This is a genomic window from Sphingomonas sp. MMS24-J13 (assembly GCF_044905095.1).
Lineage (GTDB): Bacteria > Pseudomonadota > Alphaproteobacteria > Sphingomonadales > Sphingomonadaceae > Sphingomonas_I.
In genome coordinates, this window is the sequence record NZ_CP173258.1 from 1,815,609 (window position 1) to 1,873,279 (window position 57,671).

Below are 57,671 nucleotides of genomic sequence, written 5' to 3' on the forward strand. Positions count from 1 at the left end.
TACGAGGCGATGATCATCCTCGATGCCGACAGCCTGATGACCGGCGAGACGATGGTCCGGCTGGCGACCGCGCTGGAGGACGAGCCCCGGCTCGGCCTGATCCAGACCAACCCGCAGCTGATCGGCGGCCGCACCCTGTTCGCCCGCTGGCAGCAATTCGCCGGCGCCCTCTACGGCCCGACCGCAAGCGCGGGGCTCGATTGGTGGTCGGGCAACGAGGCGACCTTCTGGGGCCATAACGCGATCGTGCGCACGCGCGCCTTCGCCCAGAGCTGCGGCCTGCCGCGCCTTTCCGGGCCCGAGCCGTTCGGCGGCCACATCCTGAGCCACGACATGGTCGAGGCGGCCCTGCTGCGGCGGCGCGGCTGGGCGACGCGGATGATGATCCTGTCGGCGGGCAGCTACGAGGAATGCCCCCCGACCCTCGTCGATCATGGCGTGCGCGATCGCCGCTGGTGCCAGGGCAATATTCAGCATCTGCGGCTGCTCGACACCGCCGGGCTCCACTGGATCAGCCGCCTGCAATTGCTGATGGGCGCATCGGCCTACATGACCTCGCCCTTGTGGCTGCTGATGCTGCTGGTCGGGCTGTACCAGGGGACGATGATCGGCGCGCCGATGGCCGATAGCGGCACGTCGCGGTGGCTGATCGCGCTCACCGTCCTGTTGCTGTTCGGCGGCAAGGCGATCGCGCTGCTGTGGGCGGCATTCGATCGCCGGCTGGTCGCGGTGATGGGCGGCTGGCGCGCGATCCTGATCGGCGTCGCGGTCGACGTGCCGCTGTCGATCATCGCCGCGCCGGTGATCATGGCCTCGCAATGCATCTCGATTGGCGAGATCCTGGCCGGCCGCAAGAGTGGCTGGCTGCCCCAGCGGCGCGACACCGACGGCATCATGCTGGCCGAGGCGTTCGACCATTATCGCTGGCACATGCTGCTCGGCCTGGCCTTCTGGGTCGCCTCCTTCTCGGAGATCGGCGGCGCGGCGTGGGGCCTGCCGGTGGCGCTCGGCCTGCTGGGCGCGCCCTTCTTCGCGACGGTGACGTCGCGGGCGGATTTCGGCGCCCTGGCGCAAAGCCGCGGGATCTTCGTCGCCGAGCCCGAACGGGCGGAACAGCCGATCCCGGCGGGCGCTACGTTGCCGCGCGACGCGATGGTGGCGGCGGCCTAACGCCCTCGAGCCCGAGGAGGGCAGCCACGAAGTCGGGCGGATCCTTGTCCGTGGTGAGCGGCCGGGCAAATCGGTTCGCGTGCAAGTCTCGATCGAGGAAGGTCTGCTCGCGCGGATCGATCGCGTCGCCGCTAACCGCTCGCGGTTTCTGGCTGACGCCGCGCGCGACAAGCTGGGCGCGTAATGCTGATCCTTGAAAGCGGATCGGTCACGGTCTGGGAGATGGGCGGCGAACGGTACGTCTCAGCGGCGTCAAGCTGGTCGGGGTCTGCCTGTCGATCGGCATGGCGCCTGAGAAGGCAGCCCGCCTGCAAGGCTGACTATCGCGTCACGCCGTCGCTGCGTCGCGAGGTTGGTGACACGATAGCCATTTGATAATAAACTGGGAATTGGAGCCGAGTCGACCACCCCCGGAACGCCCGGCTTCACTCGCTGCGCGGTGAGGCGGCCCGCTTGGTTTAACACGCCCAGCGGGCCGTTCAGCTCTCGTCGTCGATCACCATAGGGGCCCCGCGGGGTTGTAGCCGACCTTCCTGGATTCGACCTGCTGCCCGTCAGCGATGTACCAAGCGTGCTGAACTCCATAGGCGATCTCGCCGGCCCACGACGGGCAGCGGACTGTCCGGGCGCAGATAGAAGGCGCTCGTCTGCGCCCGGGAAGTCGGTCAGCACCTGAATGGCCGGCGCGCCGCTGTTCGGAACGCTGACGCGGTGCGCCTGCAGCACGCGAGCCGACCGACGCATCAGGCAGCCTGCGCTGCGGCCGGTGCAGCGGCCTTCGCTAGATTGGCCTTAAGGTCGTTGAACGACGACTGCGCGAACTCGCGAACGAAGTCGGCCACCTGGCCCCCGATCGCCGGCAACCCGCCGCCAGCGATCGTCGCGGTGGCGGCCGGGACGAGCGCGCCGATGACCGAAGCCATCTTCTGTTCGCCCGTCATGTTCGATGGCTGTCGAAGATCTGGATCAGGCTTTGCGCCAGCGTGCCGAGAGGGGTTTGCTTGGCCGCAGCGACGGCAGCCTGAACCTCGGTCAGCACGACGGTTTCAACCGCCTTGCCGGCGGCGTGCAGGAAGTCGAGCACGTCATGTTCGATCTTCACGATGATGCTGCTCATGGGGATATTCTCCGTTTGAAGGTCAGGCTCCGGGCCCAGCGCTGTCGGCCTGAGCGTCGGCAGCGGGGAAAGAGGGCCGGCGCCGAGCAGCATTGTGCTCGGCTGGTGATAGGGTGCCCTTGGCTCCTGCGCGGGCGCCGGGGCGTTCAGGGCCGCCCAGGCACTCCACGGCCGAGCGAACCGGCGGTGCGCGATGGCCGCGCGGATCTGATCCCATGCCATAGCGCCGCCGACCATGATCGTGCCGACGATCGCATCGACGATCGGGCCGGTGGCATCATCAACCACCTTCGCATCGAGAGCGCCGTGCGAGATCAGCCATGTCCCGACAATGATGAGCGCGTGGCGGGTTGCGGATGCGAGAAGAGCGCGCGCGGCCGTCTCGGCCGGCGCTGGAATATCGGACATTCACACCTCCTTTTTGACGGTGACGATCGCCTGCACCGCCATGTCGAGGATCTCCGGCATGAGGCCGCGGTGAAGCTCGACCGCGCGGGCGACGAGGCGCCACGCTTTCTGTTCAGGTCGGGCGGCGCGCAGCTCACGCCATGCGGTCACCAAGCGTCGGAGCGGGAGGCGCGCTTCGCATGTTCCGGACATCAGCGGTCGCTAACCGGCGCCGATGCGCCCACAGGCAGCGCCGTGGCGCCTATCGCCGGCAGTGCCAGTTCAGCCGGCCAGCGTATGCCGAGGATCTGTTTGCGCGGGAATCGCGCGTTCGAAACCTGATCGCCCTGATTGCCGCCCAGCACCTCGATATGGTGTCGTCCAGCGCCCGGTGGCGATGGCGACATGGCCGGCCGGCGGTGCGTGGCTGGCGCTCGCCACGGGGATGATCGCACCCGGTGACGGCGCCTGCAGCGCCTGCCCCCAATTCACGAAGCTGCGCGCCATCGCGCTGCCGCTGCCCTTGATGTTGCACAGGGCAAGCTTCGCATTGACGAAGATCGCGCACCAGGGACGCCGTCGTCGCCGCCGATCCTGAGACCGGCCCTGGTGCGATATTCGAGGATGCGCTTTGTCGAGACTGGGCCAGGCGTCTCGTGAACGCCAAGCTCCGCCCGTGCGTGGTCGAGCCACGCGGGATCGTTGGTCATGCTGGTGTCCTTTAGCTGGCGCTATTCCGTCGGGAGCGGCGCGGCGGCGCGGGCGATATTGTTGGCGTAGAGGGCGGCTTTTTCAGCCGCCTCCGGCAGCGATGGCGACACTCAACGCGCAATTGAGCGGGGATGACGCCCCCACGGCGTTGAAATCGATCGAGCCGGGAATGATCCGCCTATGGACCTCCGTCAGCATCGGTGCCGCTGCGATGGCGTCGACATGCCCAAGGCTGCCATAGGTCGTGGCACCGTCGTCATATGCGAACTTGATCCCGCAGCAGTTGACCAGCCCAACGAGGTTCACGACGATCTGCGCATGGTGCGGGTTGGTCTTGGTGAAGCCCGTACCCGGCGCTGCGATGTTGCTCGGGATGGTGGTTGACGCATTGACGCCCGTATAGCTCGGGTCGCCGCCTCCGCCTGGTCCAGCGGCCGAGCATATCACCGCGTGCCCGGTGCCATCGTCGCAATAGTGGACGACGCCCGGAAGGTAGCCGGCCGGCGCATTGATCGACAGGCCTACTTGGGCAGGCGATGGCGCGCATCTCAGTGACGGTAAGAGCCACGATGCCCCCCAATCTTTTCCAGTGCCCCCCGATGTGCCCCCGGACGCGCGTTCTGCAGCGAAGCCGGATGAGAACATATGAGAACAATCCAATTGCCCCCCTTCGTGAGAGGAGAACAAATGGTGTCATATGGAATAGGTGGATGCTAGGCGTGGTGGGCGCAGCAGGGATTGAACCTGCGACCCCACCCGTGTGAAGGGTGTGCTCTACCGCTGAGCTATGCGCCCACGCCTTGGGAAAGGCGCCGTTAAAGGGTGCGAGCGGGCCTGTCCAGCCTTTCGAACCCATCTTTCGACAAACGACTTACGCCTCGATACGCACTCAGCTCACCAGGTCCTTGAGTCCCTTGCCCGGCCGGAATTTGGGCTGGCTCGTCGCCTGGATGCTCATCGGCTCGCCGGTACGCGGGTTCCGGCCGATCGAGGCCTTGCGCCGACTGACCGAAAAGCTGCCGAACCCGACGAGGCGGACCTCGTTCCCCCGCTTCAGTTCCGTCCCGATCGTGTCGAGCATCGATTCGATCGCGCGCGACGCGTCGTTGCGCGCGAGCCCGGTCTCTTCGGCGACGGCGCTGATCAACTCCTGCTTGTTCATGGCGTCCCCTCTACACGACAGCCAAGCGCTTCATGCGCAAGCGACCATCTAACGCCAAGGTTCGGCCCGGAGTCAAAGGAAAGCTGCTCGCCTTTTCAATGCCTCGCGATGCTTGCTGCAGGATCTGCGGCCGCTGCATGCGGCGGCTCGGTCGCGAGTTCGTCCGCTTCGGTCCATTCGATCGGAACGATCGGGCGGACCAGGGCGCGCGCCAGCACCTCGTCGACGTGCGAGACGGGGATGATCTCGAGCCCCTCGAGGATGTTCGCGGGGATATCGGCGAGGTCCTTCTCGTTCTCCTGCGGGATCAGCACGGTCGTGATCCCGCCACGCAGGGCCGCGAGCAGCTTCTCCTTGAGACCGCCGATCGGCAGCACGCGGCCGCGCAAGGTCACCTCGCCGGTCATCGCCACGTCGCGGCGCACCGGGATGCCGGTCAGGGTCGAGACCAAAGTCGTGACCATGCCGATGCCGGCCGAGGGACCATCCTTCGGCACCGCGCCTTCGGGCAGGTGGACGTGGATGTCCTTGGTGCGGAACAGGCTCGGCTTGACGCCGTAGATCGGCGCACGCGCGCGGATGAACGACCAGGCGGCCTGGATCGATTCGTTCATCACCTCGCCGAGCTTGCCGGTCGTCTTGACCTGGCCCTTGCCCGGGACGGTGACCGCCTCGATCGTCAGCAATTCGCCCCCGACCTCGGTCCAGGCCAGTCCGGTGACCGCACCGATCTGGTCCTCCTCCTCGGACACGCCGTAGCGGAATTTCCGCACGCCCGAGAAATCACCGAGATTGTCGCTATCGACGACGATACGCGTCGCCTTGCCCTCGAGGATGCGGCGCAACGCCTTGCGCGCCACCTTGGCGATCTCGCGCTCCAGCGTACGCACGCCCGCCTCGCGGGTATAATAGCGGATGATGTCGCGCAGCCCGTTTTGGGTGAGGTCGAACTCCTCCGCCTTCAGGCCATGCTCTGCGATCACCTTGGGCAGCAGATGCTTCTCGGCGATCGCGACCTTCTCGTCCTCGGTATAGCCTTCGAGCCGGATGATCTCCATCCGATCGAGCAGGGCCTGCGGCAAATTCAACGAGTTGGCGGTCGTCACGAACATCACGTCCGAAAGATCGATGTCGATCTCCAGATAATGATCCTGGAACTTGCTGTTCTGCTCCGGATCGAGCACCTCGAGCAAAGCCGAGGCCGGATCGCCGCGGAAATCCTGGCCGAGCTTGTCGATCTCGTCGAGCAGGAACAGCGGATTCGACGTGCCGGCCTTCTTCAGGTTCGACACGATCTTGCCCGGCAGCGAGCCGATATAGGTCCGGCGATGGCCGCGGATCTCGGCTTCGTCGCGCACGCCGCCAAGCGACTGGCGCACGAACTCACGCCCGGTCGCCTTGGCGATCGAGCGGCCGAGGCTGGTCTTGCCGACGCCCGGCGGCCCGACGAGGCACAGGATCGGCCCCTTGAGCTTGTTGGTGCGCGCCTGGACCGCGAGATATTCGACGATCCGGTCCTTCACCTTCTCCAGCCCATGGTGGTCGGCATTGAGGATCGCCTCGGCCGCCGGAATATCCTTCTTGATCTTGCTCTTCTTGCCCCACGGCAGGCCGAGCAGCACATCGAGATAATTGCGCACCACCGTCGCCTCGGCGCTCATCGGTGCCATCGTGCGCAGCTTCTTCACCTCGGCGGTCGCCTTGGCGCGCGCTTCCTTGGAAAGCTTGAGGGTCGCGATCTTCTGGGTGAGCTCGGCAATTTCGTCGCCGCCCTCGTCACCATCCGACGTACCCAGTTCGCGCTGGATCGCCTTCAACTGCTCGTTGAGATAATATTCGCGCTGGGTCTTCTCCATCTGGCGCTTCACGCGGCTGCGGATCTTCTTTTCGACCTGCAGCACGCCGAGCTCGCCCTCCATGAAGGCGAACGCCATTTCCAGCCGACGCGCGGGATCGGTTTCGATCAGCATCGTCTGCTTCTCGGAAACCTTGACCGCGATATTGCCCGCAACCGCATCGGCCAGCCGGCCGGCTTCGTCGATCTCGGCGAGCTGTGCCGGCAGATCCTCGGGCAGCTTCTTGTTGAGACGGGCATAACGCTCGAACTGGTCGAGCACCGAGCGCATCAGCGCCTTGGCCTCGTCCGCCGCGAGATCGATATCGCCGTCCTCGACCAGCTCGACCGTCGCGGTCAGATGGCTGCCGCCGGTCTCGAGCCGCGTCATACGCGCGCGCTGCTGGCCCTCGACCAGCACACGCACGGTCCCGTCGGGCAGCTTCAGGAGCTGCAGCACAGTGGCGGTGACGCCCATGTCGTAGAGCGCATTGGCGTCGGGATCGTCCTCGGCAGGATCGAGCTGCGAGACCAGGAAGATCGTCTTGTCGCCCGTCATCGCGCTTTCCAGCGCGGAGACCGACTTATCGCGGCCGACGAACAGGGGAACGATCATCTGCGGGAATACGACGATATCACGCAGCGGAAGGACGGGAAGAGACTCGGTCATGCATGCTCCGGTGCCGCAATCAGCGCGGCCATGTACCACATATGGTAGGTTTTGGCGCGCGATCAACGCGCGATGGGCAGCGCTTGTTGACTAATTCCGCAACACCCCACCCGTTCGTGTCGAGCGAAGTCGAGACACGTTGCGCAACCTGCTCCCGCGCGGAACGTCCCTCGACTTCGCTCGGGACGAACGGAGCGCTTGCGGCAAGCATGACTCAATTCCGCAGCCGGAAGCGGACCTTGCGCTGATGGAAATCGAGCGACACCCGGCTGAACACCCGCAGCACATCGGTGCCCAACAGGATCGCCGGCTGTTTGGCGAGCCCGAACAGCTGGAAGGGCGGCGGATCGGCAAACGCCACAGGCACGTCGAGCAGCTTGAGCCCGCCGACGCGCATCTCCGGAATCGTCGCCATATCGGCGCTGAAACTTTCCCCGGTCACGCTCATCAGCTCGACCTTGGTGGTCTTCACATTGGCCCAGCGGCGAAAGATGCGATTGCGCAGCGCCGAATTGGCGACCGTGATGTCGGATCCCGAATTGATGATCGCGTAGAGCCCGATATTGTTGGCATCGACCTGGGTCAGGATGAGCTGGCCGTGGCGGAGCCGCGCGGTGACGACGATCTCGTCGGCGGCGCCGCGGATCGGCTTGCGCGTATCCTGGACGGTGATCGCCTTCTTGACGAAATCGAACTCGATCCGTTGCTCGGCGAGCGCATCGATGCCGAGCACGCCCTGCGCCCCGATGAACTGCTCGGGCAAAGCCGGCGCGATGATATCGTTGAGCTTGCTCGTGCCGAGCCCGAGCTGGTCGATCCGCACCGTGCCGACGTCGCTGGTGCCCGCCATGCTGTGAAGGATCACCTTCTCCTCGGCCGGCAGGTTGAGCCGGCGCGCGAGCGCGGCGCCGATCACGGTGCGATCGGCGCCGCTGTCGACGAGGAATTGGAACGGCCCCTGCCCGTTGACCATCACGCCGACGGTGGTGCGGGTGCGCTGGTTCTTCGCGGCGAGCGTCTCGCCGGTCACCTCGAGCGAATTGTCGATCGTGGCGGTCGAGATGAACGGGGTCTTCGGCGGTTCGGACGGCGGCGCGGTGGTCGCTGCAAAAGCGGGCGCGAGCACAGCCCCGACCGGGAGGCAGAATAACAGCCCTACGCCCTTCAATGCCTCACCCTTCGCAACACACGGCGCGATCGGCTGGCATTCGCGGCCACCGTATCGACACCAGGCACTCTCTCCACGTCATCATATCATCATAAAGCGCGGCGGACATCCGGTTTGAGGCGGCAGCCTGATCCGCACTACGCGCATCGACAGCCGCCTCTCGACCAACCGCCGACCCCGATCGACGAAACCCCGCATGGTGCCCTCAACGCACGTCCAAAGCCTGCAACGTAGCGCACACAGCCTCGTCCAGCGGCGTATGCGGTTCCTCGCCAAGGAGAGCGACGAGCTTGCGGTTGTCGAGGCGCAGCGGCTCTTTCCAGAGATAGCGCATCTTCGCGATCTCGCGCGGGGTCTGCTGGAAGAGGCCGGCCATGCGGAGGAGGAACCAGGGCAGCGGCTTCACCCTGATCGGCCGGCCGAGCACGCTCGCAATCGTATCGGTCATCGCCGTGCCGTCGCTGTCCCACAGGCCGGCGAAGTGAAAGCGCGCGAAGCGATCGAGTTCGCCTTCGCGATCCAGCAACCGCGCGATCGTCTCGGCCGCGTCGGGCAGATAGGCCCAGCCATGGCCAACACCCTTTCGGCCGGGGTAAGTGATCGCGTCGAGCCGCCGGCCCGGTGTCACCAGCCCCTGGCTGAACCAGCTGCCGCCCGAGACCGGCCCGAAGAAATCGCCGAAGCGCACGATGAGGACCGGCGCGTCATCGCCGCTCGCGGCCTCCAGCCGGCGCTCCATCTCGACGCGGAGCCGGCCCTTTTCGGTGGAAGGGTTCTGCGGCGAATCCTCGCGCAGATCGGGAAAGGCATCGGGGCCGTAATTGTAGATCGTGCCCGGCAGCACCAGCCGCGCGCCGACGGCTTTGGCCGCCGCGATGCTGTGATCGATCATGGGCAGAACCAGCGTGTTCCAGTGGCGATATCCCGGCGGGTTGACCGCATGGACTATCACTTGCGCACCTTCGGCGGAGCGGCGCACGTCTGCGGCGACCATGGCATCGCCCTTGACCCAGTCGACCTCGCGCAGCGGATCCTTTCGATCGGGCACGCGCGCAGCCGGATCGCGCGTCATCGCGACCACCTTCCAGCCATGCCGCACCAACGCCGCCGCACTCTCGCCGCCGATGCCGCCGGTCGCGCCCAGAACCAAAGCCTTCTTGTCACCGTCCATTGCACGTCTCCCATCGATGAGATCGCAATGGCCCGGCGCCGCTCAGACAGAAATTGTCTAAATACCGTCAGCTGCTAGTAGGTTTTCTATGACCTTGCCGATCCTCTGGGATGACCAGCGCGCCTTTCTGGCGGTGCTCGAAGAGGGCAGCCTGTCCGCCGCGGCGCGGCGCATGGGGGTCGCGCAACCGACGATGCGCGCTCGCATCCAGGCCTTGGAACAGGCATTGGGCACCGTGCTGTTCACGCGTTCGGTGCGCGGGCTGGTGCCGACCGAGCAGGCGCGCGCGCTGGGGGATTCGGCCCGCGCGATGGCGCGCGCCTCCGACGCCTTCGTCCGCGCGGCATCGGCGGCGCCGGGCGAGATTGCGGGCGTGGTCCGCATCAGCGTGTCGGACATCGTCGGGATCGAGCTACTGCCCACGATCCTCGTCCCACTCCGCGAGCGCCATCCGCGCCTTATCGTCGAAATCGTCACGAGCAACGCGTCGGCCAACTTGCTCGAGCAGGAGGCCGATATCGCGATCCGAATGTATCCGCCGCGCCAGGACGCGCTGGTCGCGCGGAAGGTGCCGCCGATCCCGCTCGGCCTGTTCGCCCACGCCGATTATCTCGCGCGCCGCGGCACGCCACGGACGATCGACGATCTGGCGGACCACGATATCATCGGACCGGATCGCAGCCCGGCCGACCTCGCCTTCGCGGCCGAACTGTTCGCAGGCCTCGACCGCAATCGCATGGTGATCCGGACGGACTCACATCCAGCCCAATTGGCCGCAGCACGTGCCGGCCTCGGTATCGCCATCGTCCAGCGGCCGATCGGACTGGACGATCCACGGCTTCAGGAAGTGCTGCCCGACCTCCCGATCGCCGGTCTCGACACGTGGATCGTCACGCACGAGGATTTGCGCAGCGTGCCGCGCGTGCGCGCCGTCTTCAATCGCCTTGTCGAGCATTTCGAAGTTTATTCCCCGGCGCCTTAACCGAAGCGGGCAGGCTTTTCGTATGGCCTGCGCACTGTGTTGCTACACCAATACAGCTGTGATAAGGGAAAGCGCGACAAAGAGGGACGAGGATGTACAGCGAATCCGACATCGAAAATGCGGTGGCGACCGGCGCGATCACGCCCGCTGCCGCGGCAGCCCTGCGTCGAAGCGTCGCCGAGAGCCGCGAGACGTCCAGCGTCGATGAGGAAAGCTTCCGGCTGCTGACCGGCTTCAACGATATCTTCGTCACGATCGCCGCGATCCTGCTGCTGGTCGCGGTCGGCTGGATCGGCGGCAATATCGGCCATCGCCTGCTCGCCCCTTCCCCCACCGATGGCGAATTCCCGCAGATGCTGATGGGCATCCGGATCGGCGGCCTGTTCGTCGCCGCGACGAGCTGGGGGCTGGCCGAATATTTCACGCGTCGCCGGCGCATGGCGCTGCCCAGCATCCTCTTGCTCCTCACCTTCGTCTTCGGAGTCGGCACGCTGGCCGGCGGTATGCTGACGGGGATGCTGGATGTGAGCCATCCCGGCATCCCGTGGGCAGCTCCGCTCGCCGGGATCGCCATGGCAATCGCGGCTTACGCCCATTGGCGGCGCTTCCACGTGCCGATCACGATCGCCGCGCTGACCGGTGCGCTGGCGCTGACCGTCGTCGGCCTGGTCCTGGCCGCGATCGGATCGCGCGGATCCTGCGTTCTGCAGACCACCGAAGCGATGGAAAGCTGCCTTGCCACCATTCAGTGGACCGGCCTGTGGCTGTCGCTGCTTGCCGGCGTGGCGATGTTCGCCTTCGCCATGTGGTGGGACATGTCCGATCGGGCACGTATCACGCGCCGCTCGGACGTCGCCTTCTGGCTCCATCTCGGCGCCGCACCGCTGATCGCGCATTCGGTGTTCTACATGCTCGGCGTCATCAATGGCGAGCCCAGCCCGGCCAAAGCGGGCATCGTGATCCTGCTCTACCTGCTGTTCGGCCTGATCGCGCTGGCGATCGACCGCCGTGCCCTGCTCGTCTCGAGCCTGGTCTATGTGCTCTACGCGCTGTCGGGGCTGTTCCAGCAGTTCGGCGCGGTCAGCCTCAACATGGCGCTGACGGCGCTCGTCATCGGATCGGCGCTGCTGATGCTGTCGGCCTTCTGGCACTCGGCGCGTAGGCTGGTGGTGCTGCAATTGCCCGAGAGCCTGCGGATGCGGTTGCCGGAATTGAACCGGCCCGCGGTGAAAACGGCGTAAGCCCGATCCCGACCGTATCCCTTCTCGCAAAGGGAGAGGGCTTGAGCAGGACTTTACTCTTCCACCAATTTCATCAGCTTGCGCTCGATCGGCGCCAGCACCGGGCCGAGCTCGTGCCCGCGCTTGAGCACCGCACCGGCCTCGCCGATCAGGGCCCATTCGCCCTGCCGCTGGCGCAGCGCCGGGCGCTTCTCGATGCGGTATTCAGGCCGCTCGGCGGCGCGGCGAAAACAGGCGAATGACGCCACGTCGCGGCCGAAATGGATCGCATAATCGCGCCAATGTCCGGCCGCGACCATGCGCCCGTAGAGATCCAGGATGCGCTGCCATTCGGGCCGATCGAACGCCACCTCGCCCTGCGGCGGCCCGGGAAAGGGCGTGACGACTCCCATCAGGCGGACTGGCGATCCGTATTGTCGGAACGGACCGCATCGCGTTCCTCGATCAGCTTGGCAAGCTTGCCGCGCAGCGCCTCGACCTCGCACTTGAGCAATTCGAACTGCTGCGTCGCCGGATCGAAGCGTTCGCTGCACGGCGTGCCATAAGGCACGAAGCTGTTGTAATTCTGCGCGTCGATCACGGTCGGGCGCGCCGGAATGCCGACCATCGTCGCGCCCTCGGGCACATCGCGCGTCACGACCGCATTGGCGCCGATGCGCGCGCCGCGGCCGACGGTGATCGGGCCGAGCACCTGCCCGCCCGAACCGATGATCACCCCATCCTCCAGCGTCGGGTGGCGCTTGCCGGCAATGCCGTTGGCCGGATTGGTGCCGCCGAGCGTGACATTCTGGTAGATGGTGACATTGTCGCCGATCAGAGCCGTCTCGCCGATCACGACGAAGCCATGATCGATGAAAAAATTGGCGCCGATCGTGGCGCCTGGATGGATATCGATCGCGGTGAGGAAGCGCGAGAGATGGTTGACGAAGCGGGCGAGGAAATAAAGCTCGCCCTTGAACAGCCAGTTGGCGATGCGATGCAGCCCGAGCGCGAGCACGCCCGGATACAGCAAAATCTCCCAACGCGAGCGCGGCGCGGGATCGCGCTGCTTGATCGAGTCGAGATAGGCGATCAATTCGCGCTTCATAGACGTGCTTTCTTGCCCTGGACGCCGCCCATTTAGGCGCGGCCGGCGGGGATTAAAAGTAGCGGCCGGAATCGGCGATCGTCACGCCGTCGCCATGCTGCCCAACAGCGCGCCGCGCACCGCCTCGACGGCATCGGCGCCCTTGCTGCCGTCGGGTCCACCACCCTGTGCCATATCGGGCCGGCCGCCGCCGCCCTGCCCGCCGAGCACGGCCACCGCCTGCTTGACCAGATCGACCGCCGAGAAGCGATCGACCAGATCGGCCGAAACGCCGACCGCGACCGAAGCGCGGCCGTCATTGACCGCGACCAGCACGGCGACACCCGATCCGATCCGCGCCTTGGCCTCGTCGACCAGCCCGCGCAGCCCCTTCGGATCGAGCCCGTCGATGACCTGGCCGACGAAAGCGACGCCGGCGACCTGCTCGGGGCCGACCGCCTCGGCCTTGCCGCCGCCGCCGAGCGCCAGCGCCTTCTTGGCTTCGGCCAGTTCGCGTTCGAGCCGGCGGCGATCCTCGACCAGAGCGGCGACACGCGCGGGCACATCCTCGGGCGTGGTCTTGAGCGCGGCGGCGGTTTCGCGCAGCCGATCCTCGCGGCCGGTGAGCCAGAGGCGCGCGGCTTCGCCGGTCAGCGCCTCGATCCGGCGCACGCCCGACGAAACCGCGCTTTCGGACACGATCTTGAACAGGCCGATATCGCCGAGCGCCGACACGTGGGTGCCTCCGCACAATTCGACCGACCAGCTCTTGTCCGCATCGCGACCCATCGAGAGGACGCGAACCTCGTCGCCATATTTCTCGCCGAACAAAGCCATGGCGCCGGCCGCGATCGCTTCATCGGGAGTCATCAGGCGGGTCGCGACATCATCATTCTCGCGGATGTGGCGGTTCACCTCGGCCTCGATCGCGACGATATCGTCGGCGGTGAGCGGCTTGGGGTGCGCGAAATCGAAGCGCAGCCGATCGGGGGCGACGAGGCTGCCCTTCTGGGTCACATGCGTGCCGAGCCGATGGCGTAGCGCCGCGTGCAGCAGATGGGTGGCCGAATGGTTGGCGCGCAGTTGCGAGCGGCGTGTCACATCGACCGACAGATGGATCGCATCGCCGATCCTGATCGTGCCGCTGACGATCTTCGCCTTGTGCGCGTGGAGCCGTCCGAGCGGTTTCGATGTGTCGGCAATATCGGCGGCGAACCCGCTGTCATTGCTGGCTTTACCGGCATCGCCCATCTGGCCGCCGCTCTCGCCATAGAAGGGCGTCTGGTTGGTGAGGATCGTAACCTCTTCACCCTCCCCGGCCTGATCGACGCGGACGCCATCGCGCACGAGCGCAAGCACCTGCGCATCGCCTTCGTGGCCGGTATAGCCGATGAACTCGGTGCCGCCCTGCTCCTCGGCAATGTCGTACCAGACATCGTCGGAAGCCTTGTCACCCGAGCCCTTCCAGGCGGCGCGCGCGGCTTTCTTCTGCTCGCCCATCGCGGCATCGAAGCCCGCGCGATCGACCGCAAGGCCTTGAGCGCGCAGCGCGTCCTCGGTCAGATCATAGGGGAAGCCGAACGTGTCGTAGAGCTTGAACGCGACCGCGCCGGACAAGGTGTCGCCCTCGCCCATCGACGCCGTCGCCTCGTCGAGCAGGCGCAGGCCGTTGGCGAGCGTCTGGCGGAAGCGGGTTTCCTCGAGCTTGAGCGTCTCCTCGATCAAGGGCTGCGCGCGAACCAGTTCGGGGTAAGCGGCGCCCATCTCGGCGACCAGCGCGGGTACCAGCCGGTGCATGAGCGGTTCGGCGGCGCCGAGCAGATGGGCGTGGCGCATCGCACGGCGCATGATGCGGCGGAGCACATAGCCGCGCCCCTCATTGGCGGGCAGCACGCCATCGGCGACGAGAAAACCCGCCGAGCGCAGATGATCGGCGATTACGCGGTGCGAGGCCTTGTTGGCGCCGTCGGTCGCGCTCTTGGTCAGTTCGCCCGAGGCGGCGATCAGCGCCTTGAACGTATCGGTATCGTAATTGTCGTGGACGCCCTGCATCACCGCGGCGATGCGTTCGAGCCCCATGCCGGTATCGATCGATTTCCTGGGCAGTTCGCTGACGATGACGTTGTCGGCCTGCTCATATTGCATGAACACATTGTTCCAGATCTCGACGAAACGATCGCCATCCTCGTTTGGCGATCCCGGCGGGCCGCCCGGGATATGATCGCCATGATCCCAGAAGATCTCCGAACAGGGGCCGCACGGGCCGTTATCGCCCATCGCCCAGAAATTGTCCTTGGTCGGGATGCGGATGATGCGCTGTTCGGGCAGGCCGGCGATCTTCTTCCACAGATCGAACGCCTCGTCATCGGTATGATAGACGGTGACGGTCAGCCGATCCTTGTCGAGGCCCCATTCCCTCGTCAGCAAATTCCAGGCGAGCGTGATCGCACGCTCCTTGAAATAATCGCCGAACGAGAAATTGCCGAGCATTTCGAAGAAGGTGTGGTGGCGCGCGGTGTAGCCGACATTGTCGAGATCGTTATGCTTGCCGCCGGCGCGCACGCATTTCTGCGAACTGGTCGCGCGGACGTAAGGCCGGGTCTCGAGCCCGGTGAAGACGTTCTTGAACGGCACCATGCCGGCGTTGACGAACATCAGAGTCGGATCGTTGTGCGGCACCAACGGCGCCGACGGCACGATCTGATGCCCTTCGCTGCCAAAATAATCGAGGAAGGCGCGGCGTATGTCGTTGGTCGAAGTCATTCGATCGACTTAGTGGAGGGGGCCACGCTTCTCAAGCGATGCGAGCGATGTATCGTCTGGCAGGGTTTTTTCGCCACCCGGTCACGAACGCCGCGATCGCGTTTGGCTCGTTAAGCACGGCCGTTCGCATAGTGCATCGGTCAACTTGAACTCGTTCCAGGGTCCACCGCGCGTACCGAACTGTCTGTGCAGGTTACCTGGTGGATGCTGAAACAAGTTCAGCATGACGAAGAAGTGACTTGAAGCTTCAGCTTATGCCAAGCCATTCGACACCACCGGGAAGATCGCCTTGCGCGAGATCGAGTTGCAACACCCTGCGCTGGCGCGGGTTCGCTGCTGCCGAAGACGCATGCAGGATCGGAGTCGCGTAGACCCAGAGATCGCCACGCCCCGCGAGACAGGTGAGCTTCGGCAAGTGCGCGACCACGCCATCGACCGCCGCATCGACGATCCGGCCGAGGCGATGGCTCCCGATCGCCACACGCAGCGGTGCATTGTCCGCATCGACGGGATCGAGATGGAGGCGGACGGTGAGCATGTCCGTCATCACGGCGAAGGGCGCTCGACATGCAGGATGCCGCGCTTGCGCGACCACGGCCCATAGCCGTCCGCCGTTACTTTCCGTTTGACCGCAACGGTGCGGTCCTGATGCCAGCCGAGCGCCCAATTGCCGTTGGCGGTCTTGTCGAACAATATGGCGCGGACCGGTTTGTAATCCGGCGCGATACCGGCGGCGCGAAGCGGCGGGAGAAGATCGGTCGATACCCAATCGGCGAGCCACGGAAGGCCCGTCAGCCGTTCGCCAGCGGCGCCGGAGGATGGAAGGCGCTCGCTGAGGATGGCGATAGCGGATTCGGCAATGGTTTGAGGAAGAAGGTTGGCCCCATCGACTGTCAGGGCTGCCAAGAAGTCCTCCCCGGCACGGGAAGGGGGGCGACCATGCGCAGCATGGTGGAGGGGGAGTGCCACGAACGCTGCGTCCAGCCGAGGGCCCCCTCCACCATTCGGTTGTGCCGAACGGTACCCCTCCCCTTTCGGGGGAGGATCTTCGCTCACCTCAGATATCGTCGTCCTCGCTCGGGCCGGCCATCAGCGCTTCGGAGACTTCATCGGTCTTGCCGCGGATCGCCTTCTCCAGCCGATCGGCGACGTCGGGATTCTCGCGCAGATAGGTCTTCGAATTCTCGCGGCCCTGGCCGATGCGGATGCTGTCATAGCTGAACCAGGCACCCGATTTCTCGACGATCCCGGCCTTGACGCCGAGATCGAGGATCTCACCGACCTTGCTGACGCCTTCGCCATACATGATGTCGAATTCGACCTGCTTGAACGGCGGGGCGACCTTGTTCTTGACGACCTTCACGCGGGTCGTGTTGCCGACGATATCGTCGCGATCCTTGATCTGGCCGATGCGGCGAATATCGAGCCGCACGCTCGCATAGAATTTGAGCGCGTTGCCGCCGGTGGTCGTCTCCGGGCTGCCATACATCACGCCGATCTTCATGCGGATCTGGTTGATGAAGATGACGAGCGTCTTGGAGCGGCTGATCGAACCGGTGATCTTGCGCAAAGCCTGGCTCATCAGCCGCGCCTGCAGGCCGACATGGCTGTCGCCCATCTCACCCTCGATTTCGGCCCGCGGCACAAGCGCTGCGACCGAATCGATCACGAGCACGTCGATCGCATTCGAGCGGACGAGCGTATCGGCGATCTCGAGCGCCTGCTCGCCCGTATCGGGCTGCGAGACGATCAGTTCGTCGATGTCGACGCCCAGCTTCTTGGCATAGCCCGGATCGAGCGCGTGCTCGGCATCGATGAACGCCGCGGTGCCGCCGGCCTTCTGCGCCTCGGCGATCGCGTGCAGGGCCAGCGTGGTCTTGCCCGACAATTCGGGGCCATAGATTTCGACGATGCGCCCGCGCGGCAGGCCGCCGATGCCGAGCGCGATGTCGAGCCCGAGGCTGCCGGTCGAGATCGCCTCGATCTCGATCTTCTCGCGGCTGCCCAGCTTCATCGCCGAGCCCTTGCCGAAGGCACGATCGATCTGTGCCAAGGCGGCATCCAGTGCCTTCTGCCGTTCGCTCGAGCTCGCCATATCGCTGCTGATCACCTTCAGAGAAGCCGCCATGTCCTGCCCTTGTCCGCTAGAGGAAGTCGATCACCCGTTCAACGCGTGAAAGGCCTCGTACACGGAATGTTCCATGAGAACAAGAGGAGAACTTCAGGAACAAAAATTCGCAATCGGGCGCTCAGGCGCGCTGCAAGCTTTCCAGCGCGGTGGTGACGCCGTCGAGGGTGAAGGGCTTGGCAAGCTGCGGCGCATCCGCATGGGCCGCGGGCGGCGGCTCGACATGGCCGCCGGTCGCGATCAGGAACGGGATATTCTTCGCCGCCAGCGCATCGGCGACCGGCCAGCACACGCCGTCGCGCAGATGCACGTCGAGGATTGCGGCATCGAATCCGCCCGCTTCGATCTGGCCCAGCGCATCGGCTACGCTGTCGACCGTACCCGCCAGACCGTAGCCCAGCATATCGACGAAATCCTCCATCATCATGGAGATAAGCGGTTCATCCTCGATGATGAGAATGCTGAAAGGCTGGGTCATCGTCGCGGGATTAGAACGCGATGGCGCATCCGCATAGCGAATTTGTCGGCGAACGGGCCGTTCGTCGCCGTCAGCGACCGTTACGTCGCCGATTTCGCGGCGAGCACGTCCCGCGCCGCCTGCCCCAGTTGCTGGACCGAGAAAGGCTTGGGCAGGAACGAGACGCGATCGATATCGATCGAATTGCGTAACTGCTCCTCGGCATAGCCCGACATGAAGAGGATCTTGAGATCGGGAAATTTCTCGCGCGCGGCACGGACCAGGGTCGGTCCGTCCATCATCGGCATGACCACGTCCGAGATCAGCAGATCGGGCACCTCGCCATCCTCGAGCAACTCAAGCGCCTCCTCGCCATTGGTCGCGGTGCGCACCGTATAGCCCTGGCGGGTGAGCGCGCGTTCGGCGACGGCGCGGACCATCGCCTCATCCTCCACCAGCAGGATCACGCCACTGCCCCAGGTCTCGGCATGCGTCTCGACCGGCTTGGGCACGACCGGTTCGGGCGCCTGCGAGGCGAGGTGGACGGGCAGATAGATGGTGAAGCTGGTCCCCTGCCCGATCTCGCTGTCGGCGAAGATGAAGCCGTCGGTCTGCTTGACGATGCCGTAGACGGTCGAGAGCCCGAGGCCGGTGCCTTTGCCGACCTCCTTGGTGGTGAAGAATGGCTCGAAGATCTTGCCGATATTCTCTTCGGGGATACCGGTGCCGGTATCGGACACCTTGAGCGCTGTATAATCGTTGATCGGCATGATCTCGCTGCGCATCCGCCTGATCTCGGCCGCCGAGACCGGATAGGTCTGGACGGTGAGCGTGCCGCCATCGGGCATGGCATCGCGCGCATTGACCGCAAGGTTGACGATCACCTGCTCGAGCTGGCCCGGATCGGCGCGCACGGCACCCAGATTGCGGCCATGCTTGACCTGCAGCTTGACGGTCTCGCCGAGCAGACGGCGGAGCAGGTTGGAGACTTCGGCGATGACGTCGGGCAGCTGCAATATCTGCGGCCGCAATGTCTGCTGGCGCGAGAAAGCCAGCAATTGCCGGGTCAGCGATGCCGCGCGGTTGGAATTGTGCTTGATCTGCTGGATGTCGTCATAGTCGATGTCGCCCGGCGTGTGGCGCATCAGCATCAGATCGCAATGACCAATGATCGCGGTCAGGATATTGTTGAAATCGTGCGCGACGCCGCCGGCGAGCTGGCCGACCGCCTGCATCTTGGTGGCCTGGGTGATCTGGCGCTTGAGCTTCGATTCCTCGCTATTGTCCTTCAGGCTGAGCAGCACCGACGCCTCGCCCAGCCCCTTGGCATTGGCGATGGTAAGCGCGACCGGCTCTTCCGGGCGGTGCTTGAGCCGGATCGCGAGATCGCCCGGCAGGGCCCGACCGGCGGTGAAGCGGCGCACCGCATCGGCGACGATCTGCTTGTCCTCGTCGCACGCCAGATCGCTCGGATAGACCGCGTTCGTCTCGGGCGTGATCCCGGCGGCGCGCTTGAACGCATCGTTGATGAACAGGAAACGCCCGTCGCGCTCGACCAGCGCGAGCCCGAGCGGCAGCATCGCCAGCAATTCGTGGAGATGAACGGTGGCGGCGCCGCGCGCGGCGGCGGCGCTCATCGCGTCGGGATCCTCGTCGAACAGCAGGAACACGCTCGGGCCCCGCTCGACATCGTCACCCACCGGCACGGTCACGATGCGCAGCGGCGGCATATCGTCGGAATCGCGCGAAATGCGGATCTCGCCATCCTCGCCGGTCTGCAGCAGATCGGCGAGGCGTGCGCGGGCCGGATCGTGCGCGGCATCGCCGAATGCACGGAACAGGAAAACGTCATTGGCCGCGACGATGCCGCCATCGCCGTCGACCAGCACCATCATCACGCCCGCATCGCCGAGCCGATCGCCCGCATCCCCGTCGAGCAACTGCCGCGCCAGACCATAGGGATTGTCCGGCCCGGTTCGGCGCACGCGCCAGATCAGATGATCATGGCGGCGGCCGCCCCGGCGCAGCATGATCAGCGCCTGCCCGCTCTGAAGCCCGACATTCTGGACCTCGGCCTGCCCATCGCGGAATGCCTGTCGGGCGGCGGTGGCCAACCGTCCGAGATCGGCGGGTTCGATCGGCAGCGCGCCCGGCGGCGGGGAACCGGGAAAGATCGCCTCGTAGGACGGGCTCGCATAGATCAGCCGACCCTCGCGATCGGTGATCGCAGCGCCGTCCTTGGCATCGGTCAGCGCGGCATCGAGGATCGCCCAATCGACCAGTATCTCGGTCTCGTCATCGCGGCCGCGCGCCATCACGGTGGCCGCGATCAGGCTTCCGGCCAACGGCAGCGCGATCAGCGCAACGCCGAGCCGGTCGCCTCCCAATGTCCACCACGCAAGCGCGACCGTAGCGAGAGCGAGGCAGACCAGCAGCAGCCCGGCCGTGCCACGCCAGCGCCGATCGGACGCCGGCAGGATCGACACGAGGCTGGACTGCGCCATGAGCCCCGGCTCAGCCGCGATCCCGCATCAGCCGCTGGGCGTCGCGCTTCCAGTCGCGTTCCTTGATCGTCTCGCGCTTGTCGTGGAGCTTCTTGCCCTTGGCGAGCGCGAGCTCGACCTTGGCGCGGCCGCGGCCATTGAAATAGACCGACAGCGGGATCAACGTCATGCCTTCGCGGCTGACCCCGGTGTGCATCTTCTCGATCTCGCGCTCGTGCAACAGCAGCCGCCGCGGGCGCTTGGGCTCGTGGTTGAAGCGGTTGCCGTGGCTGAATTCGGGAATGTTGGCGTTGATCAGGCTCACCTGGCCATCCTTCACCTCGGCATAGGATTCGGCGATCGAGCCCTCGCCGAAGCGCAGCGACTTCACCTCGGTGCCGGTCAGGGCGATGCCGGCTTCGAAGAAATCCTCGAGGAAGTACTCGAAACGAGCGCGCCGATTTTCGGCGACGACCTTCTTTTTGTCGAACTCTGCGGGACGTGGACGGGCCATAAGAGACGGGACATAAGCGCTGCGGACGGTTGGGGGAAGAGCCCGATGAATCCAACCCCTTGCATGACAGACGCGACCGAGACTCAAAAGATGCTCGACGGCAGATGGGCACGACCGAGTTTGGGACCTATCAGCCGCTGCGGTTCGCACGGGCGGTCGCCGCAGCAGGCGCCGCTGTCAGATCAAGCGTTTCGAAACCGTCCTCGCCACCGATACGCCGCCGGAGAAGGCTGCCGATGGGCACCGAATAGCGCGACCGCTTCGTGATGCGCTCAATGCGATAGACACCTTCGCCGGCGGCTACCCCGTCCCCTGTCCCGGCGGCACTCGCGGTATAGCGGCGTCCCTCGACCTGTGCGAGCAGCTTCTGGCTCCAGGGATTGGCGCACGAACTGCGCAGGATCTCGACCTCGGCGGTGCGGCCATCGGGCCGGATCCAGAAACCGACGTCCACCCACTGCACGCCGTCGAGATCGGCCGGCCCGGCGCGGACCGCCTCGGACGCGGAAAATTTACGCGCTTCGGCATTGGCGGCCGCCACGGGATCGGCAGGGTAAGGCGGCTCCCAGATCAGGGCGGGGTCCATCGTGCGCTCCCGGCCGATGTCGCTCGCCAGCGTCGTCATCTGTTCGTCGCTGGCACCGCGCGCGGCAATCCGCAGACGCACGACCTGCAGCGCAAGCCGGTAACCGGGATCGCTGGCGATCGGGCGCGCCTCGAGTTCACGTAGCAGCTTCATGGCCCGCGCCGGCTCGTTGCGTGCCGCGGCCAGCCACGCGCGCTTCATGCCCGCTAGCATTGCCGATCGTTCCTGCCCCATTTTCAGGGCGTCCTGCTCGACTGCGCGAAAGGCCGTCTCGGCCTGATCATAATTGCCGAGCTTGATCCACATATTGCCCAGCGCGTCGGCGGACGCGCTCACGGCGGGGTCGCTCCCCGGCAGATTGTCGCGTAGCGTGCGCACCTGCCCCATCACGGCGTGCTTGTAGGCGTCCTGATCGCCCTCGTGCAGCGCGACCGTGGCATATGCCTCGTACAGCGCGGCGACCGGCTTGGGGTCGGTCGCGGCATGGTTGCGATTGCGTGCGACTGCGGCCGCCAGCGTGCGTTTGGCATCGAAATAGCTGCCCGCCCGAAATTGCGCCTCAGCCAAAGCGATCGATGCTTGCGCGTCGCGCAACGGCGTGCATTCGCCACGGACGCATGCCGCCTGGGCATCGACCAGGCGTTGACCGGTCACGACGATGTCACCGGTCTGGGATTGGATAAGCAGGAGCAGCGCAAGCATCATAGCCTCCGGAGCATCACCGCTTCGCTATAAGCTGGATCGGGATGCGACGGAATGGGGGACAACGCGCCCGCCATGGGCCGGTGTCGCCAATGGCCGGTTTCGGCGGCAGCGGTCATCCCGCTACGCATCGGAACGGCGCATGTCGGTCGGAAGCCGCTGCCGCGTTCCGGACAAGAGGCCTTAGTCGAGACCAGTCTTGCCCGGTGTCCAATAAGCTTTGGTGCGGATCCGCCGCGACGGCACCTGGAGCGCCTTCAGGGTTCGGCGTACGCGCTGAATGCTTCCGGCTTTGCCGGTCAACACGAACGTCGCTCCTGCGTCCGCGAGTGCGGGCAGTTTGGATTCGAACTCGGACAGATGCGCATCGTCCGCCTCCCGGCCGACAAGCGTATAGTTCTGGAGGTCGAGTTGCACCGCCACCGATCGGCCGGCTTCGACATCTTCGACCTCGAAAAAGCCCACCACCGCCTCCATCCCGCCGCTGAGCGCTAGCGCATGGGCGAGCCCGAGCGATGTTTCGTCCCCGAATATCGCCAGCGGGCCGCTGGGCCGGCCAATGGCGAGCGACGTGCGCGGACCGAAGATATCGCAACTGGAACCCGGTACGGCGCCACGCAACCAATCGCTGCCCGGCCCCGTGCCGTGCGCGTAGCCGAGAATGCAGGTGCGTCCGGTAGCGGGATTCCAGGCGATCGGCGTATAGGTGCGCGTCACGAACGCCGACCCCATCGCGATCTGGATCTTTTGCCCCGGCGTCCAAACCACATCCACGAGCCCCGGCCCCTCAAGGCAGATGAGCTGGAAACGGTTGGCCAGTGTCTCATTGGCGGTCACCGCCGCGCGCTTCATGATCAAGCGGATCAAGGCTCCGCCGAGCCTGCCGGAAGCCCGCGATGCGCGCGGTTCCGGCGCTTCCATGGTTGTCATCAGCCGATCCGTACGGTGAAATCGTTGCCGCGCTCCACGTCCATTGCGAACGTCTGGGTGAGATACCCGTTGCCAGGGTCGCGGACATAGGCCCGATATTCCGGATCGAAGGCATTCTCCCCGAGCACGATCGCGCCTGGGCGAAGACGCGGCTCGACCAGTTTCAGCACCGGCAGGTAGAGTGAGAAGGCGCCATCGAGAAGCAGCAGATCGACCTCGCCCGCGATATCGGCGAGCGTCTCGCGCGCATCGCCCTCCCGGATATCGACGAGATCCGCCAGCGCTGCGGCCTCGAGATGTTCGCGCGCCCGGGCGACCTTGCCAGGCTCGAACTCGCTGCCGATCAGCATGCCACCGCCATTGTCGCGCAATGCCGCGGCCAGATAGATCGTCGAGATCCCCATGGACGTACCGAATTCGACGATCCGGGAAGCCTTCCCGGCGCGCGCCATCGCGTAGAGGAACCGCCCAAAGCCGGGTGAGATCGACAGGAAGTGCTCGGCATAGCCCTGATACACCGAGCGGAGGCCGGCCTTCTCGTCCTCCAGCAGTTTTGCCGCCCACTGCTCCGCACCTGCGCCGGAAGCCTCGATCTCCGCCATCACCTGTTCGAAATGGGCGTGGTCGGCCTCGTGTGCGGCCTGATGCAAACGACCGAGCAGGTTCGCGACAATATCCGTATCCAACATGTTCACTGGTTTTGCCCTTCCGGCTCCACTGACTGTTCGCGACCAATAGGCCGCGCCGCAAATGGCGTCATTGCGAACCTCGGCCATGTTGTTATTCATTTCTGCCAATCAAAGCGGAAGGCGCGATATGCCGATCCTCACCGAACTGAGCGACGAAGCGGATTGGGTCGAGCCCGATGATGTGCCCCGGGCAGTGGTCACTTATGGATTCATCGCGAAGGATTTCGGCGGACTCGAACTCGACCTGCATCGGCATCGCAAGGGTCAGATCGTGCTCGTCCAGAGCGGTGCGCTGAGCTGTGAGGTGGAAGGCGGCTTGTGGATCGTCCCTCCGCGCAGTGCGGTGTGGATCCCGGGCGACGCGCTGCATTCGATCAAGGTGAGCGGCACGTTGGAGGGCTATGGCGCCTTCGTCGATCCGGACTTCTGCGCCGGCCTCCCGACACGCTGCTGCGCTATATCGGTGACGCCATTGCTGCGCGAGCTGCTCACCCGCGCAGCGCATTTGCCGGTCCTCTACGAAGAAAGCGTCGCGAATGCGCGCCTGCTCGCGGTGCTGCTCGACGAGCTCGCCGCGGCCGACATCGAGCACCTCCACCTCCCGATGCCCAGCGACCTCCGGCTCCGCCGGATTGTCGAAGACATGATCGCCGCCCCGGCCGATCGCGGAACGATCGATTTCTGGGCGAAGCGTGCTGGTCTCAGTGAGCGGACCTTGGCCCGAGTCATCCGTCGCGAAACCGGGATGAGCTTCGGGCGCTGGCGGCAGCAGCTCAGCATCTTACTCGCAGTCAAATGGCTCGCGGGCGGGGCCTCGATCCAGCGGGTCGCGGATGATCTCGGATATGAAAGTGTGCCGAGCTTCGTGACGATGTTTCGCAAGGCGTTGGGGACTTCACCCGGCCGGTACATGGCCGAACGCCACGCCGGCGCAAACCCTAAACGTCTCAACGACTGACCGCCGTTGCTGCTCGGTGTAAGGCCGATTCCGGGATTCCCTGGTGCGCGATTGAACGGCAACAATTGGTCTCGCAGCCGTCTGGCTGCCGAATTGCGTACGAATGACCGGTTTCGGCGTAAGCGGATGTGCAAGCTCTACCGCGGAATGATTTGAACTGGTCGCAAGCGGCCGAAACGCACAGCCGCAACGGTGTGCCGAATGACGCCCGCTCATTAAAGGAGGCACTCCCGTCTCTCCCCTGACCTGTCGACAGGATGACAGAATCAGGCCTGCGCGCGTCCTATAGAATAAGGCCGGGCGATCGCTCGCCCGGCCCCTTCCCTACTCCGCCGCCACCATCTCGGCCTCATCCGCATCGTCGAGCGGATGTTCCAGCCGGGTGAGCATTTCCTTCGGCACGATCTGCCAGAACTTCTCGCGCCAGCGATCCCAATCGTCGAGGATCGCGTTGGACCAGCGGCTGTCGGTCTTGGTCGCGTGCAGGGCGATCAGCGACTTGAGCCGTGCCTCCCACCAGCCCGAGCCCAGCCGCTGCCAGGTGATCGTCTCCGGATTGGCGCGCCTGGCGAAGCTGCCGTCCTCGTCGAGCACGAACGCCATGCCGCCGGTCATGCCCGCGCCGAAATTCTCGCCGGTGCGGCCGAGGATCACGGCAGTGCCGCCGGTCATATATTCGCAGCCATTGGCGCCGCAGCCCTCGACCACCACGGTCGCGCCCGAATTGCGCACCGCGAAGCGCTCGCCCGCCTGCCCCGCCGCCAGCAACGTGCCCGCGGTCGCGCCGTAGAGGACGGTGTTGCCGATGATCGTGTTCGATTTGCTGTCGAGCGCGCTCGCCACCATCGGGCGGACGATGATGATCCCGCCCGAAAGCCCCTTGCCGACATAATCGTTGGCTTCGCCGAACACTTCGAGGGTCAGCCCCTTGACCGCGAAGGCGCCGAGCGACTGGCCGGCCGATCCGCGCAGACGGACATGGACATGGCCGTCGGCCAGTTTGTCCATCCCGTACTTCGACGTGATCTCCGCCGAGAAGCGCGTGCCGACCGCGCGGTGCGTGTTGCGCACCGTATAGGTCAGCTGCATCTTCTCGCGCCGCTCGAACACCGCCTTGGCGTCCTGGATCATCTGCGCGTCGAGGCTGTCGGGCACATCGTTGCGGAACGTGCTCAGCTTGAAGCGGCGATGATGATCGGGCGCGTCCACTTTGGCGAGGATCGGGTTGAGATCGAGATCGTCGAGATGCTCGGCCCCGCGGCTGACCTGGCGGAGCAATTCGGTCCGCCCGATCACCTCGTCGAGGCTGCGATAGCCGAGCCGCGCCAGGATCTCGCGCACCTCCTCGGCGATGAAGGTCATCAGGTTGATGACCTTCTCGGGCGTGCCGACGAACTTCGAACGCAGCTTCTCGTCCTGCGTGCAGACGCCGACCGGGCACGTGTTCGAATGGCACTGGCGCACCATGATGCAGCCCATCGCCACCAGCGAGAGCGTGCCGATGCCATATTCCTCGGCGCCCAGGATCGCGGCGATGACGATGTCGCGCCCGGTCTTGAGCCCGCCATCGGTACGCAGCTTGACGCGATGGCGCAGGCCATTGAGCGTCAGCACCTGGTTGACCTCGCTCAGCCCCATTTCCCACGGCGTGCCGGCATATTTGATGCTGGTCTGCGGCGAGGCGCCGGTGCCGCCGACATGGCCGGCGACGAGGATCGCGTCGGCATGCGCCTTGGCGACGCCCGCCGCGACCGTGCCGATGCCGGCCGAGCTGACCAGCTTGACGCAGACGCGCGCGCGCGGGTTGATCTGCTTCAGATCGTAGATGAGCTGCGCCAGATCCTCGATCGAGTAGATGTCATGGTGCGGCGGCGGCGAGATCAGCATCACGCCCGGCGTCGAATGGCGCAGGCGCGCGATCATGTCGGTCACCTTGAAGCCGGGCAATTGCCCGCCCTCGCCGGGCTTGGCGCCCTGCGCGACCTTGATCTCGATCTCCTCGGCCGATCCCAGATATTCCGCGGTGACGCCGAAGCGGCCCGAGGCGATCTGCTTGATCACCGAATTGGCATTGTCGCCATTTTCGTACGGCTTGAAGCGGCGCTTGTCCTCACCCCCCTCACCCGACACCGCCTTGGCGCCGATGCGGTTCATCGCGATCGCGAGCGTCTCATGCGCCTCGGGCGAGAGCGCGCCGAGGCTCATGCCGGGCGTCACGAAGCGTTTGCGGATCTCGGTGATCGCCTCGACCTCGTCGATCGGCGCGGCTTCCTTGGCCCAGTTGAACTCGAGCAGGTCGCGCAGATAGATCGGCGGCAGCTCGCGCACCCCGCGCGAGAATTGCAGGTAATGCGAATAGCTGTCGGTGCTGACCGATTCCTGCAACAGGTGCATCAGCTGCGCCGAATAGGCATGGCTCTCGCCGCCAGCGCGCTGGCGATAGAAGCCGCCGATCGGCAACACCGCCGGCCCGCCCTCGAACGCCTGTTCGTGGCGGATCTTCGCCGAAAGCTGGAGCGAGGCATAGCCTTCGCCCGAAATCTTCGCCGGCATGCCGGGGAAGAAATCGTTCACCAGCGCACGCGACAGCCCGACCGCCTCGAAATTATAGCCGCCCCGGTACGAGGAGATCACCGCGATCCCCATCTTGCTCATGATCTTGAGCAGACCGTCGTCGATCGCCTTGCGCCAGCGCTTGAAGCAGGTCGCCAGATCGAGATCGCCGAACAGGCCGCGCGCATGGCGATCGGCGATCGCCGCCTCGGACAGATAGGCATTCACCGTGGTCGCGCCGACCCCGATCAGCACCGCATAATAATGCGTGTCGAGGCATTCGGCCGAGCGCACGTTGACCGACGCGTAGGAGCGCAGCCCCTGGCGCACGAGGTGGGTGTGCACCGCCGCCGCCGCCAGCACCATCGCGATCGCGATGCGGCCCTCGCCGACACGCTCGTCGGTCAGGAACAGCTCGCTCTTGCCTTCGCGCACCGCCTGCTCGGCCTCGCGCCGGACGCGCGCGATCGCCTGGCGCAGCGCATCGGGCGATCCATCGACCGGATAGGTGCAGTCGATCGTCGCATGGGCCGAGCCGAAATAGGTCTTCAGCGTCTCCCAGTCGCGCGAGGTCAGCACCGGGGAATCGAGCACCAGCACGCCCGATTGCTGGGCTTCGGTGTCGAGGATGTTGGCGAGGTTCCCGAAGCGCGTCTTGAGGCTCATCACGCGGGTTTCGCGCAGCGAGTTGATCGGCGGGTTGGTCACCTGGCTGAAATTCTGGCGGAAGAAGTGGCTGATCAGCCGCGGCTTGTCCGAGATCACCGCGAGCGGGGTATCGTCGCCCATCGATCCGACCGCTTCCTTGCCGGTCTCGATCTGCGGGGACAGGATCAGCTCCATATCCTCCATCGTCTGGCCGGCCGCGATCTGGCGGCGGACGAGTTCGGCGCGCGTAAATTGCGGCAGGCAATTGCCGTCGGGCGCGGGCAGATCGGCGAGCGTGCGGAAACCCGACACCCATTCGCCATAGGGCGCTTCGGCGGCGATGCGCGCCTTGATCGCGGCATCGTCGTAGAACTTGCCCTCGTCGAGATCGATCGCGATCATCTGGCCGGGGCCCATGCGCCCCTTCGCCACCGCCGAGGTCTCGGGCACGACCACCATGCCCGCTTCCGATCCGACGATCAGCAGATTGTCGGCGGTGCGGAGCGTGCGCAACGGACGCAAGGCGTTGCGGTCGACGCCCGCCACGACCCAGCGGCCATCGGTCATCGCAAGTGCTGCGGGGCCGTCCCACGGCTCCATCACGCTCGCGAAATAATTGTACATGTCCTCGACCGGCTGGGGCATGTCCGATTCCTGCCAGGCCTCGGGCACGAGCATCAGCTTGGCGGTCGGCGCATCGCGGCCCGAGCGGCAGATCGTCTCGAACACGGCATCGAGCGCGGCGGTATCGGACGCGCCCGCGGGCACGACCGGCTTGATGTCCTCCGAATGCGCGCCGAAGGCCAGCGAGGCCATCTTGATCTCGTGGCTCTTCATCCAGTTCTTGTTGCCGCGGATCGTGTTGATCTCGCCATTATGCGCGAGGCAGCGGAACGGCTGCGCCAGCCACCATTGCGGGAAGGTGTTGGTCGAATAACGCTGGTGGAAGATCGCGACGCGCGACACGAACCGCTCGTCGAGCAGATCGGGATAGAAGACCGACAGGTCGGCCGCGAGGAACAGGCCCTTGTAGATGACCGAGCGGCACGACAGCGAGCAGATGTAGCAGCCCTGGATCTGCGCCTCGATCAGTTGCTTCTCGATCCGGCGGCGGACGAGATAGAGCTTCTTCTCGAACTCGGCCGCGCTCTCGACGTCGGGCATCGGCCCGGCGATCATGATCTGCTCGATCTCGGGCCGCGTCAGCATCGCCTTGTCGCCGATGCACGAAACGTCGACCGGCACCTGGCGCCAGCCGTAGATGGTGTAGCCGAAATCGATGATCTCGCTCTCGATGATCGTCCGGCAGGCTTCCTGCGCGCCCAGATCGGTGCGCGGCAGGAAGATCATGCCGACCGCCAGCCGGTTCGGCCGCGGCTTGTGCCCGGCGGATTCGATCGCATCGTCGAAGAAGCGCGCCGCCAGATCGACATGGATGCCGGCGCCGTCGCCGGTCTTGCCGTCGGCATCGACCGCGCCACGGTGCCACACCGCCTTCAAGGCATCGATCGCTGCGGTGACGACCCGGCGCGAGGGCTTGCCGTCGGTCGCGGCGACGAGGCCGACGCCGCAGGCATCGCCTTCGAACTCGGGGCGGTACATGCCCACACGGGCGATGCGGTCGCGTTCGGTTTCGGACACGGTCATCATTGAGGCTCCTTGGCCTGCTTGAGCTTTTCGGGCGGGATACCGAGCAATTGCGCGAGCCTGGCGCGCTCGGCGTCGGTCAGATCGCTGGCTTTCTTCGGCTTGGGCAAATGGGCGGTGGCCGCCTGCACGCGCTTGATCACGTCGGGCATCGCCTTGACGATCGCGGGCATCACCCCCTGCATCCGCCGCATGAAGGCCGGATCGGTCATCAGGGTCATCTGCTGCGCGGCGAAGCTGCTGCCGGTCGGCGTATCGAAGAAGGCCTTGAGCTCGGCGAGCTGTACCGCGCTGAAGCGCGTGGCATAGGCCTCGGCCAGACCCTCGCGGATATCGGGCTCCATCTTCACCAGCACGTCGCTCATGCCGTCCATCATCGCCGTCATGCTGAGCCGGCTGCGCTCATCGAAGGCAGGATCGATCACGCTCATGACCTGACGCGTGGTGGCGCCGCCGAGCTTCTTCGCGTCCTCCGCGGGCATGCCGGCGGTGGCGGCGAATTGCTGGACCGGCACGTCCATCATCTGGCTCATCATGCCGCTCATCATCGCGTTGAGCGAACCCTGCAGGATCGTCCGATAGGTGCCGGGCGGCATGATCTTCCCGGCGACGGCACGCGCCACCGCCAACCGCGCGGGATCGGGAGCCGCGACCGGTGCCGACGGCGCCTGCGCGAGAGCAGGAACCGCCGCCGTCGCCAGCGCCAAAGCGAGCAGCCGGCTCACGCCGCCACCACCTCGGCCGAAGCCTTCGCCTTGAGCCAGGCATGCATGCGATCCGAAACATCGCGCCCATCGCGCACCGCCCACACGACGAGGCTCGCGCCGCGCACGATGTCGCCGGCGGCGAAGACGCCGTCCATGCTGGTCATCATGGTCTTGTGATCGACCCGCAAAGTGCCCCAGCGCGTCACCGTCAGATCGGGCGCGTCGAACAGCTTCGGCAATTCCTCGGGATCGAAACCGAGCGCCTTGATCACCAGATCGGCCTCGAGCCGATATTCGGCGCCGGGCTCGATCTCGGGCGCGCGGCGGCCCGAGGCGTCGGGCTCGCCGAGGCGCATCTTGGTCACCTGCACGCCGGAGACGCTGCCGTCGGCATCGTGGAACGCCTCGGGCGCAGCGAGCCAGACGAACTCGACGCCCTCCTCCTCGGCATTCTTCACCTCGCGTTGCGATCCCGGCATGTTGGTGCGGTCGCGGCGATAGAGGCACTTCACCGACGCCGCGCCCTGGCGGATCGCGGTGCGCACGCAATCCATCGCGGTATCGCCCCCGCCGACGACCACGACATGCTTGCCGAGCGCGTTGAGCGTGCCGTCCTCATAGAGCGGCACGGTGTCGCCGAAGCCCTTCTTGTTCGACGCGGTCAGATAATCGAGCGATTCCACCACGCCGGCGGCGCCCACGCCGGGCGCACGGATCGCGCGCGGCTTGTAGACGCCGGTGCAGATCACAATCGCGTCATGACGCGCGCGCAGATCCTCCATCGTCGCATCACGGCCGACCTCGAAACTTTCATGGAAGACGACGCCGCCATCCTTGAGCCGCTGGACGCGGCGTTCGACGATGGGCTTCTCCAGCTTGAAGCCGGGGATGCCGTACATCAGCAGCCCGCCCATGCGATCGTGGCGGTCATAGACATGGACGTCGTAACCGCGCGCGCGCATCAGATCGGCGACGGTCAGCCCGGCCGGGCCGGCCCCGATCACCGCGATCGACTGGCCCTTCGCCGGCCCCGGGGTCAGCGGCTCGACCCAGCCCTCCTCCCACGCGGTATCGGTGATATACTTCTCGACCGATCCGATCGTGACCGCGCCATGGCCCGAAAACTCGATGACGCAATTGCCCTCGCACAGCCGGTCTTGCGGACAGATGCGGCCGCAAATCTCGGGCATGGTCGAGGTGGCGTTGGACAGCTCATAGGCCTCGCGCAGCCGCCCCTCGGCGGTCAGGCGCAGCCAGTCCGGGATATGATTGTGGAGCGGGCAATGGGTCGAGCAATAGGGCACGCCGCATTGCGAGCAGCGCGACGATTGCTCCTCCGCCTTGGCGACCTCGAAGGCGCGCGAAATCTCGTCGAAATCGCCCGCGCGCTCGCCCGCGGCGCGCTTTTCGGGATAGTCCTGCCCGACCGAGGTGAACTGAAGCATGCCAACCATGTGTGATCTCCCACGGGCGTCATGACGCACAGCGGCACACGAGTTACGCGCAAATCACGCAATAAGACAGTAATACTGACCTAATATCAGGTCCAATATGACGTTTTCATCCCGATATCCGAACCTTCCGTCGGTTATAGGTCCGTTTCGGCCTCACCCCTGCGCGAGCCAGACTAGCGCGATTGCGCCCGCGACAATCCGATACCAAGCGAAAGGCGCGAAGCCGCGCTTGCTGACGATCGCCACGAAACCCTTAATCACGGCCAGCGCGACGACGAACGCGACGAGGAAACCGATCCCGATCGTGCCGAGCCCGACCGCACCCGGCGCCGCCAGTTCGTGCCGGTTCTTGAACAATTCAACCGTCGTCGCGCCGAGCATCGTCGGGATGGCGAGGAAGAAGCTGAACTCGGCCGCGGTCTTGCGATCGACGCCCAGCGACAACGCCCCCATGATCGTCGCGCCCGACCGGCTCATCCCCGGGATCATCGCGAGGCACTGGATGAAACCGATGCCGATCGTGGTCGGCAGCGGCATTTCCGACACGCCGTCGATGCGGCTGCGCCTGGCGAAGCGCTCGACCAGCAGGATGCCGATGCCGCCGACGATCAGCGCCCAGGCGACCACCGTGGCGTTGCCGAGCAACGCCTCGATCTTCTTGTGCAGCGCGAGGCCGATCACCGCCGCGGGGATGAACGCCACCACCACGTTGCGGGTGAAGCGCCACGCCGCCGGATCGCCGCCGGCGAGCCCAACGATCACCCGCCAGAAGGTCCGCCAATAGGCCACCACCACCGCCAGGATAGCGCCGAGCTGGATGACGATGTTGAACACCTCCCATTTCGCCGCATCGTAGCCGAGCAATTTGGTAGCGAGGATCAGATGCCCGGTCGAGGAGACGGGCAGGAACTCGGTCAGCCCCTCGACGATGCCGAGGATGACCGGCGTCGACAAATCCATAATAGACGCCTTTCCGGGCGGATCGGGGGAAGGATCAGGCCGACGGGCTCAGGCTGAAGCGGCCATGCTTGCGATAGCGCACCAGCCAGCGCGGCGCGACCGCGGCGAGCGGCGCGGGATCGATCCCGAACGCATCGAAGCCGGCCGCGCCCGGCGCCACGACATTGTCGTGCTGGAGCATCAGCCACTGGTCCCACGTGATCGGCGCCCCCGGCAGGAAGCCGAACCGCGCCATCATGCCCCCGAGCGCATCCGGCAGCGCGATCAAATGGGTCTTGCGACCGATCGCATCGGCGATCCAGGCGTTGAGCTCGCCCATCGACAGCGCCTGCGGCCCGCCGAGCTCGAACGTCTTGCCGCCGAACGCCGCCGGATCGAGCGCCGCCATGGCAATCGCGCGGGCGACATCGACCACCCAGGCCGGCTGGAAGCGGACGTCGCTGCGGATCACCGGCATAACCGGCGCGAGCGCGATCATCTGGGCGAAGCGGTTCACGAAGCCATCCTCGGCCCCGAACAGGGTCGAGGGCCGGATGATCGTGGCGCCGGGGAAGGCAGCGCGCACCGCGGCCTCGCCCTCCCCCTTCGACTTCGCATAGGCCGACGCGGCGGCCGCATCGGCGCCGATCGCCGAAATCTGCACGAGCGCGCCCGCCCCGGCCGCGGCCGCCGCCTCGGCGACATTGCGCGCGCCGGCGACATGCACGGCCTGGAACTTGCCCTTGAGAATGCCGACCAGATTGATCACCGCGCTCGCGCCCTGCACCGCGCGCCGCATGCTCTCCGGCTTGGTCACGTCGGCGGCGACGAACTGGGTCTGGCCGAGCCCGCCGAGCGGCTTGAGGAAATAGGCATCGGTCGGATCGCGCTCGGCCACGCGCACCCGCGCGCCCATGCGCAGCAGCTCCTGCGCGACATAACGGCCGAGAAACCCGCCGCCGCCGAACAAAACCACCAGATCGTCCATCCGCTTCGTCCTTCGATGCCGCGCATACCCTGGCGCCGCCATGCCCCAGGCGCGCCCGCGCTGGCAAGCGTCCGCAACATTATGACGACACCCGTTGACAACGCCCGACCCCCGCACCTAAAGGCCGCCGCCTACCCCGTGCCCAGATGGCGGAATTGGTAGACGCACCAGCTTCAGGTGCTGGCGCTCGCAAGGGCGTGGAGGTTCGAGTCCTCTTCTGGGCACCATTTGTTCTCCCCGGTAATGTCCGGGGACGTCCAGCAAGCGGCTGGTTTCAGAGCAAAATTTCATCGATTCTCGCTGGCAACCGTCCGGGTTGATCCAGTGGATTCCAGCAGAAGATACACAGAACGTGTCTCTTTCTGTGTCTGCTGGATCGACCGGAAAATCCGGGAACACGATGATGCTGACTCAACTCCAAATCACTGCCGCGAAACCAAAGGCGAAACCCTACACGCTCCCCGATGGGCAAGGGCTGGCTCTTTTCGTCCAGCCCTCAGGCGCGAAACTCTGGCGCTTCCGCTACTGAACCGCCCCGAGTTTGCCGGAGGCTCCAACGCTTGAGTAGATGGAGCCGATATGAGCAAGACGACGAACAAGTTTGCGCCGGAAGTGCGCGAGCGCGCGATCCGGATGGTGCTGGATCACGAGCGGGATTATCCATCGCGCTGGGCAACGGTGGTATCGATTGCCGAGAAGATTGGCTGCTCCCCGCCGACGCTGCATGAGTGGGTAAAGAAGGCCGAGGTCGATAGTGGGAAGCGCGCCGGTGTGTCGACGGAGGTTTCCGACAAGCTGAAGGCGCTGGAGCGCGAGAACCGGGAGCTTCGGCAAGCCAACGAGATACTGCGCAAGGCGTCGCATATTTTGCTCAGGCGGAGCTCGACCGCCCGTTCAAGCGATGATCACGTTTATCGATGATAACCGTGGCACCTATGGGGTCGAGCCGATCTGCCGCGTCCTGCCGATCGCCCCGTCCACCTACCATGAGCGCGTCGCGCAGCGACAGGATCCGACACGCCTGTCGGCACGAGCGCGGCAGGATGTGGCCCTCAAGCCCGAGATCGCACGCGTGTTCGCCGAGACCTTCGCGGTCTACGGCGTGCGCAAGGTATGGCGGCGGGAGGGTGTGTCCGTCGCCCGATGCACCGTCGAGCGGCTGATGCGCGAGATGAGCTTGGCAGGGGTGATCCGGGGCAAGCCGGTGCGCACAACCATCAGCGACAAGGCCGCCCCATGTCCGCTCGATCGCGTCAACCGCCAGTTCCATGCGCCAGCGCCGAACAGGCTCTGGGTATCGGACTTCACCTATGTCGCGACATGGTCGGGGTTCGTCTACGTCGCCTTCGTCATCGACGTTTACGCCCGCTATATCGTGGGCTGGCGCGTCAGCCGTACGGCGCATGCCAGCTTCGTGCTGGATGCGCTCGAGCAGGCGCTCCACGATCGCCGGCCGGTTCATCGCGGGGGGCTGGTTCACCATAGCGATCGCGGATCGCAATATGTGTCCATCAAGTACACCGAACGCCTCGCCGAAGCTGGGATAGAGCCCTCGGTCGGCAGCGTGGGCGACAGTTATGACAACGCTTTGGCCGAGACGATCAATGGCCTTTACAAGGCCGAAGTCATCCATCGGCGTGGCCCATGGCGATCCCTCGAAGCCGTGGAATACGCGACCCTCGAATGGGTCGACTGGTTCAACAATCGGCGCCTGATGGAGCCGATCGGCAATATCCCGCCGGCCGAAGCCGAAGAACGATATTACGCCATGCTCGACGAAGACCGCATGGCCGCGTAACTTAAACCAAATAGCCTCCGACAAACCCGGCGCGGTTCAGTTTCGCTTTGCCATTGAGACCGCGTGCGGCGAATACGGCCCCTAAGCGGGGTGCTTCATTAATTCCTCGGAATTAAGTAAGTCTGTCATCAGGCATCCCTAAGCGCCCCTCATCCAATCGAGGGGGCTTTATGACGCGCGGCCATCTGCTTGCTACCGTTGCATTTTGTACGCTCAGCTGCGGGGTTGCCCGTTCCCAGTCGGCTGGCGCCGAGCCCACGGCGCCGCCCGATCTGACGGCGAACAACGAGATCATCGTTTCGGGGTACCGCGCCAGCCTCGAAACCGCGCGCGAGCAGAAGCGTCAATCTGAAGCGATCATCGACGCGATCGCCGCCGAGGACATCAGTCAGTTCCCCGACAACAGCGCCACCGAAGCGCTGAACCGTCTGCCCGGCGTGACCACGCAGGAGACCCGCGGTGAACGCCAAAGCGTGACGGTACGCGGGCTTTCGCAGGTGTTGACGACCGTCAACGGGATGGAAGACTATACCGGCATTTCGCGCCAGACGCTGCTCAACAGCTATCCGGCGGCACTGATCGCCTCCGCGCAGATCGCCAAGGCGCTAACCCCCGACATGGTCGAAGGCGGCATCGCCGGCGCGGTCAACATCGATTTCCGCAAGCCGCTCGATTTGAAAACCGGAACCACCGTCGCGATTCAGATGCGCGGGACCTACGATGGGCAGACGAAGTCGGGTTATTACAATGGCGACGTGCTGCTCGGCCGGAAGTGGCAGAGCGCGATCGGCGAGATCGGCGTCCTGATCGATGCCTCCTATCTGCGCCGCGACTATTCCGAATATTATCGGCAGAACCAGACGCCCCAGGCGAGCACCGCTGCGGCCACCCGTGGTGACATCCTCCCCGGCGGCATTCTGATCCGGCACCAGCCGGGCGGCTTCCAGCGACCCGCAATCACCGGCGCGATCCAGTGGAAGCCCAATCCCGATCTGAGCTTCGACGTGCGGGCGACCCACATCACCGACCACAATCAGCGTTACGACACCTATCTGACAACCTCGATCGCCGCCAACACGCCGCTTTCCGACGTTCAGCTCATCCCTGGCACGAACATCATCAAGAGCGCGACCTTCCTGTCGACCGGATCGACCGGGCCTTATGCGTCGAACGCCGAGATCGACTACGAAACGACGATGGTGGAATTCGGCGGGCGCTGGGACACCGGCATCGCGACGCTCACCAGCCGCGGTAAATATACGACCACGCACTCGACCAACGACACCCGCGCAGTGCTGTTCGGGTTCAAGACGGTGCCGACGATCAACGCCCAGTTCGCCAGCGACGCGCAATATGGCGGGCTCGCTTATCAATATGTCGGCGTCGACATGCACAATCCGGCCAATTTCTATCTGCGCAGCTATTCGGACTCGAGCACCGATGCCAAGGCCGACGGCTTCCAGTGGCGCACCGATCTGGAGCTCGATCTCGGCAGCGGGCTGCTGCGCGCGCTCAAGCTGGGCGTGCGCTACACCAACCGCAGCATCGACTATAATGCCGGCTCCCGCTCGGCCAGCCTAAGTGCGACCAGCAAGGGGACGACCATCACCACGATGCCGGGCGGCGACCAGCTCATCGACGTGGTCGGGGGCTTCTACGGGGACAATGCGGACATTCCACGCTCCTGGGTGGGCTATGATACAAGGCGGCTTGGCGGTTCGGCCAATCAGGCGGCGCTCGCCAAATATTTCTACGCCGCGACCGGATCGAGCGTGTGGTCGACCGACGCGCCGGTCTGGGCCGACATTTCGCACTATACGGGCACGGAAAATACCTACGCGCTCTACGGGCAGCTGCGCTTCGGTGCGGAGCTCGGCGGGGTGCCGATCGACGGGATCGCCGGTGTGCGCGTCGTCGGGACCAATCTGGACCTTAACGGGACGCAGCAGACGACCAGCAAGTCGGGAGCGGTGAGCTATGCGCCGATCAATGGCCGCCAGGATTATCTGAACGTCGATCCGGCCGTGCTCCTCAGGGCGCACTTTACCCGCACCCTGCAGCTCCGGCTGGCCTATTCGAAGACCTTTACCCGGCCCGATTTTTCGCAGCTCAATCCCAACCTGACGCTGTCTACCGCGTCGTCCACCACCACCTCGCTCGGTACTGCCAGCGCGGGCAATCCCGGGCTCACGCCGACCAAGTCGGTCAATTACGATGTGTCGCTCGAATGGTATTTCGGCAAGACCGGCTCGGCCAGCCTCGCGCTCTTCCGGCGCGATATCGACGGCCTCATCGTCAATACCGTACTGTCCGAGAACGTGCCGAGCGCGGGCGGTCTGGTCGACGTCACCCGGCCGGTCAACGCGGGCAAGGGCTATGTGAAGGGCGCCGAGTTCGCGCTCAACACCTTCTTCGAATTCCTGCCGGGCCTGCTCCACAATTTCGGCGTCGGCGGTGCCTTCACCTATCTGAAATCCTTCGAGAATCTGCCGCAGACCGCGGCGTCCGTCGCCCAGACCGGCCCGATCCCGGTGGCCTCCAAATATTCCGGCACCGCCTCTGTGTTCTATGACGACCACACGTTTCGGATCAGGGCCGGATACACCTACCGGAGCAAATATCTGCTCGCGTACAACACCCGGAATTTCGCCTACAACCAATGGTGGGATCCGATGAAGCAGCTCGATATTTCGGCCAACTACAAGATCGCGCGGCAGATTTCCGTAGGCGTCGATGCGACGAACGTGCTCCACAATCACCAGACCGGCTATCTCGGAACGCCGCTGATCCAGGACCGCATCTATTATGTGGCACGCACGATCTCCGGGTCGCTGCGGCTGGCCTTCTAGGGCGACCAGCCGGCGGGCGCGTCGCGTCAGGTAAGGATCGCAGATCGAGGAGATAGCATGACCATAACGACGAAGGGCTTGATCGCGGCCGTGATCGCCCTGGCCACGGCTGTACCGGCCGCGGCATCGGAATATTGGGCCAGAAGCTGGGCGGCGAGCCCGCAGGCCGTCCGCAGCGCGCCCAGTCCGACCGTGGCGATCACCCCGGACCGGACGATCCGGCAGATCGTTCGGCTGAGCATCGGCGGCGGAAGTTTCCGGCTGCGCCTGTCCAACGAATTCACGCCCGCGGACGTGCGCATCGGCGCGGTGCGCGTGGCGCTGGTCGATGCCGCGGGACAATTGGTCCCGGGCAGCGCGCGGGTGGTCCAGTTCGACGGGCGGGAGGATGTGACGATGCCCGCCAGCGCCGCCGTGCTGAGCGATCCGATCGCGCTACCGGTGCCATCCCTGTCGCGGCTCGTCGTCAGCCTGTACCTGCCCCAGGGGGCCGCGCGCCCGACGATTCACGAGCGCGCACAGGCCACCGTCTGGCTCGCCCCCGGTAATCAGGTCGACGCGGCCACGCTCCACGATGCGGCGGCCGTTCCCTGGCGGTTCGCGCTGAGCGGCGTCGAGGTGGAAAGCCCGCGCCCGCGGCGCACCGTGGTCGCTTTCGGCGATTCGATCACCGACGGCATACGCGGCACCGACGATGCCGACGATCGCTGGCCCGACATTCTCGCCAAGCGCCTGCAGGACGCGCATGTCGATATCGGCGTCGCCAATGCCGGCATCAGCGGCAACCGCCTGCTGCGCAACGGTGCCGCCGACAATGCGCTCGCGCGGTTCGATCGCGACGCGCTCGCGGTGCCCGGGGTGAGTCATGTCATTGTGCTGGAAGGCATCAACGACATCGGCCAGGGCTTTCGCGACCATCCTCCGACGATTTCGGCCGAGATGCTCATCTTCGCCTTGCGCCAGATGATCGCGCGTGCCCACACCAACGGCGTCAAGCTGATCCTCGGCACGATCATGCCCTTCGGCGGAGGCGGATCATGGCGTGCCGAAGCGGACGGCGTTCGCCGCGCGGTCAACGACTGGATCCGCACGACGCGGGAAGCCGACGGCTTCGTCGATTTCGATCGCGCCGTCGCCGATCCGGCGGATCCCCTGCGCCTGGCGGCCGCCTATGACAGCGGCGATCATCTCCATCCGAATGATGCGGGACTGCGCGCGATGGGCCTCGCGGTCGATCTCCGCTTGCTGCGCTGATCAAGCGCACCGTGTCGGTCCGGATCGCACCGGGGCGTGGCGGCGCGTGCCCGGGCGGTGCTAGGGGCCGACCTATCCCTCCAGCCGCGACGGGCCACCGATGACGCCCCCTTCCACGCTCGCCCTGTTCGGCGCGGGCCATGTCTGCAAGAGCCTCATCTGGTCCTTTGCCGACCTGCTGTTCGGCTATTACGCTTATGCCTATCTCCACCTGACCGCCGCGGATGTCGGTTGGATCCTGGCCATCTCCTTCGGCTATAGCGGCGTGCTCGATGTCGCCGTCGCCGCCTTCCTGAGCGGCCGCACCGGATACGAGCGGATGGTGCCGCGCCTGCAATGGATTGGGGCGGCGTGCACCGCGCTCAGCGTGCTCGCGCTGTTCTGCCCGCTGCCGCTCGGAGAAAGGCTGCTCTGCTACTGGTTGCTGGCGCTGTCGATCGCCTTCCGCACGGCCTATGCGCTTTACGATATCGCCCAGAATGCGCTGGTATCGCTGTTGCCCAGGAGCGAAACCGAGGCGCGGCGGTTCGTCACCGTCCGCACGAGCCTGTCCTATGGTGCCAAGATCCTCGTCTCGCTCGCGAGCTTCCTGGTCATCGGGCCCGGCGGGCAGACGGCGCTGCCGCTGCTGATCATCGTTCCCGTCGCCTGCGCCACGCTGGCCGCCGCTTACCCGATGGCTCGTTGTCACACCGCGGCGGCGGTGCCGGAGACGCCGCATGACGGCGCGCTCGCGGTGCCGTTGGGGCTGCTCGTGCCGATCCTGGTGGCGGTGGCGGCGCAGACGTGCCTGCTGGGCCTCGTTGGGCGCTTCCTGCCGTTCATGAAGGATCCGCATTCCGGCGCGTCGATCGGCGCCCTGATGGTGCTGGGGTCCGTCGACGGTGGGGTTTTCGGCCCCTTCTTGGCAGGACGCCTGCTGCGCGCGACGCGCGGCTTCGTCGCGGCCAATGTCGGCTGCACCTGCGTCTGCATGGTGAGCGCGGCGTGGATGATCGTCGGGGGCGACCGGGTGCAGCTGATCGCCGCGGCGGCCATGTACAGTATCGCCGGTGGCGGATTGAGCGCTCTGGTCTGGGGACAATTCTCCGCGGCGGTGCGCTGCCACGCACAGGCGACAGGCCGCCGTTCGGACCTCGCCTCCTTCGCGCTGCTGACCGCGACTATCAAGCTGGGCGCCGGCGGGACTGGGCTGTTCCTCGGCAAGCTGCTAGAGGGATTCCAAGCCCAGCAGCCCTCCGCGCTGGGCACGATCGTTTCGGCAACCCTGATCGGGGGAGCCGTGTCGATCGCGGCCATGGGGATGGGGCACCGCCGGATCGCCCGATCGGTCACCACGGTGGCGGCACCGGTATGACAAGGGACAGGCGTTTCAGCTGGCATGCGTTCGGATCCTGCGCGACTTCTCAGCGACCAGCATAAACGGATCCTCTGGCATCTCCGGGTCAGTGGTCCCACCCCGCGCGCCGAGATTGCTCCGCGACTAAGCATTCACGCCGGGCCGATGACCCGGCTCAGCCGCGAACTGATCACGCTCGGGCTGGTCGAAGAGCGGGACCAGGTCGCGCCAGAGCGCGGACGTCCCTCGATCCCGCTCGCCATCTCCGGCACCGGCGGATATGCCGCCGGCGCGACGGTCCACCCCGGCTGGATCGAGATCGTCCTGGTCGATTTCAGCGGGGCCGTGATCGCGCGCGAAGCCCATGCCATCGACGATGCCGCGCCGCGCCGTTTCGCGCAGATCATCGACGAACGCCTGCGCGCGATGGCGGGCGAGCGGACGCTGATGCAGAGCCAATTCCTGGGTCTGGGGCTCGCCGTACCCGGCCCGGTCGCGAAGGCTTCGCCCAAACGACGCCGCACGGTCGATTGGCTGCAGGATTGGCAGGCGATCGACCTGCCCGATTATTTCGCCGATTTCCTGGGCGTGCCGGTCTTCGTCGAGAACGAAGCGACCTGCGCCGGACTGGCGGAATATTATGACAATGGGCTGATCAGCACATGCGACAGCGCGATCGTCCTGTTTCTCGGTCATGGCGTCGGCGCCGGCGTCATCAGTCGCCGCAACCTGTTTCGCGGAGAATATGGCAATGCGGGCGAGATTGGCGGCTTCTTCCCGCTGGATCAGCCCCGGCCGTCGGGGATCGATCTCCTGCGGGCGCTCCAGACGGCGGACAGCAGCATCACGACGCTCGCCGAGATCGACTCCCATCTCGAACGGCATGCCGGTCTGATCGCTGCGTGGATCGACCGGGCCGGCGAGCAGGTCTGGCTGGCCATCGATGCCGGCATGGGGTGGATCGATCCTGGCGCGGTCATCCTTTCGGGCGGACTGCCGCCGCCGATCCTGCGCGCGCTCGGCGAAAAGGTGACCGGCGGGGCGGGCGCGATCACGTCGCCAATGCGGCATGACGTCCCGCTCCACGTATCGCGCCTCGGCAGCTGGGCGGCCTCGATCGGGGGCGCGCTGATCCCGATCCACCAGATGACTGCCGCGGTTCATGGTGGCTGATTTTATTCTTCGGAATTAAGTAAAACTGTCACCGCTCGGGCGGATTGCTCTCGCACGCCTCAGGCGGCGCGGGAGAAATGAAGAGTGACGATGCGTGCCAGCTTTTTTTGGGTGCTTCTCCTTGCCAGCACCGCCGCCGCGCAGGCGACCGCCGCCCGATCGGTTCCCGAGCGGTTCGCGCGCACCGATCCCGCATTCATCGTTATCGCGCATCGCGGCTGCCACAATCCCGCGCCCGCGCATCGTCTGCCGAGCGCACCGGAAAACTCGATCGCGGCCTTGCACAACTGCATCGCTTTAGGCGTCGACATGATGGAAACCGACGTCCGCCAGACACTCGACGGCGCGCTGGTCATCATCCATGACGAGACGCTCGATCGGACCACCACGGGGCATGGCCCGGTGGCCGCGTTGACCTTAGCAGAGATCCGCAGCCTGCGCCTGCGCGACAATATGGGCGGTGCGGGCGCAGCCGCGACCGATGCGGCCCTGCCGACGCTGGACGAGATACTCGCCGCGGCGCGCGGGCGCCTGTTGCTGAACCTGGACATCAAGGCGCCGATCTATGCCGAGGTCATTGCCGCGGTGGAGCGTGCCGGCATGGCGGATCAGGTCCTCGTCAAGACGGTCGCCGGCCCCACCACGCCCGCGCTGGCCTCGCTCTGCCCCTATGACCGCGTCCCGTTCGCCCCGATCCTGCTCAATCCTCATGGTGCCGGCGATCTCGGGCTGATCGCGCGCCGGCAGACCGAGCAGGCCCGGCCGATCGCGATCGAGCTGCCCCCGATGTCGCCCGATCAGCTTCCCGCGGTGGTCGCGCAGGCCGGGGGCGTGAGGCTGTGGGTCAATACGCTCTGGCGCGGCTTCATCGATGGCTGGGGCGGCGATGCCGCCGCCTTGCGCGATCCCGAAGCGGTTTGGGGACGGATGCTCCGGGCCGGCATCACCATCTTCCAGACCGACGAGCCCGAGGCGCTCCTGGCGTTTCGCGCGCGGTCGGCGCTGTCGTCGCTCGTGACGCGATAGGACGCGCAGCCGCATGGATCTTCCCCTCACCCGCCGGGCCCTCATTGCTTCCGCCGCGTTGGCCGCGAGCGGAGCACCGCGCGCGACACCGCCCAGCGGGCCCGACGATCCCAGCGAACTGCGCCGCCGCATTGCGCTGTCGGACCTGCATTACACGCTTCCGGTCGCGCGGAGCGAGGAGGGCATGCCGATTGGCAACGGGCGCATGGGGAGCCTCGTCTGGACCACCCCGTCGCAAGTCCGCCTCCAAATCAACCGTGTCGACGTCTATCCCGCCGGATCCCGGTCCAACAGCTTCAACGGGGCGCACGAGGATTATTGCGGCGGCTGCGCGTTTCTCGATTTGCGCTTCGGCGGAAGCCCGTTCCGGGGTGGAGCATTCGCGCAGCACCTCTCGGTGTTCGACGGCGTGGTCACGATCGCTGCGGACGGCCTGCGCATCGAGATCGTGGCCGATCGCCTGCGCGACGTCTTCGCGATGCGCATCACCGATCGGCGCGGTCCCGGTACACCCCCGGCCGCGTTCTTGCGGGCGCTGCGTTTCGCGCCCGGCTACGACCCGCGGGGCGGCACGAGCGGCGATACGTCCACTATCCGCACCAAGAGCCATGTGGCCACGACGCGGTTGCATGCGGATGGTGCGATAATCGCGCTGTCGCAGGATTTCCGCGAGGACGCCTTCGCTTCCGGGTCGGCGGTGGCGGTCGCCTTCGACGTTGACGGTGCGGGCGAGGTGGCGAGCGAGTGCGAAGTCGCGCTCGTCGCCACGCCGGCCGGGTCGCTCTGCCTGTTCGTGGGCTCGGCAGCCAAGCGTGGCGATGGCCCCGATCCGGTCGGCATGGCGCGCCGCGACGTCGCGATCGCTCGCTCGGAAGGGTTCGAGGCCATCGCCCGTCGGGCCCGCGCTTGGTGGCGCATCTTCTGGGAGCAGGGCTCCATGGAGCTGGCCAGCGCCGATGGGGCCGCGCAGGCGCTGCAGCGCGACTATCATTACTTCCTTTACCTCATGGCATGCGCCTCGGCAGGCGCGCTGCCGCCCAAATTCAACGGCATGCTCTGGAACACGGGGGGCGATGCGCGGGCCTGGGGCGCGCAGCATTGGTATACCAACATGAGCTGCCTCTATGAGGCGATCCCACAATCGGGCCGGTTCGCGCTACTGGATCCATTCTACGACATGTATTCGGCCATGCTGCCCGCCTGCCGGGCCGCGGCGCGCGATCAATGGGGCTCGGAGGGAATCTTCGTTCCCGAGACCGTCTATTTCGACGGCCCGGCGAAACTGCCGCCGGAAATCGCTGCGGAAATGCGTGCGCTCTACCTGTCGACCAAATCCTGGTCGGACAAGTCGCCCGCGTTCGTCGATTTCGCCTCGACCAAGCATCCTTATGCAAGCGCGTGGAACTGGAAGACGCCGGGCAAGTGGGTGGCGGGCCGCTACGTCGCGGGCGAGCGCGGCGCGGGACCGTACGGGCCGACGAGCCACATATTCGCGGTCGGCGCCAAGATCGCCTACCTCTTCTGGCAGCGCTATGAATTCACGCTGGATCGCCAGTGGCTGCGCGAGCGCGCCTATCCACTGCTGCGCGGTGCGGTCGAATTCTATCGCAACCACCCGGCGCTCCGCCGCGGACCGGACGGCCGGCTCCATCTCCACGACGCCAACAACAGCGAACCCGTGCGCGGCGCGCACGATACCAACGAGGATCTGTCCGCGCTGCGCGGGATCGTCCCGGTGCTGCTGAAGGCTTCGGCCGAACTCGATCTGGACCGCGCGATGCGGCCGCAATGGCAGCATCTGCTCGACACGATCGCGCCGCTGGCCCGGAGCGACGATGCCGATGTGCTGGGGGGCGATCACCTCAAGGGGCCGCCGACGTTCGCCGCGGCACGCGGTCCGGCGCGCTACCACAACCCCGCCTTCCTCCGGCCCGATCCGCACAGCCTGCCCACTTGGTTCTTCGACCTGTGCGACGGCACCACCGCGGACCATGATTTGCGCGCGCTCGCCGAGGCGACCTTCGACGCGCTCCTCGCCGAACACGGCCCGGGCTCCCCGAGCTGGAACAATGGCCTCACGAAGCTACCGATCGCGGCCGCGCTCCTGGGGCGGGCCGATCAGGTGCGGGCACTGCTTCCGCGGCAGATGGGCGCGCGGGTCGCGCCCGGCACCACCGCCAATGCCGCGCTGCTGCGCAATCGGCTGAGCCTTGGCGAGGGGCCGCAGGCGCTGAGCGCCGAGCATCTCGGCCGTGGCTCGCACGCGCTGCAGCTCGCCTTGCTACAAAGCGCGCCGCCGGTTCCTGCCGGCAATCCGCTGATCCAGATAGCGCCCGCCTGGCCCAACGGATGGGACGCGCGCTTCACGCTCCACGCCCGCGGCGGCTTCGTCGTCGATGCCATCATCCGCGGCGGCATGGTGCGGTCGGTCGCCGTGGAGTCGCTGTGCGGATCGCTGTGCCGGATGCGCAATCCGTTCGCCGGCGCGGCAACAGTCGAACGCGACAGTCGCGCTGCGGAACGCGTGCAAGGGCCGATCTTCTCCTTCCCGACCAGCCGCGGCGAACGGCTCCGGCTGCTGCCGGACGCCGTCTGAACCGTGTCACCCCCTCATCGGCGGCGGCATCATGCCGTGACGGAGCGTATGTGACGATTTCCAGCGACTCACCTTTGACCCGCCGGCGTCTGCTGGCAGCAGCCGCGACGGCAACGGCGTTCCAGGCCCTGCCGCCCGCGCTTCGCGAAGCCGTGGCGGCACCGCCCCCCAGCCGGCAGCCGTCGCTGCGGGACGTCGAGCATGTCGTGCTGCTGATGCAGGAGAACCGATCCTTCGATCATTATTTCGGGACGATGCCGGGCGTGACCGGCTTCTCCGATCCGGATGCGCTCATGCTGCCGAGCGGGCTGAACGTCTTCCACCAGCCGACCGACCGCCATGCCGACGGTTTCCTGCTCCCGTTCCACCTCGACACACGGCGGACTTCTGCATTGCGCATCCCGTCCACCGGGCATGGCTGGGAGGTGCTCCACGCCGCCTGGAACGGCGGGGCGATGGATAGCTGGCTGGCGGCGCACTACCGGCTGGACGGCAACAAGGACAATGTCCCGCTCTCGATGGGCTATTATGAGGAAGCGGATATCCCGTTTCATCGCGCGCTCGCCGCCGCCTTCACGATCTGCGACCGCTATCATTGCTCGATGATGGCCTCGACCGCACCCAACCGGCTCTATTGGGAGACGGGCACGATCGATCCGCACGGCCTCGCCAGCGGTCCCATCCTGAGCAACGAGGCCACGGTGCGCACCTGGCGGACCTATGCGGAGAACCTGACCGAAGCCGGGATCAGCTGGAAATGCTATCACGTGCCCGACGGCATGGAGAGCAGTCTCAAATATTTCAAAGCATTCCGCGATGCACCCGCGACGTCGCCGCTGCGCCGCGGACTCATGGAAGGGCCGATCGACCAGTTCGAGCAGGACATTCGCGCCGATCGGCTGCCGCGCGTGAGCTGGCTGTTCGCGCCGCGGCCCCAGAACGAGCATCCGGCCCAGTCGACCCCCGCGGCGGGCGCGCGGTTCATCGCGCGCAAGGTCGAAGCGCTTGCGGCCCATCCAGAGGTCTGGGCCAAGACCGCCTTCATCCTCGCCTATGACGAGAATGATGGTCTGTTCGACCACATTCGGCCGCCGACACCGCCGCCGGGGACGCCGGACGAGTTCGTCACGCTCACATCGCCATCCGGCGTACGCGGTGAGGGCATGCCGGTCGGCGCGGGCTTCCGGGTGCCGTGCATCATCGTGTCGCCGTGGACGGTCGGCGGTTGGGTTTGTAGCGACCTGTTCGACCACACCTCGCAGCTGCGCTTCCTCGAGGCGGTGACCGGCGTCGCGGCGCCGAACATCAGCGGCTGGCGACGTAAGACGTTTGGCGATCTGACCTCCGCATTCCGGTTTCGGCAGAAAGCCGCGCTTGCACCCCGCCTGCCGAACCTGGCGTTCCGCCTCACTTCCGCGGAACATGCGGTCGCGACATTGCCGCCGCCGAGCGCACCCGCTTCTGATCAGGTCGCACCCGGCCAAGAGCGCTCGCGCGGAGAACCGGCCTCGAGAGCACGCCCACCTGATGTCCGGGCGGTTGTGGATAAATAACCTTGGGGGACGTAGGTGCGGATCTCGCCGCCAAGCTGATCCGTGGTTAGGTGTTCGCCGGCATAGCCCGTAAGGGCTGTCTAGATCGTTGCTGGTCATGAGCTGACTGCAAGAAAGCCCCCTGGCCGTTCGGATCGCATACTGGTTAGCGAGACGCGGCCGGCCCGCTTAGGTGAACGAGTGACTGGTTTCGGGAGACGGCGGGGGTATCGCGCATGACCGAGAATGGGTCTTCTCTACTCTGAATTTCGGGTCATTGACCTGCCCGCAGGCCACGTGTCAGGCGCCGTCGATCCGAGAATAGGCTTATTCTGGCTTTAGCTCTGCGTGTTAATTCACGGTCGTGAACGCCATCGCTGGCGAAAACACAGAAAAGCAGGCCCTTGGTGAAGATGCGATCGACCGGCCGCTCGAGCTGAGCCGCGCACATTGCCGCTGGACAGGAGCCGCTTGCTTTCGTCGTCGCGCAGGATCAAGCCGCGCTCACGGAGCGCGGCGAGGCGCGCCTCATCGATATCGACCAGGGTCATCGCCATGCTGGCTTCGGCAATCCGCGCAAAGGCGAGGCAACCCATCGCGCCCGCGCCGACGATTGCGACAGTCGAGATCTCGCCCATCGCTCAAATCGCGTTGATGTCGAGGACGGTGGGGATGAGATCGTTGCCCAGCCGCACGATCTTGCTCGCGATCCGCCAGTCAACGCTCTCGCGCCTCAATCCATGCTCATAATGTCCGAAATGCGTGCGCACCTGATCGGTGCGTGGATCATAGGCATGGGTGACGAACGCGGACATGATGTTGGTTTCGTCCTCATCGCCGTCGATGATTTCGACATTGGAGACCAGATGAGTGACGCGCGGCAGCGTCTTCGAGACAGGCGAGAGCCCCGAGGTCAGCCGATCGACCCGGTCGCGCAGATTGTCCTTGCCCTGATAGTAGATCAGGGAGAGCTCGCGGTCCGGATCCTCGGTCTGCGTCCCGTCGTCGCGCCACGCCGGCATCCAAAAAAGCACGTCCTCAGTATAGAGGTCGAGCCAAGCATTGAAATCCTGCCGGTCGAGCAACCGCGCCTCGCGGAAGATGAGGGCTTGCGCCTCCGGCTGGCTCAGTCTGCTCATGCGACCACCTGCGCCATGCGTGCCGCCCAGGCGCGATAATAGCTTTGGAACAGCGTCTCGTCGGCAAGCTGGGATGGGCCGGCGATGCTGCTGACGGCCTTCATCCCGATCATGTTGGAGAGATCGTTGCCGCCCGGCTTCGTTCCGGCGAGGCCGCGCGCATGCCCCTGCAGCCAGCCATTGCCGGCATCGGTCATCCCGGCTTGGCACTCCTCATAGACGGCATTGTCGTCGGCGATAGCCATGCCGGTCGGATTGAAGAAATCCTCATACTGGCGGATTCGCTGGCGCCGTGCCGTCGCGCTTTCGCCGCGGGGCACCAGGCACCAGGTCTCCATCTCGGTGAGATTTGGCGCGATCGGGCGAATGACTCGCAGCTGCGTCGCCGCATTCACGGCCACTTGAGCGTTAGGAAACAGCGTCAGATTGCGCATGTTGAACATCCAGGCGGTTCTCGCGGCGCCGAACTTCTCCAAGAGAGCAGCGCGCTGCTCGAAGAGCGCAAGGCTCGGGTTCGCCTCCATCTTGCCCCAGGTCATCACATGGCCGTTGTCGAAGCTGAAGGATCCGCCAACGATGCCTTCATCGCCACCCTTCCAAAAGTCGGCGCCGCCGAGGCTCGATTCGACGACATCGGCCGTCTGCTCTTTCGCGCGCCGGTCCAACACTTTGATGAGGCTCGGGTGAGTCGAGGTGAAATGATATTGGTCGGAGCAGTTTTCGAGCTGCATCTTCCAGTTGGCCGCAAAACGAAACCGCACCCGTCCGGGCACCAGCTCGACGCCATCCTCGCTCTCGTCGGCGATGAGATCGAGCATGTGCCGGGCCTCGCCGAGATGATCCTCCAGGCTGGGCACGTCGGCTTTCACGCTGCCGAAGAGAAAACCGCGATATTCTCCGAATGCGCCGATCGCCTTGAGGCCATGGTCGTCGGCGTGGAAGCCCTCGGCATAGCAGCCGGCCCGCTCCCACTTGATTGCCCGGTTCTCCCCGGCGCTGGAGAAGCTCCAGCTATGGTAGGGGCACACGAAGACGCGCGCATTGCCCGAAGGCTGCGAGGCGATCCGTGCGCCTTTGTGCGGACAGCTGTTGACGAAGGCGCGGAGCACGCCTCGCTTGTCCCGCGTGATGAGCACCGGCACGCGGCCGATCGTGGTCGTGAAGAAATCGTGGGGCTGCTCTGCCTGGCTCGCCAGGCCCAGAAACACCCATCCACCCTCAAAGATATGCTGCATTTCAAGGTCGAAGATTTTGGGGTCGCTGAACAGCGCCCGGTTGACCCGGAAGACGCCTTCGGCGGGCCGGTTGTCGACGAGCCTCTCGAGGCGAAACGGCTTCATCTTTCGCTCCCGTGTATTCGTTGAGACGTTGTGCAGATGCGCTCAGCCAACCTGCCTGGGATAGGTCAGGACGATCGGCTGAACCGAAGCGAAATTGACCACGTCCGCGGCGGCTGCGTGCGCTTCAGGCGATCCCATGGCCGCACCAAGCGCCTCCCTGGATGCGAAATTAGCCTCAAATACAGCGGAATACGGCGACTCACCATCGGGCGCGGCCAGATTGAAGCCATAGCTGAATGCCTTAAGCCCCGGATTTTTGCGCACTAGCGCGAGATGCGCCTCCTCATAGTGGCGGATGAATGCCTCCGGATCGGGCTGAGGGGGGTAGAGGATGAGCAGACTATGCATGGATGGACTCTTTCGCGACATGGAACGGCGATGCTCGCGCGGGTGATCTGGATCCTTCCGCGATTTCATCGTTCCGACGCATTATATTTAACGTGATAAGCTTTTATACCAATCTTCTGACAACGCAATAGTTTCGCGCGTGGGCGGCACCGTCATTCGACACCCTTGATGGCAGCCGCAAGGGCGCGTAACTCGTCCATCAGCCGGTCGAGCCTGTCATTGTCGAAGCGCTCCGAATATTCGTGCAGGATGCGGATGATCGAGCGCCCGATCACCTTCACCAACGCCCGTCCCTCTGGCGAGAGCGCAACCATGGTCCGGCGCCGATCGTCGGGGTCACCCGCGCGAACGATGAGCTTGCGTTCTTCCAATTCCTTGAGAATGCGGGTCACGCTCGGCCCGTGTAGCAGGCCGACCTCCGCGAGACTGGTTGCGTCAGGGGCACCGCGGTCGTTGATCACGCGCATCACGCGCCACAGCGGCTCGGAGATGTTGTGTTCGCGCAAGACCGGGCGGAGCGGTGCCATCACGGCTTCGCGCGTGGCCAGCAGCGTGGCGCCTAAGGACAGTTCGAACGGCGGAAGCTTGCGAACCTTCTTCACGAGCGTTCGTCCTGGTCAGCGGCTGTCGGGCGTCGATAGCGCGACATCTGCGGCGGCATGACTGGTGAGCCGTCCGCAGTGCCAGCCCTTCTGAAGCGCTCTGGGGGGAAGCATGGCCCCGTCTCAGCGCCTAAGTGGCAGAGCATAGGCATCGACATAGAGGCCGTTATTAGGACCATATTTGTTGAAACCGCCCACGGAGACCACGATCATCTGGCGATGACTGCGCGGCGCGACATAGGTTATCGGCGACGCGAACGCGGGCGCCTCGATCGGAACATTCCACAGTTCGCGCCCCGTGCGGATATCGAAAGCCCGAAAATGCTGGTCGAGCGAGCCACCGATGAACACCAGGCCGCCGCGCGTCACCAGACTGCCGCCCATGGTCACATTGCCCATCGGAATCGCGAACGGCACACGCAGGAAGGGCAAGGCGAGCGGACCGCTATGCTGCGCCGTGCCCAGGGGGATGCTCCAGAGCAGCTTGTGAGCCCGCATATCCACGGCATTGAGCCGGCCATAGGGAGGCTCCTGGCAGGGCACGCCCAGCGGAGAGTGGAAATAATCGGCGATGACGCCGGCATAAGGCGACCCCATCTGCGGCTGCATCGACCGCTTGAGAGACGGGTCGCGACGCACGTCCTCCGGGGTCAGGAACCGGTCGTAATTGGCGATGTGCATGGTCGTGGTCACCATGATGCCACGGTCGTGATCGATCGAGACGCCGCCCCAATCCATACCACCCATCCATCCTGGACTGTAGAGCCACGGCTTCCCGTCGGCGGGCGGCGTCATCGACCCGTCATAACGCGCCTTGCGGAACTGAAGGCGGCACCAGAGCTGATCCAGCGGGGTAAGGCCCCACATCGATGCTTCGGTGACGGGCTCGCCCTCGAACCAGGGGAAATCAACGGAGTAAGGCTGGGTCCTGGCGGTCCAGTCGCCGCGGCCTGCGCCTTGTGGAACCGGTCGCTCGACGACTCGGGTGAGCGGCTGGCCCGTCCGGCGATCGAGCACGAAGAGCTGCCCACGCTTGGTTGCCGCGATCAGAGCGGGGATCGGCCTTCCCGCCTGTGCGAAATCGAACAGCGTCGGTTGCGACCCGACATCATAGTCCCAGAGGTCATGATGCACGGTCTGGAACGACCAGCGCGGCTGGCCCGTCGCAACGTCGAGCGCAACGATGGCCGACGAGTATTTTTCCTCCACGGCGCTGCGATGCGCGCCATAATTGTCCGGATTGCTGTTGCCGGTCGGAATATAGACGAGGCCAAGCGCAGGATCGGCGCTCGGCGGCGCCCAGTCGTTCGGGGTATTGCGGGTATATTGCTGGCCCGGGGGCGGCAGAGCAGTTCCGTTCGGTCGATCCATGTCCCACGCCCAGAGCAAAGCGCCGGTTACGGCATCGAAGGCGCGGATGACGCCGGAGGGATTGTCCGAGCGCCCGTTATCGGTGACTCCGCCACCGATGATGATGGCCTTGCCGACCACCAGCGGAGCCGAAGTCACCATATAGCCGCCCGGCCTGACGTCGCCCATGCCTTGCAGAAGATCGACCACGCCGTTCGCGCCGAAGCCCGCGCATGGCTTGCCCGTGAGTTGATCGAGCGCGATCAGGCGCGCATCGGTCGTCGCCGTGATGATGCGGTCGGGACAGACCGTCGTGGCATCGGGTGCTCGCCAGGCGGCCACGCCGCGGCACACCCGGAAGGCGGTCCACTTCCTGTCCTTGGCGTCAAAGCTCCACCGAAGTGCGCCCGTTTCGGCGTCGAGCGCCGTGACGCGATTGTCCGGCGCGCAGAAATAGAGGGCGTCATCGATCTTGAGCGGCGTCGCCTCGAAAGAGAAGAGCTGTCGCCCATAGGGGTTGTCGAGGGGCGGCAGCTTGTAGCGCCACACCCGCTGGAGCTGACTCACGGTCCGGGGGTTGATCTGAGCGAGCGGGGAATGATGCGATCCGCCCGGATCGCCGGCGAACTCGGTCCAGTCCACGCCTGTCACGCTGCCCGCTGCCAGAGCGAGGAGGGCGAGCGAAGCCGCCGCGACGCTGATCGACCCGGGCATCAGACCAGCTTCCGGCGGAGGTGCGGGAGCAGCAGCCACAAACCCAGGACGCAGGGCGCGATCAAGCGAGCGGCGAGCCCCCAGCCGTCCAGCCCGACCTCCCAGAGTGCCCACAGGATCGTGCCAAGGATCATCGCGGCATAGAGCCACAGGCCGAGCCTGCGGCCGCGCCACAGCAGCAAGCCCGAAGCGAGCACAGTGATACCCGTGATGGCGTAATAGGCGGAGCCGCCGAGCAGGACCAGTTCGGTGCCGCCCACGAGCAGGTAAAGGCCGATCAGCACCAGCAGGATGGCCAGAATCCACGGCGCCCCCGCTCTTGGCAGCACAGACATCGCTTTCTCCCTTGCCGTCTCCGCGGTTCGCGGATTATCCTTCACGTGTTAAGCTTATAGGGCGAGAATCATGCCTCCTCAACCGCTTTTGAAGGAGGTCCTGCCCGAAGCGGATGAGCAGAAGCGACAGGAAGACCGATGATCTTGATGACGATAGGGCGGACGGGCGCGCGGCCAGAACGGCGCCGGCCTCTCACAGCGCCTGCCCCTTTGCCCACCCCGGCGTTTGCGGCTGACAAGCAGGAGCCGCGAAACCAGTGATGAAGTCCTACGATTACATTGTCGTCGGATCCGGCTCGGCCGGGTCCATCGTCGCCGCGCGCCTTAGCGAGGATCCCTCGGTCACCGTCCTGCTTTTGGAAGCGGGCGGCCGGGACAACCATCCCTTCATGGCGATGCCGATCGCATTCCCGAAGGTCTCCAGCCACCGCGCCTACACCTGGCAGTTCGAAACCGACCCGGAGCCCGGGCTGCTGGGGCGCACGCTGCCGATCTGGCGCGGAAAAACCCTGGGGGGATGCTCATCCATCAACGCCATGATCAATGTGCGCGGCAACCGCGCCGATTATGATCTTTTGGAAGAACAGGGGCTGACCGGGTGGGGCTATAAGGACGTGCTGCCTTATTTCCGGCGCATGGAGAGAAGCTGGCGCGGTGAGGACGCCTATCATGGCGGCACCGGTCCGGTCGGCAACGTGCCGGTAGACCTTCGCGACACCTGTTTCCCCGAACTGCGCGCCGCCGCCGAGAAACTGGGCCTGCCCTATTGCGCCGACCAGAACGCCGGGGATCAGGAAGGCATCAGCCGCATCGAGTTCACCACCAATGGCGGCCGCCGCGCCAGCAGCGCGCGCGCCTATCTCCATCCCGCGATGAAACGACACAACCTCACCGTGCTGACGCGCGCGCAAGCATCGAGAATCCTGCTGGAACGCGGCCGTGCCGTGGGCGTGGAGTTCATCCGACGCGGCGAGATCGCATGCGTCCACGCAGACCGCGAGGTCGTGGTCAGCTCCGGTACTTACAACTCCCCGGCGCTGCTGATGCGCTCAGGGCTGGGACCGGCCGATCACCTGCGCGAGATCGGAATCGATGTGGTGCGGGACATGCCAGGTGTCGGACAGAATTTGCATGAGCATCCGAATCTGCTGAACATCTATCGGGCCGCCGGCAACATCGGCCTGACGCGCCATCTCCGGATGGATCGGGCGACGCTCGCCGTCTTGCGCTGGGCTTTGTTCGGCTCTGGCCCGTTCACCTCGGGTGGCACCATGGCCAATGTGTTCCTGCGCTCGCGCGAGGGGCTCGCCCGGCCGGACATCCAGATTATCACCATGGCGGTGCACCAGCATGCCGATCTTTGGTTTCCGGGCGTCACCAAGCCGCCCACCTTCGCCTTCACCGCGCGCGTCGGCATTCTGCATGCCCTGTCGCGCGGCTGGGTGAAGCTGCGTTCCGCCGATCCGCTCGACTATCCGCGCATCCGCTTCAACATGTTCGAGGAGCCCGCGGACATGGCGGCGATGATCAAGGCATTGCGCCTTAGTCGTGAACTGTTCGCGCAGGCGCCGATAGCCGACCTTCTCGCCGGCGAGATGCTGCCCGGCCCTCAGGCGCAGAGCGATGCAGACCTCGAGCAAGCCATCCGCGCGCAGGCGGAGCACCGCCACCATGCGGTCGGCACCTGTCGCATGGGTATTGAGGGCGACGCCGAGGCCGTGGTGGATGCCCGGCTGCGCGTCTTCGGCATCGAGAATCTGCGCGTCGCCGATGCGTCGGTGCTGCCGGAGGACCCGTCAGGCAACACCAATGTCCCGACGATGATGGTGGGCGAGAAGGCCGCCGATCTGATCGCGGGCAAACAGCTGGCGCGAGCGGACGTGTAGTTAAATCGTCTCCCCTGTCGGAAAGGATAGGACGGCCAGGCAGCTCGCTGCCTGGCCGCAGCTGGAGAGGGGTTTAATGCTTACCTCCTCTCCAAGCTTCACCGGCCCGCGTTGCAGGCAAGCTGCGCTATCCCCTTCCGCGAGGGAGAGGATTTGAGTTCAGGGCTTGAGCTGTGCCGGAGTTAGTCCTGCGACGTACATGCGCAGGGAGAAGACGGCGTCGCAGGCGGTGATGAACAGCGTCTTCCCGTCCGGGCCGCCGAAGGCGACGTTGGTGGCGCAGATCTGCCGCTTGGGTTCCCCGCCATAGACCGGAAGATTGATCGTTCCGATCTGCTTGCCCGCGGGATTGGTCACCCGAACCATGCCAGGACCGCCGCCATTGGTCGAATAAATATTCCCGGCAAGGTCCGTCTTCATGCCGTCCCCCATGCCGGGGCCGGTGGTGAACTCGGCACCGCTCCCCAGCGTGCCGTCGTCCTTCACCGGGTAGCGCAGCATGCGGCTGAACCCCGCCGAGACGTAGAGCATCTTGCCGTCGGGCGAGAGGGTGATGCCATTCGCAATTCCGCCGAGATCGGCCGCGTCGATCAGCTTGGTCGTGACGCCGTCCTTGATCAGGAAGACGCCGCCGCTCATCTGCTTGTCGTTGCTCTTGCCCGCATCGCGCAGGCCGAAATCATTGTCCGCGAGATAGATGGCGCCGTTGGGGGCGACCGAAATGTCATTGGGCCCGCTGAAGCGTTTGCCCTGATAACCGGCCGAGAGCACCCGTCGCGTGCCGTCCTTCTCCAGGCGCATGACCATTCGGTCGTTGTCGGCGCACCAGACGAGCCGCCCCTGCGGATCGCGGCCGGTGCAGGAGGGGCCGATCAGCAGCACGTGGCTGCGGCCCGAGCGGGTCTGCGCACCGCTATGCTCGGGATCGGTGCCGGTGTAGCCCGCGAAGTCCATGAACACCGAGACGGTCTTGTCGGGCGTGACCTTGTAGATGACGTTGTCGAGGAGGCCGCTGACCAGCACATAGCCCTGACCGCCATCGGGCATCCAGACTGGCCCCTCGTTGAGGCCAAAGCCGCGCGCCAGCTCGACGAGCTGCGCTTTGGGCGAAATCAGGCTCCAGAAGCTCGGATCGTCAGCCTGGAGCGCGAACTGGGTTGCGGCAGGCGGCGGACCGTCGCCGCGCATTTGCGCCTGAGGCAGAGCGGGGGGCCGGATGATGGAGCCGGGTTCGGGGAGTGGTCCGGTCTGGGCAAAAGCCGCCGATGCGCCAGCGGTCACCACGACCGCCAGCAGAGATCGCGCGATGCGCATAGCCGATATCCTCTCCATTCCGTGCCGCCGATCGTCTCAATGAAATGCCGGCGATGCCAATCCAGGGATCATGGCATCGCCGGCCAGTGGGAATGCCCGGGTCTTAGAAGTGACGGCGGACCGTCAGCGAGAATTCGCGCGGCGGCCCCACCGGGCTCGAAATGGCGAGCTGGGTGCCGTCGAACAGTTGATAATAATAAAATTTGTTGGCCAGGTTCGCGACGTTGAAGGTGGCCGACCACTTCCTGTCCATGGTCTCAAATTCGATGCCGGCATTGAACAGCGAATAGGGATGAATGATGTATTGCGGACGGGCGGCATGCGCGCCGGACTCGGTGTCGAAGTCTTGCTCCGATTGCCAGCTCCAGTCGACCCGCGGCGTGAACTTGCCGATCTTCGTGTCGATGTCGTAGCGGATCGCGGCATGCATGTTCCACTCGGGCACCCGAACATTGCCCGGCGCGATGTAGCCCGGCAGACCCGGTGTGTGGACGCGCGACGTGAAATGATTGTAGCCGCCCGACCAGTCGATGCGCAGGCGATCGACGGGCAGCGCCGAGATATCCCACTCGAAGCCCTTGATCGTCGCGGGCGTGCCCGTCGAAATGAACCAGGGCACATTGCCCGGATTGCTCGGGTAGAGGCTCGTGCAATCCGCGGCTGCGGGATGCCAGGTGGCAGCAGGAAGCTGCCCCAGGCACTGCACACCGCCCTGCGCCGCCAGGATCGACTTATAGTCGGTCAGAAATCCGGCGAGATTTACGCGCAGATGATGGTCGATGAGGTCGCTCTTCACGCCAACCTCATAGGAAATGAGGTCCTCACCCGGAGTCGAGGTGAGCTGCTGCGGCGTGATGATGATGTCGGTGACGCCGGCGGGGCGCGATCCCGTCGCAGCGGACGCATAGGCGAGGATGCTGTTGGTAATCTGATAGTCGGTCGAGATCAGCCAGTCCCAGCGGCCATAGGTCCCGGTGAACGGGAAGGGCACGGTGATGAGCGGCGGGTGGTCGAGTGAATAGCGGATGCTGCCGTCGGTATAGCGGCCGCCGCCGGAAATGCGCCACCGGTCCGTCGCGTGGAAATCGAGATGGACGAAGCCGGACTGCGACTCGATATGCGCAAGATCGTTTTGCGTGAAATTATCGACCACATAGCCGATGAAGCCGGCCTTGATCGCATTGTAGCGAAGGATATAGCCACCGACGACCCAGTCGAGCTTATTGTCGAAGAGCTTGCCGTCAAAGCGTA

General features: G+C 65.5%; 49 protein-coding genes, 2 tRNA genes and 1 other annotated feature (2 of these 52 cut by a window edge). Of the genes, 15 read left to right on the forward strand and 36 right to left on the reverse strand.

What is annotated here, in order from left to right:
* A protein-coding gene (gene mdoH / locus AB4Z44_RS08575; RefSeq protein WP_404713628.1) for a glucans biosynthesis glucosyltransferase MdoH crosses the window boundary here: on the forward strand, positions 1 to 1,170 show its 3' portion. Its footprint begins 687 nt before the window's first position; the window shows 1,170 of its 1,857 coding nt (coding positions 688-1,857); the start codon falls outside the window, past its left edge; its stop codon occupies positions 1,168 to 1,170.
* Positions 1,171 to 1,913: 743 nt separating this feature from the next.
* Here the strand turns inward: mdoH and AB4Z44_RS08580 are convergent.
* The 10 genes from AB4Z44_RS08580 to AB4Z44_RS08625 form a co-directional block, all read right to left on the reverse strand.
* Entirely contained in the window at positions 1,914 to 2,093 is a 180-nt protein-coding gene (locus AB4Z44_RS08580) for a hypothetical protein (RefSeq protein WP_404713629.1), read from the reverse strand.
* Positions 2,094 to 2,107: 14 nt separating this feature from the next.
* A complete protein-coding gene (locus AB4Z44_RS08585; protein WP_404713630.1) occupies positions 2,108 to 2,695 on the reverse strand; it encodes a hypothetical protein in 588 nt (195 codons plus the stop codon).
* The gene (locus AB4Z44_RS08590; RefSeq protein WP_404713631.1) at positions 2,696 to 2,887 is read right to left on the reverse strand and encodes a hypothetical protein; all 192 of its coding nucleotides are present in this window, start codon (positions 2,885 to 2,887) and stop codon (positions 2,696 to 2,698) included.
* The gene (locus tag AB4Z44_RS08595) at positions 2,887 to 3,081 is read right to left on the reverse strand and encodes a hypothetical protein (RefSeq protein WP_404713632.1); all 195 of its coding nucleotides are present in this window, start codon (positions 3,079 to 3,081) and stop codon (positions 2,887 to 2,889) included. The genes AB4Z44_RS08590 and AB4Z44_RS08595 overlap by 1 nt, the downstream gene beginning before the upstream one ends.
* 385 nt (positions 3,082 to 3,466) lie before the next feature.
* A complete protein-coding gene (locus AB4Z44_RS08600; RefSeq protein ID WP_404713633.1) occupies positions 3,467 to 3,832 on the reverse strand; it encodes a hypothetical protein in 366 nt (121 codons plus the stop codon).
* Between the two features lie 273 nt (positions 3,833 to 4,105).
* A tRNA-Val gene (locus tag AB4Z44_RS08605) sits at positions 4,106 to 4,180 on the reverse strand.
* A 94-nt stretch (positions 4,181 to 4,274) separates the two neighbouring features.
* Positions 4,275 to 4,547, reverse strand: coding sequence for an HU family DNA-binding protein (locus tag AB4Z44_RS08610; RefSeq protein ID WP_404713634.1), 273 nt, complete (start codon positions 4,545 to 4,547; stop codon positions 4,275 to 4,277).
* Between the two features lie 95 nt (positions 4,548 to 4,642).
* Positions 4,643 to 7,051, reverse strand: a complete 2,409-nt coding sequence (lon, locus tag AB4Z44_RS08615) for an endopeptidase La (RefSeq protein WP_404713635.1) — start codon at positions 7,049 to 7,051, stop codon at positions 4,643 to 4,645.
* 214 nt (positions 7,052 to 7,265) lie between these two features.
* Positions 7,266 to 8,219, reverse strand: coding sequence for a retropepsin-like aspartic protease (locus tag AB4Z44_RS08620; protein ID WP_404713636.1), 954 nt, complete (start codon positions 8,217 to 8,219; stop codon positions 7,266 to 7,268).
* 205 nt (positions 8,220 to 8,424) lie between these two features.
* Positions 8,425 to 9,390 (reverse strand): NAD-dependent epimerase/dehydratase family protein, encoded by a 966-nt coding sequence (locus tag AB4Z44_RS08625; RefSeq protein ID WP_404713637.1) that lies wholly within the window; start codon positions 9,388 to 9,390, stop codon positions 8,425 to 8,427.
* Positions 9,391 to 9,478: 88 nt separating this feature from the next.
* On the opposite strand from AB4Z44_RS08625, the gene AB4Z44_RS08630 reads away from it, so the two are divergent.
* Both AB4Z44_RS08630 and AB4Z44_RS08635 read left to right on the forward strand, forming a co-directional pair.
* Positions 9,479 to 10,372: a LysR family transcriptional regulator gene (locus tag AB4Z44_RS08630; RefSeq protein ID WP_404713638.1), complete on the forward strand. Its 894-nt coding sequence runs from the start codon at positions 9,479 to 9,481 to the stop codon at positions 10,370 to 10,372.
* A gap of 92 nt (positions 10,373 to 10,464) precedes the next feature.
* Entirely contained in the window at positions 10,465 to 11,613 is a 1,149-nt protein-coding gene (locus AB4Z44_RS08635) for a hypothetical protein (RefSeq protein WP_404713639.1), read from the forward strand.
* A 53-nt stretch (positions 11,614 to 11,666) separates the two neighbouring features.
* On the opposite strand, the gene AB4Z44_RS08640 is transcribed toward AB4Z44_RS08635, so the two are convergent.
* The 12 genes from AB4Z44_RS08640 to AB4Z44_RS08695 all read right to left on the reverse strand — a co-directional run bounded on the left by AB4Z44_RS08640 (position 11,667) and on the right by AB4Z44_RS08695 (position 24,018).
* Positions 11,667 to 12,005 (reverse strand): DUF2794 domain-containing protein, encoded by a 339-nt coding sequence (locus AB4Z44_RS08640; protein WP_404713640.1) that lies wholly within the window; start codon positions 12,003 to 12,005, stop codon positions 11,667 to 11,669.
* Positions 12,005 to 12,700: a serine O-acetyltransferase EpsC gene (epsC, locus tag AB4Z44_RS08645; protein WP_404713641.1), complete on the reverse strand. Its 696-nt coding sequence runs from the start codon at positions 12,698 to 12,700 to the stop codon at positions 12,005 to 12,007. Before epsC ends, AB4Z44_RS08640 begins: the two co-directional genes overlap by 1 nt.
* 81 nt (positions 12,701 to 12,781) lie before the next feature.
* Complete coding sequence (gene alaS / locus AB4Z44_RS08650; protein WP_404713642.1) at positions 12,782 to 15,442, reverse strand: alanine--tRNA ligase; 2,661 nt, start codon at positions 15,440 to 15,442, stop codon at positions 12,782 to 12,784.
* A gap of 247 nt (positions 15,443 to 15,689) precedes the next feature.
* A complete protein-coding gene (locus tag AB4Z44_RS08655) occupies positions 15,690 to 15,980 on the reverse strand; it encodes a hypothetical protein (RefSeq protein WP_404713643.1) in 291 nt (96 codons plus the stop codon).
* 8 nt (positions 15,981 to 15,988) lie between these two features.
* Positions 15,989 to 16,348 carry a hypothetical protein gene (locus AB4Z44_RS08660; protein WP_404713644.1) on the reverse strand — a complete coding sequence of 120 codons (360 nt, stop codon included), beginning with the start codon at positions 16,346 to 16,348 and terminating at the stop codon, positions 15,989 to 15,991.
* 151 nt (positions 16,349 to 16,499) lie between these two features.
* Positions 16,500 to 17,570, reverse strand: a complete 1,071-nt coding sequence (gene recA / locus AB4Z44_RS08665) for a recombinase RecA (RefSeq protein ID WP_404713645.1) — start codon at positions 17,568 to 17,570, stop codon at positions 16,500 to 16,502.
* 121 nt (positions 17,571 to 17,691) lie between these two features.
* Complete coding sequence (locus tag AB4Z44_RS08670; RefSeq protein ID WP_404713646.1) at positions 17,692 to 18,048, reverse strand: response regulator; 357 nt, start codon at positions 18,046 to 18,048, stop codon at positions 17,692 to 17,694.
* An 80-nt stretch (positions 18,049 to 18,128) separates the two neighbouring features.
* Positions 18,129 to 20,531, reverse strand: a complete 2,403-nt coding sequence (locus tag AB4Z44_RS08675) for a response regulator (RefSeq protein WP_404713647.1) — start codon at positions 20,529 to 20,531, stop codon at positions 18,129 to 18,131.
* A 10-nt stretch (positions 20,532 to 20,541) separates the two neighbouring features.
* Positions 20,542 to 21,024 carry an SsrA-binding protein SmpB gene (smpB, locus tag AB4Z44_RS08680; RefSeq protein ID WP_404713648.1) on the reverse strand — a complete coding sequence of 161 codons (483 nt, stop codon included), beginning with the start codon at positions 21,022 to 21,024 and terminating at the stop codon, positions 20,542 to 20,544.
* 130 nt (positions 21,025 to 21,154) lie between these two features.
* Positions 21,155 to 22,312 carry a tetratricopeptide repeat protein gene (locus tag AB4Z44_RS08685; RefSeq protein WP_404713649.1) on the reverse strand — a complete coding sequence of 386 codons (1,158 nt, stop codon included), beginning with the start codon at positions 22,310 to 22,312 and terminating at the stop codon, positions 21,155 to 21,157.
* 183 nt (positions 22,313 to 22,495) lie between these two features.
* Complete coding sequence (locus AB4Z44_RS08690; RefSeq protein ID WP_404713650.1) at positions 22,496 to 23,179, reverse strand: siderophore-interacting protein; 684 nt, start codon at positions 23,177 to 23,179, stop codon at positions 22,496 to 22,498.
* 62 nt (positions 23,180 to 23,241) lie between these two features.
* Complete coding sequence (locus tag AB4Z44_RS08695; RefSeq protein ID WP_404713651.1) at positions 23,242 to 24,018, reverse strand: O-methyltransferase; 777 nt, start codon at positions 24,016 to 24,018, stop codon at positions 23,242 to 23,244.
* A 40-nt stretch (positions 24,019 to 24,058) separates the two neighbouring features.
* Here AB4Z44_RS08695 and AB4Z44_RS08700 point away from each other — a divergent pair, with 40 nt between their 5' ends.
* Positions 24,059 to 24,889, forward strand: coding sequence for an AraC family transcriptional regulator (locus AB4Z44_RS08700; protein ID WP_404713652.1), 831 nt, complete (start codon positions 24,059 to 24,061; stop codon positions 24,887 to 24,889).
* 324 nt (positions 24,890 to 25,213) lie between these two features.
* Here the strand turns inward: AB4Z44_RS08700 and gltB are convergent, their stop codons facing one another.
* The 5 genes from gltB to AB4Z44_RS08725 all read right to left on the reverse strand — a co-directional run bounded on the left by gltB (position 25,214) and on the right by AB4Z44_RS08725 (position 33,825).
* Entirely contained in the window at positions 25,214 to 29,737 is a 4,524-nt protein-coding gene (gene gltB / locus AB4Z44_RS08705; protein ID WP_404714195.1) for a glutamate synthase large subunit, read from the reverse strand.
* Positions 29,737 to 30,462, reverse strand: coding sequence for a DUF2059 domain-containing protein (locus tag AB4Z44_RS08710; protein ID WP_404713653.1), 726 nt, complete (start codon positions 30,460 to 30,462; stop codon positions 29,737 to 29,739). The genes gltB and AB4Z44_RS08710 overlap by 1 nt, the downstream gene beginning before the upstream one ends.
* A complete protein-coding gene (locus AB4Z44_RS08715) occupies positions 30,459 to 31,889 on the reverse strand; it encodes an NAD(P)-dependent oxidoreductase (RefSeq protein WP_404714196.1) in 1,431 nt (476 codons plus the stop codon). The genes AB4Z44_RS08710 and AB4Z44_RS08715 overlap by 4 nt, the downstream gene beginning before the upstream one ends.
* A gap of 162 nt (positions 31,890 to 32,051) precedes the next feature.
* Positions 32,052 to 32,858, reverse strand: coding sequence for an undecaprenyl-diphosphate phosphatase (locus AB4Z44_RS08720; RefSeq protein WP_404713654.1), 807 nt, complete (start codon positions 32,856 to 32,858; stop codon positions 32,052 to 32,054).
* 34 nt (positions 32,859 to 32,892) lie between these two features.
* Positions 32,893 to 33,825 (reverse strand): complex I NDUFA9 subunit family protein, encoded by a 933-nt coding sequence (locus tag AB4Z44_RS08725; protein ID WP_404713655.1) that lies wholly within the window; start codon positions 33,823 to 33,825, stop codon positions 32,893 to 32,895.
* Between the two features lie 140 nt (positions 33,826 to 33,965).
* Between AB4Z44_RS08725 and AB4Z44_RS08730 the strand changes: the two genes are divergently transcribed.
* The 10 genes from AB4Z44_RS08730 to AB4Z44_RS08775 all read left to right on the forward strand — a co-directional run bounded on the left by AB4Z44_RS08730 (position 33,966) and on the right by AB4Z44_RS08775 (position 47,413).
* Positions 33,966 to 34,052: transfer RNA gene (locus tag AB4Z44_RS08730), tRNA-Leu, on the forward strand.
* A 176-nt stretch (positions 34,053 to 34,228) separates the two neighbouring features.
* Positions 34,229 to 34,354 (forward strand): Arm DNA-binding domain-containing protein, encoded by a 126-nt coding sequence (locus AB4Z44_RS08735; RefSeq protein WP_404714197.1) that lies wholly within the window; start codon positions 34,229 to 34,231, stop codon positions 34,352 to 34,354.
* A gap of 50 nt (positions 34,355 to 34,404) precedes the next feature.
* Positions 34,405 to 35,623 (forward strand): IS3 family transposase gene (locus AB4Z44_RS08740; RefSeq protein ID WP_404713656.1). Its coding sequence is split into 2 segments (ribosomal slippage): positions 34,405 to 34,688 and positions 34,687 to 35,623, totalling 1,221 coding nucleotides; the frame shifts between segments, so codons are not numbered across the junction.
* Positions 34,685 to 34,801, forward strand: a sequence feature (AL1L pseudoknot). It overlaps the preceding gene by 117 nt.
* Positions 35,624 to 35,793: 170 nt before the next feature.
* The gene (locus AB4Z44_RS08745) at positions 35,794 to 38,472 is read left to right on the forward strand and encodes a TonB-dependent receptor (RefSeq protein WP_404713657.1); all 2,679 of its coding nucleotides are present in this window, start codon (positions 35,794 to 35,796) and stop codon (positions 38,470 to 38,472) included.
* Positions 38,473 to 38,529: 57 nt separating this feature from the next.
* Positions 38,530 to 39,726, forward strand: coding sequence for an SGNH/GDSL hydrolase family protein (locus tag AB4Z44_RS08750; RefSeq protein WP_404713658.1), 1,197 nt, complete (start codon positions 38,530 to 38,532; stop codon positions 39,724 to 39,726).
* Positions 39,727 to 39,826: 100 nt separating this feature from the next.
* Positions 39,827 to 41,083 (forward strand): MFS transporter, encoded by a 1,257-nt coding sequence (locus tag AB4Z44_RS08755; RefSeq protein ID WP_404713659.1) that lies wholly within the window; start codon positions 39,827 to 39,829, stop codon positions 41,081 to 41,083.
* A gap of 147 nt (positions 41,084 to 41,230) precedes the next feature.
* The gene (locus tag AB4Z44_RS08760; protein ID WP_404713660.1) at positions 41,231 to 42,238 is read left to right on the forward strand and encodes an ROK family protein; all 1,008 of its coding nucleotides are present in this window, start codon (positions 41,231 to 41,233) and stop codon (positions 42,236 to 42,238) included.
* Between the two features lie 90 nt (positions 42,239 to 42,328).
* Complete coding sequence (locus tag AB4Z44_RS08765; RefSeq protein ID WP_404714198.1) at positions 42,329 to 43,264, forward strand: glycerophosphodiester phosphodiesterase family protein; 936 nt, start codon at positions 42,329 to 42,331, stop codon at positions 43,262 to 43,264.
* Between the two features lie 13 nt (positions 43,265 to 43,277).
* The gene (locus AB4Z44_RS08770) at positions 43,278 to 45,860 is read left to right on the forward strand and encodes a glycosyl hydrolase family 95 catalytic domain-containing protein (RefSeq protein WP_404713661.1); all 2,583 of its coding nucleotides are present in this window, start codon (positions 43,278 to 43,280) and stop codon (positions 45,858 to 45,860) included.
* 50 nt (positions 45,861 to 45,910) lie between these two features.
* Positions 45,911 to 47,413 carry an alkaline phosphatase family protein gene (locus AB4Z44_RS08775; RefSeq protein ID WP_404713662.1) on the forward strand — a complete coding sequence of 501 codons (1,503 nt, stop codon included), beginning with the start codon at positions 45,911 to 45,913 and terminating at the stop codon, positions 47,411 to 47,413.
* A gap of 335 nt (positions 47,414 to 47,748) precedes the next feature.
* On the opposite strand, the gene AB4Z44_RS08780 is transcribed toward AB4Z44_RS08775, so the two are convergent.
* The 7 genes from AB4Z44_RS08780 to AB4Z44_RS08810 form a co-directional block, all read right to left on the reverse strand.
* Positions 47,749 to 47,988, reverse strand: a complete 240-nt coding sequence (locus AB4Z44_RS08780) for a hypothetical protein (protein WP_404713663.1) — start codon at positions 47,986 to 47,988, stop codon at positions 47,749 to 47,751.
* A gap of 45 nt (positions 47,989 to 48,033) precedes the next feature.
* The gene (locus tag AB4Z44_RS08785) at positions 48,034 to 48,531 is read right to left on the reverse strand and encodes an aromatic-ring-hydroxylating dioxygenase subunit beta (RefSeq protein WP_404713664.1); all 498 of its coding nucleotides are present in this window, start codon (positions 48,529 to 48,531) and stop codon (positions 48,034 to 48,036) included.
* Positions 48,528 to 49,871 carry an SRPBCC family protein gene (locus AB4Z44_RS08790; protein ID WP_404713665.1) on the reverse strand — a complete coding sequence of 448 codons (1,344 nt, stop codon included), beginning with the start codon at positions 49,869 to 49,871 and terminating at the stop codon, positions 48,528 to 48,530. Before AB4Z44_RS08790 ends, AB4Z44_RS08785 begins: the two co-directional genes overlap by 4 nt.
* A 42-nt stretch (positions 49,872 to 49,913) precedes the next feature.
* Entirely contained in the window at positions 49,914 to 50,219 is a 306-nt protein-coding gene (locus tag AB4Z44_RS08795) for an EthD family reductase (RefSeq protein ID WP_404713666.1), read from the reverse strand.
* A 152-nt stretch (positions 50,220 to 50,371) separates the two neighbouring features.
* Positions 50,372 to 50,821, reverse strand: a complete 450-nt coding sequence (locus AB4Z44_RS08800; protein ID WP_404713667.1) for a MarR family transcriptional regulator — start codon at positions 50,819 to 50,821, stop codon at positions 50,372 to 50,374.
* Between the two features lie 123 nt (positions 50,822 to 50,944).
* A complete protein-coding gene (locus tag AB4Z44_RS08805) occupies positions 50,945 to 52,885 on the reverse strand; it encodes a pyrroloquinoline quinone-dependent dehydrogenase (protein WP_404713668.1) in 1,941 nt (646 codons plus the stop codon).
* Positions 52,885 to 53,220 (reverse strand): hypothetical protein, encoded by a 336-nt coding sequence (locus AB4Z44_RS08810; RefSeq protein WP_404713669.1) that lies wholly within the window; start codon positions 53,218 to 53,220, stop codon positions 52,885 to 52,887. Before AB4Z44_RS08810 ends, AB4Z44_RS08805 begins: the two co-directional genes overlap by 1 nt.
* Positions 53,221 to 53,480: 260 nt before the next feature.
* On the opposite strand from AB4Z44_RS08810, the gene AB4Z44_RS08815 reads away from it, so the two are divergent.
* Complete coding sequence (locus tag AB4Z44_RS08815; protein WP_404713670.1) at positions 53,481 to 55,106, forward strand: GMC family oxidoreductase; 1,626 nt, start codon at positions 53,481 to 53,483, stop codon at positions 55,104 to 55,106.
* A 159-nt stretch (positions 55,107 to 55,265) separates the two neighbouring features.
* Here AB4Z44_RS08815 and AB4Z44_RS08820 read toward each other — a convergent pair whose 3' ends face one another.
* Positions 55,266 to 56,420 carry an SMP-30/gluconolactonase/LRE family protein gene (locus AB4Z44_RS08820; RefSeq protein ID WP_404713671.1) on the reverse strand — a complete coding sequence of 385 codons (1,155 nt, stop codon included), beginning with the start codon at positions 56,418 to 56,420 and terminating at the stop codon, positions 55,266 to 55,268.
* Positions 56,421 to 56,523: 103 nt separating this feature from the next.
* Positions 56,524 to 57,671, reverse strand: partial view of a TonB-dependent receptor gene (locus AB4Z44_RS08825; RefSeq protein ID WP_404713672.1) — the final stretch only. Its footprint extends 1,519 nt past the window's final position; the window shows 1,148 of its 2,667 coding nt (coding positions 1,520-2,667); its start codon lies beyond the right edge, outside the window; the stop codon is at positions 56,524 to 56,526.

Bases quoted from the DNA above. Each gene is read 5' to 3' on its own strand.
- AB4Z44_RS08745 (WP_404713657.1), top strand. From the start codon at position 35,794: ATGACGCGCGGCCATCTGCTTGCTACCGTTGCATTTTGTACGCTCAGC.
- AB4Z44_RS08655 (WP_404713643.1), bottom strand. From the start codon at position 15,980: ATGCTCACCGTCCGCCTCCATCTCGATCCCGTCGATGCGGACAATGCA.
- AB4Z44_RS08815 (WP_404713670.1), top strand. From the start codon at position 53,481: ATGAAGTCCTACGATTACATTGTCGTCGGATCCGGCTCGGCCGGGTCC.
- AB4Z44_RS08725 (WP_404713655.1), bottom strand. From the start codon at position 33,825: ATGGACGATCTGGTGGTTTTGTTCGGCGGCGGCGGGTTTCTCGGCCGT.
- AB4Z44_RS08805 (WP_404713668.1), bottom strand. From the start codon at position 52,885: ATGCCCGGGTCGATCAGCGTCGCGGCGGCTTCGCTCGCCCTCCTCGCT.
- AB4Z44_RS08770 (WP_404713661.1), top strand. From the start codon at position 43,278: ATGGATCTTCCCCTCACCCGCCGGGCCCTCATTGCTTCCGCCGCGTTG.
- AB4Z44_RS08675 (WP_404713647.1), bottom strand. From the start codon at position 20,531: ATGGCGCAGTCCAGCCTCGTGTCGATCCTGCCGGCGTCCGATCGGCGC.
- AB4Z44_RS08635 (WP_404713639.1), top strand. From the start codon at position 10,465: ATGTACAGCGAATCCGACATCGAAAATGCGGTGGCGACCGGCGCGATC.
- AB4Z44_RS08685 (WP_404713649.1), bottom strand. From the start codon at position 22,312: ATGCTTGCGCTGCTCCTGCTTATCCAATCCCAGACCGGTGACATCGTC.
- AB4Z44_RS08625 (WP_404713637.1), bottom strand. From the start codon at position 9,390: ATGGACGGTGACAAGAAGGCTTTGGTTCTGGGCGCGACCGGCGGCATC.
- AB4Z44_RS08785 (WP_404713664.1), bottom strand. From the start codon at position 48,531: ATGAGCAGACTGAGCCAGCCGGAGGCGCAAGCCCTCATCTTCCGCGAG.
- AB4Z44_RS08585 (WP_404713630.1), bottom strand. From the start codon at position 2,695: ATGTCCGATATTCCAGCGCCGGCCGAGACGGCCGCGCGCGCTCTTCTC.
- AB4Z44_RS08720 (WP_404713654.1), bottom strand. From the start codon at position 32,858: ATGGATTTGTCGACGCCGGTCATCCTCGGCATCGTCGAGGGGCTGACC.
- smpB (WP_404713648.1), bottom strand. From the start codon at position 21,024: ATGGCCCGTCCACGTCCCGCAGAGTTCGACAAAAAGAAGGTCGTCGCC.
- AB4Z44_RS08755 (WP_404713659.1), top strand. From the start codon at position 39,827: ATGACGCCCCCTTCCACGCTCGCCCTGTTCGGCGCGGGCCATGTCTGC.
- epsC (WP_404713641.1), bottom strand. From the start codon at position 12,700: ATGAAGCGCGAATTGATCGCCTATCTCGACTCGATCAAGCAGCGCGAT.
- AB4Z44_RS08790 (WP_404713665.1), bottom strand. From the start codon at position 49,871: ATGAAGCCGTTTCGCCTCGAGAGGCTCGTCGACAACCGGCCCGCCGAA.
- AB4Z44_RS08765 (WP_404714198.1), top strand. From the start codon at position 42,329: ATGCGTGCCAGCTTTTTTTGGGTGCTTCTCCTTGCCAGCACCGCCGCC.
- AB4Z44_RS08670 (WP_404713646.1), bottom strand. From the start codon at position 18,048: ATGACCCAGCCTTTCAGCATTCTCATCATCGAGGATGAACCGCTTATC.
- AB4Z44_RS08580 (WP_404713629.1), bottom strand. From the start codon at position 2,093: ATGGCTTCGGTCATCGGCGCGCTCGTCCCGGCCGCCACCGCGACGATC.
- AB4Z44_RS08780 (WP_404713663.1), bottom strand. From the start codon at position 47,988: ATGGGTTGCCTCGCCTTTGCGCGGATTGCCGAAGCCAGCATGGCGATG.
- AB4Z44_RS08820 (WP_404713671.1), bottom strand. From the start codon at position 56,420: ATGCGCATCGCGCGATCTCTGCTGGCGGTCGTGGTGACCGCTGGCGCA.
- AB4Z44_RS08695 (WP_404713651.1), bottom strand. From the start codon at position 24,018: ATGGCCGAGGTTCGCAATGACGCCATTTGCGGCGCGGCCTATTGGTCG.
- lon (WP_404713635.1), bottom strand. From the start codon at position 7,051: ATGACCGAGTCTCTTCCCGTCCTTCCGCTGCGTGATATCGTCGTATTC.
- AB4Z44_RS08750 (WP_404713658.1), top strand. From the start codon at position 38,530: ATGACCATAACGACGAAGGGCTTGATCGCGGCCGTGATCGCCCTGGCC.
- AB4Z44_RS08810 (WP_404713669.1), bottom strand. From the start codon at position 53,220: ATGTCTGTGCTGCCAAGAGCGGGGGCGCCGTGGATTCTGGCCATCCTG.
- alaS (WP_404713642.1), bottom strand. From the start codon at position 15,442: ATGACTTCGACCAACGACATACGCCGCGCCTTCCTCGATTATTTTGGC.
- AB4Z44_RS08590 (WP_404713631.1), bottom strand. From the start codon at position 2,887: ATGTCCGGAACATGCGAAGCGCGCCTCCCGCTCCGACGCTTGGTGACC.
- AB4Z44_RS08715 (WP_404714196.1), bottom strand. From the start codon at position 31,889: ATGCTTCAGTTCACCTCGGTCGGGCAGGACTATCCCGAAAAGCGCGCC.
- recA (WP_404713645.1), bottom strand. From the start codon at position 17,570: ATGGCGGCTTCTCTGAAGGTGATCAGCAGCGATATGGCGAGCTCGAGC.
- AB4Z44_RS08760 (WP_404713660.1), top strand. From the start codon at position 41,231: ATGACCCGGCTCAGCCGCGAACTGATCACGCTCGGGCTGGTCGAAGAG.
- AB4Z44_RS08610 (WP_404713634.1), bottom strand. From the start codon at position 4,547: ATGAACAAGCAGGAGTTGATCAGCGCCGTCGCCGAAGAGACCGGGCTC.
- AB4Z44_RS08795 (WP_404713666.1), bottom strand. From the start codon at position 50,219: ATGCATAGTCTGCTCATCCTCTACCCCCCTCAGCCCGATCCGGAGGCA.
- AB4Z44_RS08735 (WP_404714197.1), top strand. From the start codon at position 34,229: ATGCTGACTCAACTCCAAATCACTGCCGCGAAACCAAAGGCGAAACCC.
- AB4Z44_RS08640 (WP_404713640.1), bottom strand. From the start codon at position 12,005: ATGGGAGTCGTCACGCCCTTTCCCGGGCCGCCGCAGGGCGAGGTGGCG.
- AB4Z44_RS08700 (WP_404713652.1), top strand. From the start codon at position 24,059: ATGCCGATCCTCACCGAACTGAGCGACGAAGCGGATTGGGTCGAGCCC.
- AB4Z44_RS08630 (WP_404713638.1), top strand. From the start codon at position 9,479: ATGACCTTGCCGATCCTCTGGGATGACCAGCGCGCCTTTCTGGCGGTG.
- gltB (WP_404714195.1), bottom strand. From the start codon at position 29,737: ATGACCGTGTCCGAAACCGAACGCGACCGCATCGCCCGTGTGGGCATG.
- AB4Z44_RS08595 (WP_404713632.1), bottom strand. From the start codon at position 3,081: ATGTCGCCATCGCCACCGGGCGCTGGACGACACCATATCGAGGTGCTG.